Raw genomic sequence first — 40,591 nt, forward strand, 5'->3', positions numbered from 1 at the left:
CGATATCGCCGACGACCGCGGCCGGATCCTCGGCGATGCTGCGCAGGATCCGCACGAAGCGGTCGGTGAACGCGGTGATCGTCTCGGGGTCGAACAGATCGGTGGCGTAGTTCCACGACAGCGCCAGATCGCTGCCGGTAGCCGCCGAGCCGACCGTCAGCTGCACATCGAATTTCGCTGTGCCCGCGTCGAATTCGACCACCTCGAGGTCGAGTCCGGGCAGCGCGACGCGGGCGGCGTCCTGCTGCCCGGCCGCCTCGAAGGTCAGCGCGACCTGGAACAGCGGGTGGTGCGCCTGCGAGCGCACCGGGCTCAGCACGTCGACCAGCTGCTCGAACGGCACGTCGGCGTGCGCGAACGCGGCCAGGTCGGTGCGGCGGACCTCATCGAGCAGTTCGGTGAAGCTCGCGCCGGGGCGCACCTCGGTACGCAGCACCAGCGTGTTGACAAACATGCCGATCAGGTCGTCGAGGGCGCGCTCGCCGCGGCCCGCGATCGGGGTGCCGATGGCGACGTCGGCGCTGCCGGCCTGGCGCGCGGCCCAGGTCGCCAGGGCCGCGTGCATCAGCATGAACAGCGTCACGCCGCGCGAACGGGCCAGTTCCACCAGTGCCGTGTGCAGTTCGCCGTCGATCGAGAACTCGTGCGTGGCACCGGCATTGGAGGCGACCTCGGGCCGCGGCCGGTCGGTGGGCAGCTCCAGCTGATCGGGCAGATCGCGCAATTGCTCGGTCCAGTAGGCGATCTGGCGGGCCGCCTGGGACTGTGGGTCGCGCTCGTCGCCGAGCACCTCGCGCTGCCACAGCGCGTAGTCGGCGTACTGCACCTCGAGCGGCGCCCACTGCGGGACCTCGCCCTGCGCGCGGGCGGTGTAGGCGGCGACGATGTCGCGCAGCAGCGGCCGCAGCGAGAAGCCGTCGGCGCTGATGTGGTGGGCCACCAGCACCATCACGTGCTCGCCCGGGGCCGTCGTGAGCAGCGTGGCCCGGAACGGCAGATCGCGGGTGACATCGAAGAACACCCCGGCGAGCGCGGCCACCCGGGCGGGCAGCTCGTCCGCCGCGACGGTCTCGGTGGCGAGGTCGAACGCCGCCTCGCCGACGGACAGCACGCGCTGGTAGCCGACGCCCTCCACCTCGGGGTAGACGGTGCGCAGCGACTCGTGCCGGGCGAGCACGTCCCGCACGGCGGCGGCGAACGCCGCCACGTCGAGCTCGCCGCTCATCCGGACCGCGGTCGGGATGTTGTTGACCGCGGTGCGGCTGTCGAACCGGTTCAGGAACCACATCCGCTGCTGTGCGGGCGACAGCGGCACCAGCCGCGCCTGCTCACCACCGGGCAGCAGCACCGGCTGGGGGCGCTGCCGCGCGGTGAGCGGAGTCCGGCCGCCCTGTCCCGCATGCGATTCCACGCGCGCCGCGAGCGTGACCACGGTCGAGGCCTCGAACAGCAGGCGCACCGGCACCTCGGTGTCGAGGGCCGCGCCGAGGCGGGCGGCGACCTGGGTGGCGATCAGCGAGTTGCCGCCCAGTTCGAAGAAGTCGTCGTCGAGACCGACCCGCTCCAGCCCGAGCAGTTCGCCGATGGTGTCGGCCACGGCCTGCTCGGCCGGGGTGACCGGCGCGCGGAACACCTTGGCCGCGAAGGTCGGCGCGGGCAGCGCCCGGCGATCCAGCTTGCCGGAGGCGTTCAGCGGGAACTCGTCCAGCACCACGAACGCCGTCGGCACCATGTACGCCGGAAGGCGCTGAGACAGTTCGGTTTTCACCGATTCCGTAGCGATCGACGTGCCCGCGACGGGCACCAGGTAGGCCACCAGCTGGTCACCGGCGCGCTCGTCGGCGCGCACCACGACCACCGCCTGGGCGACCGATTCGAGAGCGGTCAGCGCCGACTCGATCTCGCCCAGTTCGATGCGCTGGCCGCGCAGCTTCACCTGGAAGTCGGTGCGGCCCAGGTATTCCAGCTCACCGGCGGGGGTCCACACCACCAGGTCGCCGGTGCGGTACAGGCGTTCACCGTCGCCGAACGGACTGGCGACGAATCGGTCGGCGGTCAGGTCCGGACGTGCCACGTAACCGCGCGCCAGCTGCGCGCCCGCCAGATACAGCTCACCCGCGACACCCACGGGGACCGGCTGCAACCGGTCGTCGAGCACGTAGACCTTGGTGTTGAACACCGGCGCGCCGATCGGCACCGAGCCGGTGTCGGCGTCGGTGACCTCGTGATACGTCACGTCGACGGCGGCCTCGGTCGGGCCGTACAGGTTGTGCAGGCGCGCGCCGGTCAGCTCGCGCAGCCGCTGCGCGGTGGCGGCGGGCAGCGCCTCACCGGAGGCGAAGACGTTGCGGAGCTTCAGCTCCCGGTCATCCCGACGGAACTCCAGGTCCCCGTCGGCAGACAGCTGGCTCACGAAGATCGCCAGCATCGACGGCACGAAGTGGGTGACCGTGACGCCCTCGGCCGCGATGAGGTCGGCCAGGTAGACCGGGTCGCGGTGGCCGTCGGGCTTGGCCACCACCAGCCGGGCGCCGACCTGCAAGGGCCAGAAGAACTCCCACACCGACACGTCGAAGGTCGCCGGGGTCTTCTGCACCACCACGTCGTCGGCGGCCAAGCCGTACTGGGCGTGCATCCACACCAGGCGGTTGACGATGGCCGCGTGGCTCACCGCCACGCCCTTCGGGCGGCCGGTCGAACCGGACGTGAAGATCACGTACGCGGTGTTCGACGGGTACAGCGGCGCCACGCGATCGGCGTCGGTGAGCGGCCCGTCCGCGAATTCGTCCAGCTCCAGCCGGTCGATCTCCACCGCGCGGTCGTCGCTCGGCAGGTCGGCCGCGTCACGCGAGGTGGTCAGCACCCGCACCGGCCGGGCCGTGTCGAGGATGTAGCGGGTCCGGTCGGCGGGGTGGTCCGGGTCCAGCGGCACGTACGCGCCACCGGCCGCGGTCACCGCGTACATGCCGACGACCAGCTCGATGGAGCGCCGCATGCCCAGGGCGACAAGCGATTCCGGCCCGACACCGGCGTCGATCAGCCAGCGCGCCAGCCGGTGCACCCGGGCGGCGAACTCGGCGTAGGACAGACTTGTCCCCTCGAACGTCACCGCGGTCGCCTCGGGACCGCGCGCCACCTGGGCCTCGAACAGCGACACCAGGGTCGCGGCGGCGTCGTCGGAGACCCGCGGCAGCGCCGCGTCCAGCGGGAACTCGGTGTCGTTCCAGTACCGCAGCACCAGGGTGTGCTCGGTGGCGTCGAGCAGTTCCAGATCGCCGACGCGCAGGGTCGGGTCGGCGGCGACGCTGTTCAGCACGCGCAGGAACCGCTGCACGAAGGTCTCGGCGAACTCCGCGTCGAAAAGGTCTGCGGCATAGACGAGTTCGGCGTCCATCGCGGCGGCGTCGCCGACCTGCTCGGACAGCGTCAGCTGCAGATCGAACTTCGCGGTAGGCGTGTCGACGCCGAGTTCGGACACCGTCAGGCCGGGCAGTTCCAGCGCGGTGTGGCCGAGGTTCTGGAACGTCAGCATCACCTGGAACAGCGGGTGGCGGCCCGGCGCGCGGGCGGGCTCGAGCACCTCCACCAGCCGCTCGAACGGCACGCCGGCGTGCGCGAACGCGGCCAGGTCGCGCTCGCGCGCCTGGGCCAGCAACTCGGTGAACGGGGCGCCGGTGTCGACCTCGTTCCGCAGCACGAGGGTGTTGACCACCATGCCGACCAGGTCGTCGAGCGCCTGCTCGCCACGACCGGCGACCGGGGTGCCGATCGCGATGTCGGAGGTACCGCTCAACCGGGCCAGCAGGGCCGCGAAGGCGCTGTGCACCACCATGAACAGCGTGGCGCCGTGCCGGCGGGCGACCGCGCCGAGACCGTCGACCAGCGCGCCGGGCACCTGGAACCGGTGGGTCCCGGCCTGATACGCGGCGACCGCCGGGCGGGGCCGGGTGGCCAGGCGCAGTTCGTCCGGAAGGCCGGCCAGCGCGCCGCGCCAGTAGTCGAGCTGCTCGGAGATCAGCGACCGCGGGTCGTCCTCGGAGCCGAGCGTATCCCGTTGCCACAGCGCGTAATCCACGTACTGGACGGGCAGCGGCGACCAGTCCGGCACCTGGCCCGCGGTGCGTGCCAGGTACGCGGTCATCAGGTCGCGCACCAGCGGGCGCATCGAGAAGCCGTCGGCCGCGATGTGGTGGGCGACCACGACCAGGACACGGTCGTCGGCGCCGAGTTCGTAGACGCGCAGCCGCACCGGCGGTTCCGCGGTGACATCGAACCCGCGGGCGATGAATTCGCCGACCACCGACAGCAATTCGTCGGCGTGCACCGCGACCACGTCGATGTCCGGGGTCGCCTGGGCGGACGGCAGCACCCGCTGGTAGCCGATGCCGTCGGCGGAGGGGTAGATGGTGCGCAGCGACTCGTGCCGCGCCACCACGTCCGCGACCGCGCCGCGCAGCGCGTCCAGATCGAGGTCGCCGGTGAAGCGGACGGCGACGGGGATGTTGTTGGCGGCGGAATCGGTGTCGAACCGGTTCAGGAACCACATGCGCTGCTGTGCCAGCGACAGCGGCGGGCGTTCGGGCCGGGTACGGGCCGTCAGCGGCTTGCGCACACCGGTTCCCGCGCGGGCCCCGACCCGGGCGGCCAGTCCGGCCACCGTCGGCGCCTCGAACAGCACCCGCACCCCGACCTCCGCGTCGAGCGCGGTGGCCAGCCGGGCGGTGACCTGCGTGGCGATCAGCGAGTTGCCGCCGAGGGCGAAGAAGTCGTCATCGGCGCCGACGCGCTCGACGCCGAGCAGATCGGCGAAGATGCCCGCCACGATCTCCTCGAGCGGCGTGGCCGGGGCCCGGAAGTCGCGCGGCGCCAGTTCGGGTTCCGGCAGCGCCTTGCGGTCCAGCTTGCCGACCGGGGTCAGCGGGATCTCGTCGAGCACCATGATGGCCGTCGGCACCATGTAGGCGGGCAGCCGGTCGGCGACGTGCGCCGACAGCGCGGTGACATCCACGGCGTGCCCGGCGACCGGTCGGACGTACGACACCAGGAACGTCGAGCCCGCGTCGTTGTTGCGGCCGATCGTCACCGCGAAGTCCACGTCCGGGTGGGTGGTCAGCGCGGCGTCGATCTCGCCCAGTTCGATGCGGAAACCGCGGATCTTCACCTGGAAGTCGTTGCGGCCCACGTATTCCACGACCGGGTCGCCCGCGCCGTCGCGCCGCCAGCGCACCACGTCGCCGGTGCGGTACAACCGCTCGCCCGGGGCGCCGTAGGGATCGGCTACGAAGCGGTCAGCGGTCAGCGCCGGGCGCGCGAGATAGCCGCGCGCCAGCTGGATGCCGCCGACGTACAGCTCACCGACGACGCCCTCGGGCACCGGCCGCAGCCGCGCGTCGAGCACCAGCGCGCGCATGCCGCGCACCGGGCCGCCGATGGTCACCAGTTCACCGGGCAGCAGGCGGCCGCTGATGTTGGTGGCGATCGTCGCCTCGGTCGGGCCGTAGGCGTTGTGCAGTCGGCGCTCACCCGAATTACCGGGCACCACAGACCATTTCGCGACCAGATCGGCCGACAGCGCCTCGCCGCCGGCGATGATGGCGCGCATGCCGGTCAGCGCCGCCGGATCCAGCGAGGCCAGCACCGACGGCGTGATCAGGCCGACCGTGACGCCCTCGCGGGAGATCAGCTCGCCGAGTTCGTCGCCGCCGTAGGTGCCCGGCGGCACCACGACCAGCGCGCCGGCCGAGCCGACGGCCAGCAGCAGTTCCAGCACCGAGGCGTCGAACGACGGCGACGCGAAGGCCAGGGCGCGCGAATCGCCGTCCAGGCCATAGCGTTCCACTTGCTCGGCGCCGAAGTTCGCCAGACCGGCGTGGCTGACCACCACGCCCTTGGGCACACCGGTGGAGCCGGAGGTGTAGATCACGTAGGCGATGTGCTCGGGGTGCAGCACACCCGTGCGATCGGCATCGGTGACCGGGTCGGCGGACTGCGCCGCGACCTCGGTCGCGAACTCCGGCGCGTCGACCACCAGCCACTCGCCGTCCGCGATCGGCGGCAGCCCGTCGACCTCGGCGGCGAGCGTGATGCCCAGGCGCGCACCGGAATCCGACATCATGTGGGTGATGCGGTCGGCGGGGTACGCCGGATCGACCGGCAGGAACGCCGCACCGGCGCGGGCCACCGCCCACACCGCCCGGACCTGCTCGATCGACCGCGGAATCGCCACGGCCACCAGCACATCCGGCCCGGCGCCGCGGGCGATCAGCGCCCGCGCGAGCCGTGCGGACGACTCGTCCAGCTCGGCGTAGGTCAGCGCGCGGCCCTCGAACACCACGGCGTGGCGCCGCGGGTCGGCCGCCGCGGCCGCCGCCATCAGCTCCGGCATCGTGCGCGGTGCGACGGCCGGGCCGCCGGTCCGGTTCAGCAGTTCGGCGCGCTCGGCCGCCGCGAGGATCTCCAGTTCGCCGACCGGCAGTTCCGGCCGCTCGGTGATCTCCTCCAGCAGCCGCATGAAGCGGCCCGCAAACTCCTGCACCGTGTCGTCGTCGAAAAGGTCGCGGGCGAAGGAGATCTCGCCCAGCATGCCGCCGTCGGAGCCCTGCCCGGCCTCCCGAAGGGTCACGGCCAGATCGAATTTCGCGGTGTCGACCTCGAAATCGACCGTGGAGACCCGCAATCCGGGCAGCTCGAAGGTGTTCTCCGGCAGGTTCTCGAACGACAGCGCCACCTGGAACAGCGGGTGCCGCGCCTGCGACCGCGCCGGGTTGAGCACCTCGACCAACCGCTCGAACGGCACGTCGGCGTGCGCGAACGCCTGCAGGTCGGTGTTGCGGGCCTGCGCCAGCAGTTGCGCGAAGGTCTTGGCGCCGTCGACGTCGGTGCGCAGCACCAGCGTGTTGACGAACATACCGATCAGGTCGTCGAGCGCGGCCTCACCGCGACCGGCGACCGGTGTGCCGATGGCGATGTCGGAGCTGCCCGACAGCCGGGCCAGCAACACCGCCAGCGCGCTGTGCATGACCATGAACAGCGACGCGTTGTGCCTGCGACCGAGTTCCAGCAGGCGGACCTGCGTCTCGGGCGCGATCACGAACGAGTGCACGCCGCCGCGGTAGGACGCCACCGCGGGCCGCGGGCGATCCGCGGGGAGCACCAATTCGTCGGGGAGATCGGCGAGTTCGCGCTGCCAGTACCGGATCTGGTCGGAGATCAGCGAACTCGGGTCGTCCTCCGAGCCCAGCATCTCGCGCTGCCACAGCGCGTAGTCGGCGTACTGCACCGGCAACTGCACCCACGCGGGCTGTTCCCACATGGTGCGCGCGGCGTAGGCGATCATCACGTCGCGGGCCAGCGGGCCCATCGACCAGCCGTCGGCGGAGATGTGGTGCACCACCATGCCGAGCACGTACTCGGACTCGCTGACCTCGAACAGCCGGGCGTGCAGCGGCACCTCGTTGGTGACGTCGAACGCCATCGAGGCCAGCTCGATCAGGTGCGCGATCAGGTTGCCCTCGTTGACCGGGACCGGCGTCAGGTCCGGAACGATCTGCGCGGCGTCGAGCACCACCTGCACCGGCGCACTGCCGGTCTCGGGGAACACGGTGCGCAGCGACTCGTGCCGGTCGATCACGTCGATGACCGCGACCTGCAGCGCCGCCACATCCAGATCGCCGGAGAGCCGGATCGCGACCGGGATGTTGTTGACCGCCGAGGAGGTGTCGTAGCGGTTGAGGAACCACATGCGCTGCTGTGCCAGCGACAGCGGCACCTGCTCGGGACGCTCGCGGGCCACCAGCGCCTTGCGCGCGCCGTCTCCGGCGTGCGACTCCACCCGCGCCGCGAGCGCGGCAACGGTGCTGGCCTCGAACAGCATTCGGACCGGCACCCGGGTGTCCAGCGCGATGCCCAGGCGGGAGGCGACCTGGGTCGCGATCAGCGAGTTGCCGCCCAGATCGAAGAAGTCGTCGTCCACGCCGACGCGCGCGACGCCGAGCACCTCGCCGAAGATCTGCGCGACGATTTCCTCGATCGGCGTTGTCGGAGCACGGAATTCGGAGACCGCGAACAGCGGTGCGGGCAGTGCCCGGCGGTCCAGCTTGCCGGAGGCGTTGAGCGGGAACTCCGCCAGCGCCACGATCGCCGACGGCACCATGTAGATCGGAAGCCGTTGCACCAGTGCGGCGCGCACCGATTCGGTGTCGACCTCGGCGCCCGGCGCGGGCACCACGTAGGCCACCAGCTGATCGCCGGTGACGGTGTCGATGATGAGCACCACGGCCTGGTTCACGTCGGGGTGATCCAGCAGCGCGGCCTCGATCTCGCCGAGTTCGATGCGCTGGCCGCGGAACTTCACCTGGAAGTCGGTGCGGCCGATGTACTCCAGGACGCCCTGTGTCGTCCAGCGCACCAGGTCACCGGTGCGGTACAGGCGGCTGCCGGGCGCGCCGAAGGGGTTGGCGACGAAGCGTTCCGCGGTCAGGTCCGCGCGGTCCTGGTAGCCGCGGGCGATCTGGGCGCCCGCCAGGTAGAGCTCGCCGGGCACCCCGACCGGCGCCGGGCGCAGGCTCTCGTCGAGCACGTAGGCCTGCGCGTTCCACACCGGGCGGCCGATCGGCACCGCGGTGTAGCCGTTCTCGGCGGGCAGCGTCCACGAGGTGGCGTTGACCGTGAATTCGGTGGGGCCGTAGAGGTTGTGAATGGTGGCGGTGCTGAACCGCCGGAAGGCGCTCACGGTCGACGGCGGCAACGCCTCGCCACCGACGAAGACCGCGCGCAGCGACAGGCACTCCTCGGTGGAGGCGCTGGAGGCGAAGACCGGCAGCAGCGACGGCACGAACGAGGTGTGCGTGACCCGGTGCCGCGCGATGACCTCGGAGAGGTACATCGGGTCGCGGTGACCGTCCGGCACGGCGACGATCACCTTGGCGCCGACGGCCAGGGTGGCGAACAGTTCCCACAGCGAGGCGTCGAAGGTGAACGGCGTCTTGTGCAGCGCGACGTTGGTCTCGTCGAGGCCGAATTCGGCGATCTTCCAAGAGATCTGGTTCGCCATCGCGGCATGCGACACCGCCACGCCCTTCGGGCGGCCGGTCGATCCGGAGGTGTACAGCACGTACGCGATGTGGTCCGGGCGCAGCGGCCGCAACCGCTCCGCGGCGGTGATCGGCCCGGCGTCGAACTCGCTCGGATCCATCGTGTCGACGTGGATGATCCGGCAGTCGTCGGCGGTGACGTCGTCCCGGGTCGTGGTGAGCAGCACCACCGGCTTCGAACTGCCGAGCACGTACTCGGTGCGTTCGGCGGGATGGTCCGGGTCGACCGGCACGTAGCCGCCGCCGGCGGCCAGGGTGGCGTAGACGGCGACGTACATGTCGACCGAGCGCCGCATCCCGACGGCGACCAGCGAGTCGGGGCCGACGCCCGCGTCGATCAGCTTGCGCGCCAAGCGATTCACGCGCTCGGCGAACTCCGCGTAGGTCAGCTCGCGGACCGGGCCGAACTCGTCGTCACGGTCGCTCGGATCGAAGATCAGGGCGGTGGCGTGCGGACGCAGCTCCGCCTGCCGCGCGAACAGGTCCAGCACGGTGACCGGCGATTCGCCTGCGACAGCGGGCAATTCGTGGGCCGTGCGGTTCCATTCGGTGAGCACGGTGCGCCGCTCGGCGGGGTCGAGGATCTCGATGTCGCGCACCCGGGTCTCGGGCGCGGCGACGGCCGCGGTGAGCACGCGCAGGTAGCGGTGGACGAATTCGGCGACGGTGGACTCGTCGAACAGATCGGTGGCATAGGACACCACCGCCGACACCCCGGCGGGCACGCCGTCGCTGCCGCGCTGTTCGGTCAGCGTCCAGACCAGGTCGAATTTGGCGATATCGACGTCGAGTTCCTCCGCCGAGACCGTCAGGCCCGCCATCTCCATGGTGGCGTGCGACAGCTCCTGGAACGACAGCATCACCTGGAACAGCGGGTGCCGCGCCTGGGAGCGGGTCGGGTTGAGCACCTCGACCAGGCGCTCGAACGGCACGTTCGCGTTGGCGAAGGCCGCCAGGTCGGTGTCGCGGGTGCGGCCGAGCAGCTCGGTGAAGCGTTCGGCGCCGTCCACCTCGGTGCGCAGCACGAGGGTGTTGACGAACATGCCGATCAGGTCGTCGAGGGCCTGTTCGCCGCGGCCGGCGACCGGGCTGCCGATCGCGATGTCTCCGGTGCCCGACAGCCGCGCCAGCAGCACCGCCAGTGCCGAGTGCAGCACCATGAACAGCGAAACACCCTGCGCCCGAGCCAGACTCGTCAGCTGCGCGTGCAGTTCCGGGTCGATGTCGAAGGTGACCCGGCTACCGCGGAAGCTCTGCAGCGGCGGCCGCGGGCGATCGGTGGGCAGATCCAGCTGGTCCGGCAGACCGGCCAGCGCCCGGTGCCAATGCGAGATCTCCCGCGAGGCGATGGAATCCGGGTCGGTCTCGGCGCCGAGCAGTTCGCGCTGCCACAGGCTGAAGTCGGCGTACTGCACCGGCAGCGGGGCCCAGGCAGGCTCCTGTCCGTTGGCGCGCGCCAGATAGGCGGCGGCGACATCGCGGGCCAGCGGACCGAACGAGAAGCCGTCGGCGGCAATGTGATGCACGACGATGGCGACCGCGTAGTCGTCCCCGTGCTCGGCCCCCGGCACCCGGTGCACCCGGACTCGGATCGGCAGTTCACGGGAGACGTCGAAGCCGGTGGAGGCGAATTCGGCGAGCACGCCGGGCAATTCGGCCGCGGCCGTCTCGCGCACCTCGATGCCGAGGTCGACCCGCTCGATCGGCACCACCTGCTGGTAGCCGCCGTCCTCGGATTCGGGGAAGACCGTGCGCAGCGACTCCTGGCGGGCGATCACGTCCAGCAGCGCGGCCTGCAGCGCGTCCAGGTCGACCTCGCCGCGCAGCCGCACCACGAAGGGCAGGTTGTAGGTCGGCACGGTCGGGTCGAACTGGTTGATGAACCACATCCGCTGCTGCGCGAGCGACAGCGGCACCCGGTCCGGGCGCGGCTGCGCAACCAGCGGCGGGCGGGAAACACTTGCGGGCGTGGCGGATTCGACGCGCACCGCGAGCGCGGCCACGGTCGGCGTCTCGAACAGCGCGCGCACACCCAGCTGGATGCCGAACGCCGCGGAGATCCGCGCCACCACCTGCGTCGCGACCAGCGAGTTGCCGCCGAGGTCGAAGAAGTTGTCGTCGATGCCGACGCGGTCGTGCCCCAGCACATCGCCGAAGACGCCCGCGACGATCTCCTCGACCTGGTTGCGCGGCGCACGGTACCCGGCGGCGTCGGCGCTGAACACCGGTTCCGGCAGGGCCTTGCGGTCCAGCTTGCCGGAAGTGTTGAGCGGCAGCGCGTCCAGCACCATGATCGACGCGGGCACCATGTAAGCGGGCAGCTTCTCCGCGACGAACCGGGTCAACTCGGCCGGATCGACCGAAACCCCCGGCACGGCAACGACATACGCGACCAGCTGCTGTCCGGTGGCGGTGTCGGTAACCAGCACCACGGCCTGACCGACAGCCGGATGGGCCAGCAGGTCCGTCTCGATCTCACCCAGCTCGATCCGCTGTCCACGGAACTTGACCTGGAAGTCGGTGCGCCCGATGTACTCCAGTACGCCCCGCGTCGTCCACCGCACCAGGTCACCCGTGCGGTACAGCCGTTCCCCGTCCCCGAACGGATTGGCGACGAACCGGTCGGAGGTCAGGTCGGGACGCCCGAGATAACCACGGGCCAGCTGACGCCCCGCCAGATACAACTCACCCGGGGCGCCGATCGCGGCCGGCCGCAGTCGCGAATCCAGCACGAAGGCTTCGACATTCCATTCGGGAACACCGATCGGCACCGTCGTGGTGTCGGATTCGGTTGCCTCCCAATAGGTCACCGAGACCGCGGCCTCGGTCGGCCCGTACAGGTTGTGCAGACCGGCCGAACTGATCGCCCGCAGGCCCGCGGCGGTCTCCGGCGGCAGCGCCTCACCGATGACGAAAACGGCGCGCAGCGAGGCGATCTGGTCGGGCGTGGCGTGCGAGACGAACACCGTCAGCATGGACGGCACGAAGTCGGTCACGGTCACGCCGTGGCGGGCGATGGTCTCGGCGACGTAGACCGGGTCGCGGTGCCCGTCCGGCGTCGCGATCACCAGTTTCGCGCCGACCAGCAGCGGCAGGAAGTAGCCCCACAGCGATACGTCGAAGGTGGTCGCGGTCTTCTGCAGGTAGACGTCGTCGCCGGTCAGCCGGTACGCGTCGAGCATCCACAGCTGCTGGTTGACGATGGCGCGGTGGGTGACCGCCACGCCCTTCGGCCGTCCGGTCGAGCCGGAAGTGTAGATGACGTAGGCGGTGTTGCCGGGTAGCAGCGGCGCGACACGGTCGGCGTCGGTGATCGGGGCGTCGGACAAGCCCGCGGTATCCAGGGTGTCGATCTCCACCCGCCGCACCGACTCCGGCAGCTCCACCTCGTCGCCCGACACGGTGAGAACGCAGACGGGAGTGGCCGATTCGAGAATGTAGGCGGTGCGTTCGGCCGGATGGTCCGGGTCGATCGGCACGTACGCGCCACCGGCCTGCAGCACGGCGTGCATGCCGATCACGAGGTCCAGAGAGCGCCGCATACCCAGTGCCACAAGCGATTCCGGTCCGACACCGGCGGCGATCAACGCGCGTGCCAGCCGGTTGACCCGCGCCCCGAATTCGGCGTAGGTCAGCTCGTCACCCTCGTAGTCGAGCGCGACGGCGTCCGGGCGCACCGCGACGCCGTCGGCCACCAGGGCGGCCAGGGTCGTGTCGGGCACCTCGTGGTCGGAGTCGTTCCACGCCGCGAGGGTGCGGTCCAGCTCGGACTCGGTGGTGATCGGGAGTTCCCACAGCACCTGGTCGGCGTCGGCCGCCAGGAACCGGTCGAAGAACTCGAGGAAGCGCGAATGATGCCGGTGCGCTTCGTCTTCGGTGTAGAGGTTCGGGTTGGTCTCGAAGTCGATGTGCGAGACGGTGCCGCCCATCGACTGATAGAAATTGACGCCCAGGTCTTCGATGGAACCGGTCGACAGCACGTGCATGTGACCGACCACGGGGCCCAGCGCCACCTCGTCCTGGAACAACATGATGTTGACCCAGGGACCGAAGAACTCCTTGGTGACCGCCTCGCCGCCCGCGCTGTCGCGCCGGATGTCCTCGTGGCGGTAGCGCTGGTGCCGCAGGGCGCCGGACACCTCGACAATCACCGACTTCAGCAGATCGGCGAGGGTCGTCCGGTAACCGACCGGCAGCCGCAGCGGGACGATGTTGGAGGAGACGCCGCCCGAGCGCCGCATGATCGCGGTGGTGCGCGCGGTCACGGGCAGGCTCAGGATCACCTCTTCGCTGCTCGTCCACTGCGCCAGGTAGGCCGCGAAGCCCGCGATCAGCAGTGCCGCCGGGGACGAGTCGTGCCGCTGCACGGCCGCGTCCAGCAGCTCGGTCTGCTCCGGCGTCAGCGCCGCGCTGGCCACCCCGTTGACCGGGGCGGGGGCCGCCGAACGGCCGACCAGGCTGGAACCCTCCTCGAGCCCCTCGACCCGCTGGGCCCAGTGCTCGCGGTCGGCCTGGAAGCGAGTGCTCTCGCGGTACTCGAATTCCGATTCGACCAGCTTGCGCAGCTTGGTCGGCCGGTACGGCTTGGGCTCGACATCGTTCAGATACGCCGTGTACAGCTCGCACGCGCGGTTCAGGTAGTTCATGGCGCTGAAGCCGTCGAGCACAATGTGGTGCGCCCGGAGGTACCAGAACCAGTGGTCGTCGCCCAGTTGCAGGACGGCGAGCCGGATCAGGCGGTCGGTCAGCAGGTTCAGCGGACGGCTGTACTCGGCGCGCATCCACTCGTGCGCGACCGCCTCGGGGTCGTCCTCGCCGCGCAGGTCGACATAGACGATCTCGTCCCGGTCCGGGATGGTCGGGTCGATGTACTGCATCGGCTCGCCGTCGCGCTCGGCGAGGCACATGAAGCCCGAATCGAGTTCGTTCGAGGAGTCGATGCACGCTCGCCGCAGGATCTCACGATCGAGATCGCCCCGCAGATCGACGTACTGGGCGATGTTGATCGGCACCTGCGGATCCAGATGCTGGGCATACCAGATACCGAGCTGCGCCGGCGAGAGGGGAAAGAGCTCGTCCCCCGAAACCGGCGTGGGCGTCACCTCGCTGCCAGCTTCGCCGTTGCCGCCGAAATCCAGCCGGTCCAACCCTAAACCTCACTTCCGGAACACCGTGCAGCGCTCCTCGATGGCACACCGACGCCGACGTTCACCTTTTCAGCGTGACGTCCGACGGTCGGGGCTCGATTCGAAATCTCAATCAGACAAAAATGTTCATTGGACGTATCCGTTGGCCGGCCCGATCTTGTTACATGGGCCTGACCACACCCACCGGACTCGGATCGTCCCCGCGCTGAACCTCACTGCTGACCACCGAACCAATCTACCGCCCACTCCGGCTACCTGACCAAAAAGGTTCATAGCCGTTGGGCATCACGGGAGTTGGGCAAGGGAAGCAATCTACCGCACCCGCCCCTCCCCCGCCGAATGCCCGGTTGACGGGGGTTCTCAGGGCTGGGAGACCCCTCCGGCGGCGGTCCGCGGTAGGTGCCGCCGATCCCGCGCCGGGTCGTAGAGATGGGACTGGGCGCACCGCTCCGGCTCGGCCAGCGCACGACCCACCAGGATGATCGCGGCCTGCCGCAGACCGGCCGCCTCCACCTGATCGGCGATGTCGGTGAGGGTGCCGCGCAGCACGAGCTGATCGGGCTGGGCGGCGCGATAGACCACCGCGACCGGACAGTCCGCGCCGTAGTCGGCGGTCAGTTCGGCGGCGAGCGGGCGGATCCGCGTCACGGCCAGGTGCAGGGCCAAGGTGGCCCGGGTGCGGGCGAAATTCGCCAGCGACTCCGAGGCGGGCATGGCCGTCGATCGGGCCTGGGTACGAGTGAGCACCACCGACTGCACCAGCTCCGGCACCGTCAATTCGGTACCGAGCAACGCGGCGGCGGCAGCGTAAGCGGGCACGCCCGGCGTGACATCCCACGGAACGCCGTGCGCGTCCAGCCGCCGAGTCTGCTCGGCCAGCGCCGAATATATCGACGGGTCACCGGAGCACAACCGCGCCACATCCTTGCCCTCGCCGTGTGCTCGCACACAATGCCCCACGATCTGGTCGAGATCGAGGCCCTGTGTGTCGATCATCTCGGCCCCCGGCGCACAGTGCCCCAGCACCTCGGGATCCAGATAGGTCCCCGCGTACAGACACACCGCGGCCTTCCCCAACAGCCGCACCGCCCGCACGGTCAACAGATCCGCCGCCCCCGGCCCGGCCCCGATGAAGTGCACGGTCATGCGGCGAGTCTAGGTCGGGACGAGCGGGACCCCGGAGGCCACCTAGCCGGTCATGTCGAATCCGCCGAGGATCTTGGCGGGACGCAGGCGCACGACCAGTTCACCGGGCACGCCGTTGCGCTGGCCGAATTCCTCGGCCCGGTCGGGGCCCATGTACCGGGCGGCGATGGCGGTGGCCGTGCGGACCAGCTCGCCGGGATCTTCGGAGACCTCGGCGGTGCCCTGCACCTGCACGTAGCCGAACGGCGGCTCCTCCAGATCGACGCACAGGGCCAGGCGCGGGTCCCGCAGGATCGCCCGGCCCTTGGCGGTGCCCTTACCGGTGTTGAACACGAGTTCGTCGCCTTCGACGATGAACCAGACGGGATTGATGACCGGCCGGCCGTCGGTGGCCACGAACGCGAGCTTGCCGGTGCGCGTACCGTGCGACAGGAACTCACGCACGCGAGGATCGGTGATAGAGGCCATGCCGCCAGCGTACGACCGCCACCCGGCGGATTCGCGGAACCGGCACTCCTCAGATCGCCCCGCGTTCCCGCGCCCGCGCCACGGCCGAGGTCCGCGATTTCACCCCCAGCTTCGAATAGATATGCACCAGATGGGATTTCACGGTCGTCTCGCTGAGGAACAGCCGCTTGCCGATCTCGCGATTGGAGTGGCCGTCGGCGACCAGCCGCAGCACCTCGATCTCCCGGGGACTCAGCGTGGTATCCGGTGTGCGGACCCGGGTCATCAGGCGCGACGCCACCGACGGGGACAGCACGCTCTCCCCCGCGGCGGCCCCGCGCACGGCGGCCAGCAGTTCGGCGGGCGGCGTGTCCTTGAGGATATAGCCGCAGGCGCCGGCCTCGATGGCGCCGAGGATGTCGGCGTCGGTGTCGTAGTTGGTGACCACCAGAACATTCGGCGGCGCGGGCGCGGCGCGCAACGCACGGGTGGCATCCACACCCGACTTACCCCGGCCGAAGCGAAGATCCATCAGCACCAGGTCGACTTCCGTTGCGGCACAGCAGGCTACGGCCTCCTCCGCGGTGGCGGCCTCGGCCACCACCGTGACGTCCGCAGCCGAGTCCAGCAGCGCGCGCAACCCGGCGCGGACGATCGCGTGATCGTCGGCGAGCAGCAGGCGGATCACGACGCATCCTCGAGCGGGAACGAGACCGTGACGGCGGTGTGGCCGGGTTCGGACTCCACGTTCATGCTCCCGCCCTGCTGTTCGACACGGCTGCGCATGGCATCCATACCGAACGTACCGCGCGCGAAAACCGTTGGGTCGATACCTGTTCCGTCGTCGACCACGTCGAGGTGCACGGCGTCGTCGGCGTAGGTCAGCGTGATCCGCATCCGGCTCGCCGCCGCGTGCCGGATCACATTGGACACCGCCCCCTGCGCCACCCGGACCAGCGCCGCCTCGATCGGCATCGGCAATCGCTCGGGAGCGCCCTCCACCAGCAGCTGCGTCGCCAATCCCGGTGTGCTCGCGCGCTGGGCGATCCGGTCCAGCGCTTCGGTCAGCGACTGCCCCTCCAGCGCGGCGGGGGTGAGTTCGGCGATGAGCTGCCGGGTCTCGGCGAGGCTGTCGGCCGCCGTCTCGCGGGCCATCCGGATCTGTTGCAGGCCAGGGTGTTCCGGTCCGGAGCGCTCGGCGGCGTGCAGCAGCAACTGAATGCTGGACAGCCCCTGCGCCACGGTGTCGTGGATCTCCTGCGCCAGCCGCTGCCGCTCGGCCAGCTTCCCGGCCGTGCGTTCCTGTTCGGCCAGTGTGGCTCGGGCGGCGAGCAATTCGTCGATGAGCCGCTGCCGGTCGGCCGCCTCCCGGAACAGCGCCTGATAACCCAGCCCGATCGCGACGGCGACCAGCGCACCGAGCAGCGGACCCACCACACCGCCGATCGTCCAGCCCTTGTGCAGCGCGAACCCGACCACGGCCGCCGCGGTGGCCGCCGCGACCGCCGCCGCACCCCATACTCGCGGCAGCAGATGCAGATACAGGAAGAACATCCCGAACACGAGATACACCGCGTCCGGCGCGACGGCCACCAGCCCCAGCCACAGCACGGTGAGCAGACCCAGCCACACCCGCGCCGCCACGGGCCTGCCCCGCAATGCCGCCCCGGCGAAATACACCACCAGAAACAGCACCGTCAGGGCGACCACACCCCACCGATGCCCCACCCCCGGCACCAGCGCCCGCCCGACCACGACCGCGCACAGCGCCACCATCAGCGCGTGCAGCCCGAGTTGCAGCGCGGCGAAGACGGGGGTCAGCGGCGAGCGGTGCACACCCGTCAGCTTATGCGCGGTTACCGCTGCGACGGTCGCAGCGCGGCGTACCAGTCCAGCAGGTCCGGAGTGTCGACGGCGGTCCGTTCCACCACGCGCGCCGGGTCGGCGCCCTGGAACAGGCGTTTGATGGGCACCTCGAGCTTCTTGCCGGTGCGGGTGTGCGGGATGCCGGGGGCGAGGATGATCTCGTCCGGCACGTGGCGACGCGAGACCTCGGTGCGGATCACCTCGGCGATGCGCTGTTTCAGGTCGTCGGTCAACTCGGCGCCGGCGGCGAGCACCACGAACAGCGGCATCCAGTAGCCGCCGTCCGGCTGTTCCGCGCCGATCACCAGGGCCTCGGCGATCTCCGGAAGACGCTCCACGGCCTGGTAGATGTCGGCCGAGCCCATCCGGATGCCGTGCCGGTTCAACGTCGAATCCGACCGCCCGTGCACGACGATGCTGTCGCGCTCGGTGACGGTGATCCAGTCGCCGTGTCGCCACACGCCCGGAAACATCTCGAAATACGCACCGCGATAACGGGATCCGTCCGGGTCCTGCCAGAACTTCACGGGCATCGACGGCATGGGCTCGGTGATGACCAGTTCACCGACCTCCCCGCGGATCGGGTGCCCCGTCGGGTCCCAGGCGTCGACGGCGGCGCCCAAGAACGGGACCGACAGTTCTCCCGGCCACACCGGAACCGTCCGCACGCCGCCGAGGAACGCCGACACCACATCGGTCCCACCGCTGATCGAGGCGACCTGCACCCGCTCACCGACATTGTCCCGCAACCACAGTGACGACGACGGCGGCAGCGAGGCCCCCGTGATGCCCACGGTCCGCAGCAGCGACAGGTCGTGGTCCGCCTTCGGCGACACACCGGCCTTGATACAGGACAGTACGTACCCCGGACTGCTGCCCAGCACGGTGGTCCGGGTGCGAGCGGCGATGTCCCACAGCGCATCCGGAGTGGGATGGCCGGGGCTGCCGTCGTAACAGACGATGGTGGCGCCGACCAGCAGCCCCGCGACCTGGAAGTTCCACATCATCCAGCTCGGGCTGGTGTACCAGAAGAAGGTGTCGTCCCGGCCGATATCGGACTGCAGCGCAACGGCTTTCAGGTGTTCGAGCAGCACGCCGCCGTGTCCGTGCACGATGCCCTTCGGCAGCCCGGTGGTCCCGGAGGAATACAGAATCCACAGCGGATGATCGAAATCGACTTGGCCCGTGTCGATCTCGGTCGCCACCGGCTCGGTGATCCGCGCCCAGTCCGACGAGTTCGGCACCTCGCGACCGAGTCGCGACACCACCACCGTCTCCCGCAGTGTCGGCAGTCCGGCGCGCAGGTCGGCGATCTCGTCGGTCTTGTCGAAGACCTTCCCGCCGTAGTGATATCCGTCGGCGGTCACCAGCACGACGGGCTCGAGCTGACCGAGCCGGTCCAGCGCCGCCTTCGCGGAATAGTCCTGCCCGCAGGCGCTCCAGACAGCCCCGAGCGCGGCCGTGGCCAGGAACGCGATCACGGCCTCGGGGATGTTGGGCAGGTAGCCGACGACTCGATCACCGGGCGCCACGCCCTGCGCCCGCAGCACACCGGCGAAAGCCGCCGTGCGGCCGAGCAATTCGGCCCAGGAGACCTCGGTCAGCGACCCGTCCTCCCCGACGTACACGATCGCGGGCCGATCCGTGCGCGCCTGCCGCATCACCTGGTCGACATAGTTCAGCCGGGTGCCCGGGAACCACCGCGCCCCCGGCATCTCCGCATCGGCGAGCACCTGCTCGGGCGGCTCACCGAGATCGAAGTACGCCCACAGCGCCGACCAGAATCCGGGCAGATCGGCCACCGACCACTGCCACAGCGTGCGGTAGTCGGGGAACTCCCGGCCCGTTCGCTCGCCGGCGAACCGAGCGAAGTCCGTCACCCGCGCGCCCGCGACGTCCTGCTCGCTCGGTACCCACTGCGGTTCCACCACGATCCGATCCTCCTACGACCCTGTCGGCCCGTCCAGCACGTCAGTCCCCGGACCCGGTGCGCTCGGCGCGATACACGATGCGTTCGGCGTGCAGGACGACCGGACCGTCCACCATGCGTCCCTCGAACGCGAACACGCCCCTGTTCTTCGGGACCTCCGCGAGTACTCTTCGCGCCCAAGCCAATTCGTCGGGCGCGGGCGCGTAGGCGGCGCGAATGACGGGCAGCTGACCGGGATGAATCGCCACCTTGGCGTCGAAACCCACGGCCACCGCATCGTCGGATTCCGCGCGCAGTCCGTCCAGATCGCGGATGTCGAGATACACCGAGTCCAGGGCGAACTTGCCGTACGCCTTCGCGGCGAGCAGGCTCGTGGAACGCACGTGCCGCGCCACGTCCCGGTAGCTCTTGTCGGCATGGCGGCTGGCATTGCCGCCCAGCGCCGCCACCAGATCCTCGGCCCCCCACATCACCCCGATCGCGTTGTCGACGTGCATGGCGTCGCCGATCCGCAGCGCCCCCATCGGCGACTCCACGAGCGCGATCACCTCACACTCGGTCAGGCTCGCGATCTGTTCCACCGCTTCGCATTTGGGCAGCATGAGGCGTCGATAGCGGGTGCCCGCCAGGGCCTTCAGATCGCGGGTGTGCTCCTCGGTGCCGTACGCGTTCACCCGCACCACCGTGCGCTCGGGGTCCAGCGGCGTATCGACGAGCGCCTGCCGGGCCGCCGCCTTGTCGCCCGGCGCCACACCGTCTTCCAGGTCCAGAATGACCACATCGGCTGCCGCGGCGGCCTTTTCGTAGCGTTCCGGACGATCCGCCGGGCAGAACAGCCATGCCGGGCCGGGCATCTCCCACGTCATCTGCGTGCCTTCCGCTCGTCAGTCCGGCTTCTTGCGGACCAGGGTCTTCCGGAACGCCGTCGCCACCACGTCGCCGTGCTGGTTGCGGCCGGTGTGCGCGAAGGTCACGATGCCCTCCCCCGGCCGGCTCTTGGATTCCCGCTTCTCGGTGACCACGGTCTCCGCGTACAGGGTGTCGCCATGGAACAGCGGCTTGGGGAACGCGATATCGGAGAAACCGAGATTCGCGACGATGGTGCCCTGGGTCAGTTGCGTGATCGACAACCCGACCAGGGTGGACAGCGTGAACATGGAATTCACCAGCCGCTGATGGAAGGGCGGCTGCGCCTCGGCGAAGGCCGCGTCGAGATGCAGCGCTTGAGTATTCATGGTCACGGCCGTGAACAGCACGTTGTCGGCCTCGGTGATGGTGCGGCCGGGCCGGTGCTCGTACAGCACATCGGTCTCGAATTCCTCGAACCACAGCCCGCGCTGCACCACCCGGCGCAATTGCTCGCTCACAATCCCAGCTCCCGTCCGATCAGCATGAGCTGCACCTCCGTGGTGCCCTCGCCGATTTCCAGAATCTTGCTGTCGCGGTAGTGCCGGGCCACAGCATATTCGTTCATGAAGCCGTAGCCGCCGAATACCTGAGTGGCGTCGCGGGCATTGTCCATCGCGGCCTCGCTGGCGACGAGTTTCGCGATCGCGGCCTGCTTCTTGAACGGTTTGCCCGCCAGCATCAGCGCGGCCGCGTCGTAGTAGGCGGCCCGGGCGGCGTGCGCCCGCGCCTCCATGCGCGCGATCTTGAAGGCGATGGCCTGGTTGCGCCCGATCGCCTGCCCGAACGCGTCCCGCTCGTGCGCGTAGCGGACGCTCTCGTCCACGCAGCCCTGCGCCGCGCCGACCGCGAGGGCGGCGATGGCGATGCGGCCCTCGTCGAGGATGCGCAGGAAGTTGGCGTACCCGCGGCCGCGCTCGCCGAGCAGATTCTCCTGCGGCACACGGACATCGGAGAAACTGAGCGGATGGGTGTCCGAGGCGTTCCAGCCGACCTTGTTGTAGGCGGGTTCGGCGACGAAGCCCGGCGTACCGGCCGGCACCAGGATGGTGGAGATCTCCTTCCGGCCGCCCGCCTCCCCGGTCACCGCGGTCACGGTCACCAGGCGGGTGATGTCGGTACCGGAGTTGGTGATGAACTGCTTGCTGCCGTTGATGATCCAGTCGTCACCGTCGAGCACGGCGGTGGTCCGGGTGCCGCCCGCGTCACTGCCCGCGCCCGGCTCGGTGAGCCCGAAGCCCGCCAGCGCACGGCCGGAGGTCAACTGCGGCAACCACTCCTGCTTCTGCTTGTCGTTGCCGAAGCGGTAGATCGGCATGGCGCCCAGCGAGACGCCGGCCTCCAGGGTGATCGCCACGCTCTGGTCGACCTTGCCGAGCTCCTCCAGCGCCAGGCACAGCGCGAAGTAGTCGCCGCCCATGCCGCCGTACTCCTCCGGGAACGGCAGGCCGAACAGGCCCATCTCCGCCATGCCGGCCACCACCGCGTACGGAAAGCTGTGCTCCGCATCGTGTTTCGCGGCGACCGGGGCGACCACCTGGCGCGCGAACTCCCGGACGGTCAGCGCGAGGTCCCGGTATTCGTCGGGCAGGGTGCCGGTGGACAGGAAGTCGGTCATGCGCGGTGTTCCTCTGATTCAGCGGTCGGTGATTCGTTGTGTTCGGGGTCGGCGGCGGGGACGATGCGGGCCAGCACCTGGTCCACCTGGACCTGACGGCCCGAATCCACCAGCAGCTCAACGGTTCCCGCGATCGGGGCGGTGAGGGTGTGCTCCATCTTCATGGCCTCGACGACCACGACCGGCGCGCCCGCCGATACCACCGCACCGGCCGTGGCCGGAACCGCGATCACCGTGCCCGGCATCGGACTGCGTATCTCGGCGTCGCCCACCTGCGCGGCGTCGGCCCGCGGATCCGCCTCGGCCAGTTCGCGCAGCGTCGCGGTGCCGCCGGAGTCGGCCACCCACAGCTGACCGTCGTGTTCGGCCAGCCGGACGCGGCGGCGCACGCCGTCGAGGGTCAGGGTGAGCACGTCGCCGTCGAGAACGGCGGCGAGAGAACGGGTTTCGCCGTCTTCCACCCGGACCTCGGCCGCGGCCGGGACGCCGGTCAGGTACACGTGCGCGGTGCGGTCGCCGCCGGTCAACCGGATGGCGGTCGGCGCGGGCACACCCATTCGCCAGCCGCTCGGGAGTTCCCACGGGTCGCCGGGGGTGCCGGGCCAGGCTCGCAGCCAGCGCAGCGCGGCCGCGGCGATGAATTGTTCGTCGGAGACCGGGGCGGGCCGGAAGTCCGCCGCCCGCCGGTCCAGCAGGCCGGTGTCCAGCCGTCCCGCGAGCACATCGGCGTCGGCGAGCAGGAAGCGCAGGAAGTCGGTGTTCGTCCGTACGCCCAGCACGAGCGTGTCGGCCAGGGCGCGGTCGAGCCCGGCCAACGCCTCGGCGCGGTTCGGCGCGTAGGCGATCACCTTCGACAGCATGGGGTCGTAATCGCTGCCGACCGAGGTGCCCACCCGCAGGCCCGAATCCACCCGCACGCCGGTGCCTTCCGGCTCGGCCAGGGCCAGCACCGTGCCGCCGGTGGGCAGGAAGTCGCGGCCCGGGTCCTCGGCATAGACGCGCGCCTCGACGGCGTGACCCGACATCCGGACGTCCTCCTGCGCGACCGCGAGCTTCTGCCCGGCCGCCACGCGCACCTGGCATTCGACCAGATCGACACCGGTGATCATCTCGGTGACCGGGTGCTCGACCTGCAGCCGGGTGTTCATCTCCATGAAGAAGAACTCGTCGGGGCGATCGGCGGACACGATGAACTCGACCGTGCCCGCGCCCACGTAGTCGACACTGCGCGCGGTATTGCACGCCGCCGCGCCGATGCGCGCCCTGGTCTCGGCGTCCAGCAGCGGCGACGGCGCCTCCTCGATCACCTTCTGGTGCCGGCGCTGCAGGCTGCATTCCCGTTCGCCGAGGTGCAGCACCTGGCCGTACCGGTCGGCCAGAATCTGTACCTCGATGTGGCGGGGACGCGTGACGAACCGCTCCAGGAACAGGGTGTCGTCGCCGAAGGACGCCGCCGCCTCGCGGCGGGCGCTGCGCAGCGCCTCGGGCAGCTGCCCCGGCTCGTGCACCAGGCGCATGCCCTTGCCGCCACCGCCCGCGGACGGCTTCACCAGTACCGGATATCCGATATCGGTTGCCGCGTCGATCAATTCGGCGTCGGTGAGGCCCGGCCGGGCGATGCCGGGCACCACCGGCACGCCGAAGTCGGCGACCGCGTTCTTGGCCGCGATCTTGTCGCCCATGATCTCGATGGCGCGGGTGGGCGGGCCCAGGAACACCAGGCCCGCTCGTGCCAGCGCCGCCGCGAACCGCGAATTCTCCGACAGGAAGCCGTATCCGGGATGAACCGCCTGTGCCCCCGTGCGCACGGCGGCGTCGACCACGCGATCGATATCCAGGTAGCTCTCCCGCACCGGCGCCGGGCCCAGCCGCACCGCGGTATCGGCCTCGTGCACGTGGCGGGCGTCGGCGTCGGCGTCGCTGTAGACCGCGACCGACCGAATTCCCATGGCGCGCAGGGTCCGGATCACCCGGACCGCGATCTCGCCGCGGTTGGCGACCAGCACCGTGTCGAACGGCACCGGAACGTTGTTCAGCATCATCATCACATCCGGAAGACGCCGTAGGAAACGGGCTCGAGCGGCGCCTGTGCGCACACCGAGAGGGCAAGTCCCAGTACGGTTCTGGTGTCGGCCGGGTCGATCACGCCGTCGTCCCACAACCGTGCGGTGGAGTAGTACGGATTGCCCTGCAACTCGTACTGCTCGCGGATGGGCGCCTTGAACGCCTCCTGATCCGCGGCGCTCCAGGTCTCGCCGAGCTGATCGCCGCGGACGGTGGCCAGCACCGAGGCGGCCTGCTCACCGCCCATGACCGAGATCCGCGCGTTCGGCCACATCCACAGGAAGCGCGGCGAATACGCGCGCCCGCACATCGAGTAGTTGCCCGCGCCGTAGGAGCCGCCGATCACCACCGTCAGCTTCGGCACGCGGGCACAGGCGACCGCGGTCACCATCTTCGCGCCGTGTTTGGCGATGCCGCCCGCCTCGTAGTCGCGACCGACCATGAAGCCCGTGATGTTCTGCAGGAACACCAGCGGAACCGACCGCTTGTCGCACAGCTCGATGAAATGCGCCCCCTTGACCGCGGATTCGCCGAACAGCACGCCGTTGTTGGCCACGATGCCCACCGGATGACCGTGGATGCGGGCGAACCCGGTGACCAGCGTGCGCCCGTACTCGGCCTTGAACTCGGCGAACTCGCCGCCGTCGACCACCCGGGCGATCACCTCGCGCACGTCGTAGGGCGTGCGCAGGTCGACCGGCACCACATCGTAGAGATCCGTCTGCGGCGCAACGGGTTCCACCGGCGGCGCCACGTCCCACGGCCGCGGCGCCTTGGGTCCGAGGGTGCTCACGATCCGGCGCACGATGCGCAGCGCGTCCTGGTCGTTGTCGGCGAGATGGTCGGTGACACCCGAGATCCGGGAATGCAATTCGCCGCCGCCGAGTTCCTCGGCGGTGACCACCTCACCGGTCGCGGCCTTCACCAGCGGCGGGCCGCCGAGGAAGATCGTGCCCTGGTTGCGCACGATCACCGCCTCGTCGCTCATCGCCGGGACGTACGCGCCGCCCGCGGTGCAGGAGCCGAGCACGGCCGCGATCTGCGGGATGCCGGCGGCGCTCATGGTCGCCTGGTTGTAGAAGATGCGGCCGAAGTGCTCGCGGTCCGGGAACACCTCGTCCTGGCGGGGCAGGAACGCGCCGCCGGAATCGACCAGATAGAGGCACGGCAGGTGGTTCTGCAGCGCCACCTCCTGGGCACGCAGGTGCTTCTTCACCGTCATCGGGTAGTAGGTGCCGCCCTTGACGGTGGCGTCGTTGGCGACGATCACGCATTCGCGTCCCGAGACCCGCCCGATGCCGGTGATGATGCCCGCGCCCGGACAGTCGTCGCCGTACATGCCCGTGGCGGCCAGCGGCGACAGCTCCAGAAACGGGCTGCCCTGGTCGAGCAGCTGATCGACCCGCTCGCGCGGCAGCAGCTTGCCGCGGGCCACGTGCCGCTCGCGGGCCTTGGCCGGGCCGCCGAACGCGTTCGCCGCCAGGCGCGCACGCAGATCGTCCACCAGCGCCAGATGCGCGGCGCGGTGGCCGGTCTCGGCCGAGCGCACCCCGTCCTGCGTAACCGTCATCACGCCATCCTGCCCGATTGGTTAATCGCCAATAACTGGAATTTAAGATAACCTTCATTAACCGAGCTGTCCATACCGGCCGAATGGAGGCGCGATGACCAGCAGTGATGCCAGCGCGCCCACGCGTCGCGAACAGTTGAAGGCGCAGCGGAGACAGCAGTTGCTGGAAGCGGGAGCGCGGCTGATCGCGGACCGCGGCTTCCCCGGCGTCCGGCTCGACGACCTGGGCGCGGCGGCCGGCATCAGCGGCCCGGCGGTGTATCGCCATTTCCCCAGCAAGGAGGCCCTGCTGGTGGAGTTGTTGGTCGGGGTCAGCCAGCGGTTGCTGGCGGGCGGCGAAGCCGTTGTCGCACAGTTCGATTCACCGCGCGAGGCACTGTCGCGACTGATCGACTTCCATCTCGATTTCGCCCTGGGCGAGCCGGATCTGATCCGCATCCAGGACCGCGATCTGGAGAATCTGCCCGAGACGGCCCGCCGCCAGGTGCGCCGAACCCAGCGTCAGTACGTCGAACTCTGGGTTTCCGTCCTGTGCCGGTTGCATCCGGAGTTGCCCGAGCCCACCGCCCGCGTCCAGGCGCACGCCGTATTCGGGCTGATCAACTCGACGCCGCACAGCGCCTCCGCGGCCCTGGCCACGCGGGCCCGTCCCATCCTGCGCCGGATGGCCACGGCCGCGCTGGCGTGAGTTCCGGCGCGGGCCGAGGTCAGCGACGCAGTTCGCGTTCGGCCGTGGACAGCACCGAGTGGATGCCGAGCACCACCAGCGGCGCCAGGCCGACGGTATACATATCAGCGAAAAATGGTGCGGCGACCTCGAATTGGGCATGCCACCGCACCCTGGTCCCGCCCTCGACCGGATCGAACCGCAGTACGCCGTCCTGAGATCGCAACGGCGGGAACGAATTCAGTATCCGGTACCGCATCAGCCGGGGCGGATCGTATTCGACGATCTCCTCCGAGAGCCGCAGCAGCGGCGTCACCACCAGCCGGACCGCGCCGACGCCGTGTTCGGCGACATTTCCGGGTCGCACCAGGGTGACCCGTCGCACCAGGGGTACGCGCTGGAAGTTCGTCGCATCGGTGAGCCAGTCGAACACGTCGGCAACCGGCGCCTGGATGGTGCGTTCCAGGTCCACCTTGCGCATCCGTACTCCGTTCGGGCTGTGAGGGTGTGGGACTCGCAGAGCCTACGGCTCGAATCCGGCGCGGAACCAGGTTCTCGGTCCGAACCGATGCGATTTCGATACTCCCCGTGACCAGTAGGAGTACCGAACGGTGACCAACGCCCGTTCAATACGGACATTACGGACACCTCAGTCCGGGATGCCAACTCGCACAGCACTTCTCGCGTGACGCAACCGTAACTGACCCAGACGGCGATCACGCCACCGCCGGGACTCGGTCAGATCAGCGCCCGCCGCTTGCGCAGTCGCCGCCGCACGTCTCGCATCATCGTCTTGGTGCCGAAGAAGCGAATGAACTTGGGAATGAAGCGATTGACGAAGCCGACGAACAGGAACAGATGCTCGAACCGGCGCTGATCGGCCGCCGACCACTCGATGCCCATCTGCTCGCGGAAATACGGCGGCAGGTAGCCGGCGGTGAGGAACCGCAGCAGCCCGCCGAAGAAGATCCGCATGTACCAGTGGATCATCCGCAGATGCAGCAGGTCGTCGAGGTAGGCGTGCACCTTCTCATCGATGACGATCTGCTCGCACGCCGCGTTCCAGTAGTCGTCGAACGCCGCGCGGGTGGGCGGCCACATCTCCTCGCGCACCTGCAGCGTGGTGCCGAGCGTGGCGGAGGTCTGGTAGAAGTCCTCGGCCTGCGACGGACTCATCTTTCCGTGCAACAGCTGGTAGGAGTCCTCGAAGCCGATGTAGAGGCAGGCCGCCACCCACATCTGCAGATCGCGATCGAAGGCGTTGTACCGCACCGCGGCGCCCGGCTCGGAGTGCACCTGCCGGTGCGCGACGTTGACCGCCTCGCGGAACGCCGTCTTCTCCGCATCGCTGCCCAGGATCGCCACGGCCAGATACGACGCCGTGGTCCGCAGGCGTTTCCACGGATGCACCAGCAGCGCACCGGATTCGACCTTGGAATCGGCGACCCCGTGACCCACTCCGGGCCGCGCCATCTGCATGGCCACATTCGCCGCGGCGCCCGAGAACTGCCAGAAGTCGAGCGCGTCCTGTAGCCGCGGGGGCCGCTTGGTCTCCGGCCGATGGACGGCCGGGATAGGGATGCGAGTCCGCTCGGTGGTCAGCGGGACCGAGAGCTGCGTTGCCGCGGTCATACCAGTTCTTCCCTCCCGCCGGGCTGTCCGGCACACTCGTATGTTACTGGCGATTCTGTTCCAAGTGAACCTGTTCGGCAAGAACTCTCGATAACTTCCCTCCCTTCCGTGCCGCACCGGACGGTTAAGTTGTTAGCTGACCAGCGGTTGTTTCCTGGTTTCCGGAAAAATGTATCCAGATTCGAGAATCATCAGTAACATACTCAGCCGCGGCCACTGCTGTCCCGCACGGGGGCGGTGGCGCTGGTACGCGAAAGGACCAAGCCACCATGCTCAAACGCCTGGATCGGCTGCTCAGCTACGAGATGAAGGTCTCGGAGTTCCTCGGCACGCTGATCATCCTCGGCATCCCGTACGGGATCGTCGGAGTCGTCTGGACCCTCACGCACACCTCGCACCTGAAACAACTGCACGGCATCGACGTCGTGATCTCGTTCCTCGGGTCCATCGTGTGCTGGCCGGTGCTCACCTTCTCGAATGTGTGCATGACCTGATGATGGCGCTGGTGTGGCTCATCGACATCCTGGTGCTCGGCGTCAAGATCCTCGGTGGCCGGACGGAAGTGAATCCTGTTCTGCGCGTGGGCCTCTGGGTCGCCGTGCTGTCTGTGCTCGCGGCCGGCGCCGCGGTCCTGGGCGGACTGCTGGTGCTGCTACAGCACTGGCTGACCGAGCCGGCCTGACCGGCATGCGAAGAAAGGATCGGTGCCGGTGACGACGACTCGGCCCACGGAACAACGGCGACCGGTGGAACCCTGGCAGGAATACGACGAGGGTGAGCTGCGGCGGATCACCGGAATCGCCGCCGGCCTGTGGCAGCGCCATCCGCAGCGGTCCCTCGAAACCCTCGGACGGCAGGTGCTGCTCGGGCGCGCCGCCTTCGTGCAACTCTTGGTCTCGCTGGTGCGGCGCAGGTTTCCGTACCAGGAGTTCATCAAGCAGTGCGCGTTCATGGCGAACGTGTCCGCGGCGCCGACGGTATTCGTCGCGATCCCCATCGCGGTCGTGGTGTCCATCCAGGTCGGCGCGCTTGTCGATCAGGTCGGCGCGACCACGTTCATCGGCGCGGTGGCCGGGCTCGGCATCATCCGCCAGGGTGCGCCGCTGGTGTCCGCCTTGATGATCGCGGGCGCGGTCGGCTCGGCGATCACCGCCGACCTCGGGTCGCGCACCATCCGCGAGGAGATCGACGCGATGATGGTGATGGGCGTCGACCCGGTGCGGCGGCTGGTGGCGCCGCGCCTGGCCGCGGCGGTGCTGGTGAGCATGCTGCTGTGCGGGTTCGTGGTCTTCGTCGGCTTCGCGACCGCCTACATGTTCAATGTGTATGCGCAGTCGGGGACGCCGGGCTCGTTCATCGGCTCGTTCGCCTCCTTCGCCGTCGCCACCGATCTGCTGATAGCACTGGCCAAGGCCGCGATCTTCGGGGTGCTGACCGCGGTCATCGCCTGCGATGTGGGCCTGCACACCCGCGGCGGACCCGCCGGGGTGGCCAACTCGGTCAACTCCGCCGTGGTCACCTCGGCGCTGATGTTGTTCGCCACCAACATCATTCTCACCCAGCTGGCCAACACGCTCTTTCCGGCGAAGGTGGTCTGAGATGGCCAGTTCCTATACTCCGCCCGCGGCGCAGCCGCTGCGCGTCGTCGGCCAGGCCGCGCTGGTTCCGGTGCAGGCCAACCAGCGGCTCGGTCACCAGGCGCTCACCTTCTTCCAGGCGCTCGGCGCGATTCCGTTCGTGCTGAAGCACTATCGCAAAGAGGTGGCCCGGCTGATCGCCGACGTCAGCTGGGGTAACGGGTCGCTGATCGTCGGCGGCGGCACCGTCGGCGTGGTGCTCGTGCTGTGCAGTTTCGGCGGGATCATCGTCGGGATGGAGTCGTTCACGGCGCTGAACCTGCTCACCATGAGCCCGCTCACCGGCGCCATCTCCGGCTTCGCCACCACCCGCGAGCTGGGCCCGATTCTCGCGACACTGGCCTTCGCCATTCAGGCGGGCTGCCGGTTCACCGCGCAGCTGGGCTCGATGCGCATCTCGGAGGAGATCGACGCGCTGGAGTCGTGCGCGATCCGTCCGCTGCCCTACCTGGTCAGCACCCGGATGTTCGCCGCCACGGTGACGATCGTGCCGCTGTACACCGTCGGCCTGGCCACGGCCTACCTGATGACCAAGGTGACCGTGCTGTTCCTCGGCGGCACCACCGCGGGCACCTACGACCACTACTTCTTCCAGTTCCTGCTGGGTCCGGACGTGTTCTTTTCGCTGCTGAAGGTCGTGGTGTTCACGCTGCTGGCCACGTTCATCCAGTGCTACTACGGCTACGTCGCCACCGGGGGCCCGGAGGGCGTGGGCACGGCCGCCGGGCGGGCCATCAAGATGGTGATCGTCGTGATGGTGTTCGCCAATCTTTTTCTCACACTTGCTATTTGGGGCATCGACCCCGGTTTCCGGATTTCCGGTTAGGAGGCGCTCGTGATACTCGATCCCCGTGGCCGCGGCGCCACCGCCCGCCAGCTCACCGTGGCCGGGCTCGCCGTGCTGCTCGTCTTCGCCGCGCTGCTGTACCTGCTGGCGCTGCGCTACACCGGCCGATTCACCGACAAGGTTCCGGTCGGCGCCGTGCTGACCAGTACCGGCGACGGCCTGCCCACGCGGGCCGACGTCAAGTTCCGCGGCATGGTCGTGGGCACCGTCGACGGCGTCGAGATGGTCGCGAAAGGGGAACGGCAGCGCGCCGATATCGCGCTGAAACCCGGTGTCGCGGAGACTATTCCGGCGAACGTCACGGCGCGGGTGATCCCCAACAACCTGTTCGGCGTCACCGCGATCGAACTGGTCGACAACGGCGCGGCGAGCGCCACGCTGCGCGCGGGGGCGGTCATCCCCGAGGACACCGGCGCCGCGACGATCCAGCTCCAGACCACACTCAACGTGCTGCGCAACGTGCTGAACAACATTCAGCCCGAGAAGCTCGGCCGCGTGCTCGCCACGCTGTCGGCGGCGCTGGAACCCGGCGCCCGGGTACCCGGCTCGACCATCGAGCGGCTGGACGCCTGGCTCACCCAGGTGCACGAGATTCCGCAGATCGGCGGGCTGCTGGGCGATCTGGGCCAGGCCGCGACGGCGTTGAGCCAATCTGCCCCCGAACTGGTCGGCGTGCTGTCGGATTCGGTGACCACTGCCCGCACGCTCGCCGAGCGCCGCTCCGAACTCGTCGCGCTGCTGACGAACGCCGGTACCACCGTGGACTCGGTCAACACACTGTTCGCGCGCAACCCGGACGCCGGCAAGTTCCTCGTCGGCGGGCTCGACGACCTGTTCGGCGGGCTGGCCCGCGATCCGGACGCCATCCCGTTCACGGCCGCCAACCTGAACACCGCCCTGCAACGGTTGAAAACCGTATTCCGCTGGGGCCCCAGGCGGCAGATGGTGTGGGCGATGGACGCCACCTTCACACCGTTCCAGCAGTACACGGCCGAGGACTGCCCGCACTACGGCGAGCTGTACGGCCCGCGCTGCGGCGGTCCGAGCGTGCCCGCGGTCGCTCCCCCGCCACAGTTGCCGCCGCTGATGCAGCCCCGGTGGCTCGACGCGGCGGGACCGCGGCCGACGCCCGCGGCGCCGGCGCCCGGGACGCCACCGCTGCCCGGTATCGCCGGACTGCCGGCCATTCCGGGCCTGCCCGCGCTGCCCGGCCTGCCCTCGATCCCGGGCCTCACCGCTCCGGCCGCGAATCCCGTTCCGGCGCCGGGCATCCGGCCCGCCGCGGCGGGGCTGCGCGGCGCGGACGCCGTGGCGGCCGTGGTCGGCGGACGGCCCAACCTGGCCCAGCTGCTGCTGCTCGGCCCGGTGCTCGCGGGCGGCTCGGTAACCGTCACGACCGTCCCGGAAGGCGGTGCGACACAGTGAAATCCAGGCGAGCGCTGGCCGGTTTCAGCCTCTTCGCGGTGATCGCGATCGGGCTGACCTACACCATCTACTCCACCCTGCAACGCTCGGTGACCGGGGACACGCGGCGCTATTCGGCGGTGTTCTCGGACGTACTCGGGCTGCGCGTCGGCGACGACGTGCGGGCCGCGGGCGTGCGGGTCGGCCGGGTCGACAAGATCGACTTCGCCGACGGCTACCGGGCGCGGGTGGATTTCCGCATCGAGGCCCGCCAGCACCTGACCACCACCACGAAGGCCATGGTCCGCTACCAGAACCTGATCGGGCAGCGCTACATCGCACTCGGCCCGGGCAAGGACCAGGGCGAGCCGCTGCGTCCGGACGGGGAGATCCCGATCGAGCGCACCGAACCGTCGTTCGACGTCTCGGCGCTGCTGTCGGGCTTCGAGCCGCTGTTCGACGTGCTCCAGCCGGATCAGGTGAACTCGCTGTCGGAGACGCTGGTCCAGGCGATGCAGGGCAACCAGGTGTCGCTGGCGCAGCTGATCACCCAGGCCGCCCAGCTGGCCACCACCTTCGGTCAGCGCGACCGGATCCTCGGTGACGTGGTGGGCAATCTCAGCAGCGTGATCTCGGGCCTGGCCAATCGCAGCGGCGAGCTGGAAACCCTGATCACCCAGACCCATTCGCTGATGGACGGGTTGTACTCGCAGGGCGAGGCGCTGAAGTCGTCGGTCGATCAGGTGGCCACTTCCACCGATTCGCTGGTGCGGCTGATCGCACAGGTGCAGCCCGGTGTCACGCTGGCGCAGGACCGGGCCACCACCGGCATTCAGCTGCTGCTGCTCAACGGGGCGTCGCTGGACCAGTCGGCGGTCGAGCTGCCCGATCTGCTCAACCGGGTCGCGCAGTTCTCCAGCTACGGCACCTACGGCAACGCCTACTTCTGCAGCCTGGACGTGTCGCTCTGGGGAATCCTGCTGCCTCCGGGCCTGTTCTCGCAGGTCGGCGGCAATTCGCATTCGGAGGTGTGCCGCTGATGGCGCTATCGTCTCGCCGACTCCCGGGTTTTCTGCGCAACCGCTACCTGCGGCTGGGCCTGCTCGCGTCGGGAACGGTGCTCGTACTGCTCGTCGGCTCCAGCCTGCTCACCCAGGCCCGTGTGGGCGACACCACCATCCGGGCCGAATTCGCGCAGGCGGCCGGGCTGCGGGCCGGGGCGACCGTGGACGTGTCCGGTATCGAGGTCGGCGCGGTCCGCGCGGTGCGGCTCGACGGCGCCAAGGTCGTCGCGGACCTGAAGGTGCGCCGGGATCTGCGGCTGGGTCCGGACGCGCGCGCGGCGATCAAGATCTCCACGATCCTCGGGCGGGTGCACGTCGACCTGGTGCCGGGCAACGGAAAGGGCCTACCGGACAACCGGATCCGGCTCGACCACACCGACGTCCCGTACAACCTGGGCAAGGTCGTCCAGGACCGGGAGTACAAGCAGTCGTTCGACCGCGTCGCCCGGATCGATCCGCAGCAGTTGCGCCGGGCTCTGGACACGATGAACGCGCAGATGGGCGACTCCCCGCAGTTGGCGGTGCAGGCGCTCGACAGCATCGGCTCGCTGGCGAAGGTCGTCAACGAGCGCCGCGACGAGGTGGACACGCTCCTGAAGGGCATGGACCAGGTCTCGCAGCTGGTGGCGGACAACCAGAACAGCGTGCTCATGCTGCTGACCCGCGGCGAGGCCATCGGCACCGCGGTACAGAAGCGCCAGGAGCTGCTGCGGCAACTGCTCGACAATGTCGCCGGACTGTCGAAGCTGTTGCAGGACATGGGTTTGCAGAACAACGGTCAGCTCGGCCCGATGATCGCCGACCTGAACACCATGTCGGAGGGGCTGACGAAGAACAAGGAAAACCTCGATCGGCTCTACGAGATCATGCCGGTGACGCTGCGGCAGTTCAACAACGTCCTGGGCAACGGCCCGTACGGCGAGGTCTACGTGCCGTGGGGCCTGTTCCCGGACAACTGGATCTGCTTCGCGCAGGTCGTACAGGGGTGCAAATGAGGAAGTTTCGCGCGATCGCACAACTCGCCGCGCTCTGCCTGGTCGCGACGGTGGGGTCGGGATGCTCGCTGCTGCCGGGGTCGCTCGGCTCGATGTCGAACCAGTATCTCGGCGAACATCTGCGCATCAGCGCCGATTTCGAGAATGTCGCCGGCCTCTACACCGGCAACGAGGTGGACGTGCTGGGTGTCCCGGTCGGCCAGGTCGAGTCGATCACGGCCAAGGGCAGCTACGTCCAGGTGACGATGCTGCTCGACAAGGGTGTCCGGGTGCCCGCCGATGCCGTGGCGGCGCTGGTGAATCCGCAGCTGATCACCAACCGGCACATCGAACTGGCGCCGGCCTACGACGGCGCCGGGCCCGTCATGACCGACAACACCCATATTCCGTTGCCGCGCACCAGGACTCCGGTCGAACTCGATCGGATCCTGGAGACCTTCGATCAGCTCGGCGCGACGCTGAAGGGCGACAATCAGACCGGGCCGATGGCCAGCCGGGTACTGTTCCCGCTGCTCGACGGCAACGGCGACAAACTGCGGGACACCCTCGACGCGCTGTCGGCCGCGTTCGAGACGACCTTCGCCAACAAGGACCAGATCTCCAACACCATCGTCAAACTGAACGACATCACCCAGGTCATCGCGGGTAACGACCAGACCGTCCGGGACTTCAGCGGACGGCTCACCGAACTGGTGACCCTGATGGGTGAGCAGGCGCCGGGGCTCCAGGCGGTGCTGACGCAGCTCAACGACTTCGTCACCAACACCGCCACGGTGGTCGGCCAGAACAAGGACCAGCTGGCCGGGGCGCTGACCAGGTTCGTCGAGATCAGCAACCAGATGCGCGCCAATGCCCGCAATCTCACCGAGATCGTCGACGTCGGTCCGCTGATGTTCCAGAACCTGGCCAATGCCACCAGCTACGAACACCAGGCGCTGCGGCTGCACGGCCTGCTCGACAAGTCGGTGCTGGACGGCGAGGCCCTGTCGACGTTCTGTGAACGCGTCATGATGCGCCTCGACGGCTGCCGCACCGGGCGGATCGCCGATCTGGGACCGGATTTCGGCCTCACCGCCGCCCTGCTGGGAGTGAGCGGAAAATGATGAATGCCTCTCGCAGAACGGCTTTCACGGCGCTGTGCGCGGTGGTGACGCTCGGTACCGCCGGCTGCGCGGTGACGGTGGAGAACCTGCCGATGCCCAAGCCGGGCATCGGCGCCCCCGGTTACACCGTGCACGCCGCCTTCCGCGACGCGCTCAATCTGCCCGACCACGCGCACGTCCGGATCGGCGGCACCGACGTCGGCACCGTCACCAAGATCGAGACGACGAACTTCATCGCCGACGTGGAAATGCTTATCCGACAGGATATCTCGCTGCCCGAGGGGACGACCGCCGAGCTGCGCCAGGGGACGCCGCTCGGTGACATGTTCGTGGCGATGACGCTGCCCGCCGCGCAGGAGGCCGGCCCGCCGATGCGCGACGGCGACACCATCGGCACCGACCGCACCGGCACCGCCGCCTCGGTGGAACAGCTGATGATGTCGGTGTCGATGCTGATCAACGGCGGCGGCATCAACCAGGCCGCGCAGATCACCTCGCAGATGGACTCCATGTTCACCGGGCGCGGACCGCAGCTGTCGCATCTGCTGACCGAGATGACCTCGGTCATCGACGCCCTCAATCAGCGGACCGGTGACATCGACGCGACCCTGCAGGGGTTGAACACGCTGGCGGGCGAATTGGCCTGGCGCAAGGCCGAATTGGGCGCCGCGGCCGACACCTTCCCGCAGCTGCTCGGCCTGGTGAACGAGAACAACCAGCGCATCGTGGATCTGACCACCAAGGTGTCGACGACCATGGCGGCGCTGGGCGACTTCACCGACACCACCGGACCGCAGTTCCTCAGCCTGTTCGACAGCATCCAGAAACTGATGTCGGGGTTCACCGATATGGGCGACAACCTGACCCAGGCGTTGAGCAACCTGCACGAGATGTATCCCGGCGTGATGACCAGCCTGCGCGGTCCCGGCCTGGCGATCATGGCCACCGTGTCGTACCTGAGCGTCGGCGCGCTCACCGACCCGAAGGGCAGCCGGTGGCCGGAGATCGGCGATGTGCCCGCCTTCGTCGGCAGCCTGGCCCAGGTGTTCGAGAAGGTGTTCGGTCGCGTCATCAGCCCGCCGCGCCCGCTGCCCGCGGCCCCGGCGCCACCCGCCGTGCCGGGGGCAAGCGGCGAATTGCCGCCGGGCAGCGCGCAATCCGGCGGACCGGAGGCGAGCGGTGGCTCCCCGCCGGACGGTGCACAACCGGAACCGGACGGCGCGGCGGGTGGTGAGCGGTGAACATCCCCCTCTGGCACTGGATCGTCGGGCGGCGCGTCGCCCTGGCCAATCTCGGACTGGTGGTCGTGCTGATCCTCGGCTGCGGCTACCTGGCGCGGTATGTGCTGCGCTTCGACCCGGTACCGCACACCTTCCGGGTGACCGTGGAACTGCCGACCTCCGGCGGCCTGCTGCCGGGCAACGACGTGACCTTCCGCGGCACCCGGGTCGGCTCGGTGGCCGACCTGCGGGTCTCCGGTGACGGCATCGCCGCCGTCGCCGAAATCGAGGACAGCGCAAGGATTCCCGTCGGCGGCGCGGTCCATGTCGGGCGGCTGTCCGCCGCGGGCGAGCAGTACCTGGACTTCCGTCCCGACTCCGATACCGGGCCCTTCCTGTCCGAGGGCGCGATCGTGGACCGGTCCCGCACCAGCGTGCCGATTCCGGTGCAGAACGTCCTCGCCGACCTCAGCGGCTTCATCGGCGGTATGAACCCGGACCGGCTCACCGTCATCGTCGACGAACTCGACAAGGCGCTGGCGGGCGGGCCGGATCGGTTGCGCAACATGATCTCCGGCATCAGCCGGGCCATGGCGGGGCTCACCGACCTGCTGCCGCAGACCCGGCAGCTGATCGAGAATCTCGAGGTGATCGCCGAGACCACCTCGCACGCCCAGCCCGATCTGAGTACCGTCACCGCCGCGGGGAGCACGCTGTTCCAGCAGGCCACCGCGGCCGACGCGGAGGTGCGCCGCTTCCTCGATCAGGGGCCGGGCCAGCTGACCACGCTCGGCGAGGTGGTCGCGGCGAACCAGGACCCGATGACCGATCTGGTCACCAACTTCGTCGCCATCACCAAGGCCGCGAAGTTGCGCCAGCCCGCGATCGAGGCGCTGTTCCCGTCGCTGCGCCAAGGCATCCAGGCCCTCGGCGTGCCCGCGCACGACGGCGCCTACCACACCCTGGCCGACTTCTACCCGCGCCCGACCTGCGAGTACGACACCATCCCGGTGGCGGCCTCCGAGGCGGTCACCGACACCCGGGTCCGGCTGTACAACTACTGCGTCACCAAGGACCCGGCACTGCAGGTCCGCGGTTCGGCCAACGCGCCACGACCCGCCGTGCCCGACAACGGATCCGGGCCACCCCCGGGAGTCACCGGCGACGAACTGTCCCGCCCGGTGCCCGACATGCCGCCCTCTGGCAACTAGGAGGAACCATGAGCGACAACACCGACAACCGAACACCTTCCCCCGCAGCGGAATCCGACACGGGCACCGCGGACTCCACCGCCGCGAACCCGAGTGCCGAGACCGACTCCACGACTGCGGAATCGAATGCCGACACGGACGCGGCCACCGTGAATCCGGGGACTGAGACCGACTCCCCCACCGCGGCAACGGAATCTGGGGCAGGAACTGGGCCGCCCGCGACCGCGAGCATGTCCTCTCGCCTGCGCAGGCTCCGCCCGCCCGTTCCGGGCCGCGCCGGGCGGGCCGCCATCCGGTCCGCCGTCGCCGTGGTGCTCGGTGCCGCCGTGGCCGGGAGCATCTACTTCTATGTACAGAACGAGCACAAGCAGGACCTGCTGAGCGCGCAGGAGCAGGCCCGGCAGGCCGCCTGCGGGTACGGGCCGGTGCTGTCGACCTACGACGCGAAGAATCTGGACCACTATGTGCAGGCGGTGCTCGACGGCGCCACCGGAGATTGGCGCAAGCAGTTCGAGACCACCAGCCGCGACCTAGGTGACGTCCTGGCGAAGGGCGAGGTGGTGGCCAAGACCGACGACGTCCAGTGCGCCATCCGCAGCGCGGACGAGACCTCCGCCGAGGCGCTGGTCGTGATGGGACAGACGATCACCAGTCTCGGCACCAAGGGACAGCCGGAGAAGGGCCAGCTGTCGGTCGTCATGCGACTGGAGAAGAGCGGTGACCGCTGGCTGGTGAACAAGATCGACACTCCGTTGGCGCCGCCGCGGCCGTGAATGATAAATCGCCTGGTAGCTACCATGGCGTCCATGAACGTCGAGGGATGCCGCGGCATGCCGACCGCGCCGATATCCCGCGCCGCACCAGAGAGACAGGCCAGAACCGTGAGCCGAGGACAGCGCGGCACCGCGCACCACGCAGAACAGGCGACAACAAAACCGGAGGAGCGCGTGATCCGGCGGCGGCCGAAGAACCGCCGGGCGCAGATCGCGGCGACCTCGGCGGCCGCCTTCGGTTCGCTGGGCTACCACGGCGTCAGCATGGAGGACATCGCCACCAAGCTCGGCATCTCCTCCGCCGCGCTCTATCGGCACTACCCGAGCAAGTACGCGCTGTTCCGCGAGGAACTACTGCGGCTGGGCGCGGCCACCGTCGCGGCGGTCACGCTGCCCGAGGAGACCGCGGGCCGGCCGGCCGAGCAGCGGCTCGACCAGGTGGTCGACGCGATCATCGCCGACACCATCGCCAACCGGCCGACGGTCGCGCTGGTCCGCTGGGAGCGGCGCTACCTCGAGGACGACGATCGCCGGACGCTCGACGACCAGTTCGCCGCCGCCCTCACCACCCTGCGGGATCTGATCGGCGAACTGCGGCCCGAACTGTCCCGACGCGATCGCCTGGTGCGCGCGGTGGCGGTGTTCAGCGTGATCAGCAGCATCGGCGACCATCACGCCACGCTCCCGGTGAAAGCCATGACGGCCGTGCTGAATTCGGCGGCGTGGTCGCTGATCCGCGCCGACCTCCCGACCGCGGAAGCGCCGCCGCGGCCGCCGCGCGCGGTGGAGATTCCGCAGTCGTTCAAGCACGAACTGCTGTTGAAGAAGGCCGTCGAACTGTTCCACGAGCGCGGCTACCCGAATGTCAGCGTCGAGGACATCGCGATGGCGGCCGATCTGTCGGCGGCCTCGGCGGTCTATCGCTACTACCGCAGCAAGAGCGATCTGCTGGCCGCGGCCTTCCGGCGTGCCGCCGATCGGATGTCGGGGGCGATCGGCCCGGCGGTGGCGGCCTCGCCGACGCCCGCCGAGGCGCTGTCCAAGCTGATCGACCTGTACGTCGCCGGTTCGTTCGCCGAGCGCGAGCTGACCTTCGTGTACTACGCGGAGTTCGGTCACGTGGCGGTCGAGGAGCGGACGATGCTGCGTAACATCCAGCGGCTCATTGTCGCCGAGTGGGTGAAGCTGCTGGTCGAGGTGCGTCCCGAGCTGTCCGAGGCGCAGGCGCGCATCCTGGTGCAGGCGGCCTTCGGTCTCGTGGTCGACCTGGGCCGGGTCTTCGGCAACGACGCGCACATCTGCCCGCCCGACCGGGTGAGCAGCCTGATGGAAGTGATCGTGTTCGGGCGGCCGCTGTCGCAGTAGGCGAGATCAGCTGGGCCGCAACATCGGCGGGTGCAGCACTCGGGCGGGCCCGGCCCGGAACAGCTGGGCCGGGCGGCCGCCGCCCACGGTGGTGCGTCCGGTCGGCTCCACGAAACCCGGTGTGCTGGTGACCTTCCGGTGGAAATTGCGGGGATCGATGCTGGTCCCCCACACCACCTCGTATACCCGGCGCAGCTCGGCGACGGTGAATTCGGGCGCGCAGAACGCCCTCGCCAGTGGCGTGTACTCGAGTTTGGCGCGCGCCCGCTCCACGCCGTCGGTCAGGATCCGGCGATGGTCGAAGGCCACCCGCCCCCGCTCCACCAACAGTTCCTCCACCGACCAGATGGCCGCCGCCGACGCGTCCGGACCGGCTTGCGGCGCGGGCAGATTCGGCACCAGCGCGAGATAGGCGGTGCTGATCACCCGACCGCGCGGGTCGCGCCCGGGTTCGCCGTAGGTCGCCAGTTGCTCGAGATGCAGGCGGTCGGCCCGGATTCCCGTCTCCTCCCGCAACACTCGCACCGCCGCCGCCGACAGGCTCTCGTCCTGCTGCACGAATCCGCCGGGCAGCGCCCACCTTCCGCGATAGGGCGCGAACAGCCGCTGGATCAGCAGTGCGCACAGCGTGTCGTTGGTCGACCGCCGGGCGCCGAGGGTCAGCACGACCAGATCCACCCCCACCGCGGCATTGAGGCGAAAAGCATTGCCCATGGCCGCGATTGTATTCGTCAGAATGACGATAAGCAGTGCGATCGAATGGCGGCAAGGAGTGCGCGAGGGAATGGGGGATCCCGGGAGTGGTGGCCCCGGGGGGGGGGCGCCGCACCCCGCCCCCCCCCCCGCCCCCCCCCCCCGGGCCGCGGCGGGGATGCTGACGGGGCGGG

General features: G+C 69.5%; 27 protein-coding genes (1 of these 27 running past the window's edge). 13 read left to right on the plus strand and 14 right to left on the minus strand.

The window, feature by feature from the left end:
* The 11 genes from QH470_RS24285 to QH470_RS24335 form a co-directional block, all read right to left on the minus strand.
* Nucleotides 1-14,239 carry the 5' portion of a non-ribosomal peptide synthase/polyketide synthase gene (locus QH470_RS24285; RefSeq protein WP_280274641.1) on the minus strand. Its footprint begins 37,613 nt before the window's first position, so 14,239 of the gene's 51,852 nt are visible here — the first part of the coding sequence; its start codon is at nucleotides 14,237-14,239; its stop codon lies off the left edge, out of view.
* Nucleotides 14,240-14,599: 360 nt separating this feature from the next.
* Nucleotides 14,600-15,385: a precorrin-4 C(11)-methyltransferase gene (gene cobM, locus QH470_RS24290; protein WP_280274642.1), complete on the minus strand. Its 786-nt coding sequence runs from the start codon at nucleotides 15,383-15,385 to the stop codon at nucleotides 14,600-14,602.
* Between the two features lie 42 nt (nucleotides 15,386-15,427).
* Nucleotides 15,428-15,853 (minus strand): PPOX class F420-dependent oxidoreductase, encoded by a 426-nt coding sequence (locus tag QH470_RS24295; RefSeq protein WP_280274643.1) that lies wholly within the window; start codon nucleotides 15,851-15,853, stop codon nucleotides 15,428-15,430.
* Nucleotides 15,854-15,902: 49 nt separating this feature from the next.
* Nucleotides 15,903-16,520: a response regulator transcription factor gene (locus QH470_RS24300; RefSeq protein ID WP_280274644.1), complete on the minus strand. Its 618-nt coding sequence runs from the start codon at nucleotides 16,518-16,520 to the stop codon at nucleotides 15,903-15,905.
* Complete coding sequence (locus QH470_RS24305; RefSeq protein WP_280274645.1) at nucleotides 16,517-17,668, minus strand: sensor histidine kinase; 1,152 nt, start codon at nucleotides 17,666-17,668, stop codon at nucleotides 16,517-16,519. The genes QH470_RS24300 and QH470_RS24305 overlap by 4 nt, the downstream gene beginning before the upstream one ends.
* 20 nt (nucleotides 17,669-17,688) lie before the next feature.
* Nucleotides 17,689-19,629 carry an acetoacetate--CoA ligase gene (locus QH470_RS24310; RefSeq protein ID WP_280274646.1) on the minus strand — a complete coding sequence of 647 codons (1,941 nt, stop codon included), beginning with the start codon at nucleotides 19,627-19,629 and terminating at the stop codon, nucleotides 17,689-17,691.
* A 40-nt stretch (nucleotides 19,630-19,669) separates the two neighbouring features.
* Entirely contained in the window at nucleotides 19,670-20,494 is an 825-nt protein-coding gene (locus QH470_RS24315) for an HpcH/HpaI aldolase/citrate lyase family protein (RefSeq protein ID WP_280274647.1), read from the minus strand.
* A gap of 18 nt (nucleotides 20,495-20,512) precedes the next feature.
* Nucleotides 20,513-20,995 carry a MaoC family dehydratase gene (locus QH470_RS24320; protein ID WP_280274648.1) on the minus strand — a complete coding sequence of 161 codons (483 nt, stop codon included), beginning with the start codon at nucleotides 20,993-20,995 and terminating at the stop codon, nucleotides 20,513-20,515.
* Entirely contained in the window at nucleotides 20,992-22,152 is a 1,161-nt protein-coding gene (locus QH470_RS24325; protein ID WP_280274649.1) for an acyl-CoA dehydrogenase family protein, read from the minus strand. The genes QH470_RS24320 and QH470_RS24325 overlap by 4 nt, the downstream gene beginning before the upstream one ends.
* Nucleotides 22,149-24,194 (minus strand): ATP-binding protein, encoded by a 2,046-nt coding sequence (locus QH470_RS24330; RefSeq protein WP_280274666.1) that lies wholly within the window; start codon nucleotides 24,192-24,194, stop codon nucleotides 22,149-22,151. The genes QH470_RS24325 and QH470_RS24330 overlap by 4 nt, the downstream gene beginning before the upstream one ends.
* A 2-nt stretch (nucleotides 24,195-24,196) precedes the next feature.
* Nucleotides 24,197-25,786 carry a carboxyl transferase domain-containing protein gene (locus tag QH470_RS24335; protein WP_280274650.1) on the minus strand — a complete coding sequence of 530 codons (1,590 nt, stop codon included), beginning with the start codon at nucleotides 25,784-25,786 and terminating at the stop codon, nucleotides 24,197-24,199.
* Nucleotides 25,787-25,880: 94 nt separating this feature from the next.
* Here QH470_RS24335 and QH470_RS24340 point away from each other — a divergent pair, with 94 nt between their 5' ends.
* Nucleotides 25,881-26,474: an SACE_7040 family transcriptional regulator gene (locus tag QH470_RS24340; RefSeq protein WP_280274651.1), complete on the plus strand. Its 594-nt coding sequence runs from the start codon at nucleotides 25,881-25,883 to the stop codon at nucleotides 26,472-26,474.
* 19 nt (nucleotides 26,475-26,493) lie between these two features.
* Here the strand turns inward: QH470_RS24340 and QH470_RS24345 are convergent, their stop codons facing one another.
* Together QH470_RS24345 and QH470_RS24350 are read right to left on the minus strand one after the other, a co-directional pair.
* Nucleotides 26,494-26,934, minus strand: coding sequence for an SRPBCC family protein (locus tag QH470_RS24345; RefSeq protein WP_280274652.1), 441 nt, complete (start codon nucleotides 26,932-26,934; stop codon nucleotides 26,494-26,496).
* A gap of 257 nt (nucleotides 26,935-27,191) precedes the next feature.
* Nucleotides 27,192-28,085 (minus strand): oxygenase MpaB family protein, encoded by an 894-nt coding sequence (locus tag QH470_RS24350; RefSeq protein WP_280274653.1) that lies wholly within the window; start codon nucleotides 28,083-28,085, stop codon nucleotides 27,192-27,194.
* 269 nt (nucleotides 28,086-28,354) lie between these two features.
* On the opposite strand from QH470_RS24350, the gene QH470_RS24355 reads away from it, so the two are divergent.
* The 12 genes from QH470_RS24355 (at nucleotide 28,355) to QH470_RS24410 (ending at nucleotide 39,704) form a co-directional block, all read left to right on the plus strand.
* Nucleotides 28,355-28,579 carry a hypothetical protein gene (locus QH470_RS24355; protein WP_280274654.1) on the plus strand — a complete coding sequence of 75 codons (225 nt, stop codon included), beginning with the start codon at nucleotides 28,355-28,357 and terminating at the stop codon, nucleotides 28,577-28,579.
* The gene (locus tag QH470_RS24360) at nucleotides 28,579-28,767 is read left to right on the plus strand and encodes a hypothetical protein (protein WP_280274655.1); all 189 of its coding nucleotides are present in this window, start codon (nucleotides 28,579-28,581) and stop codon (nucleotides 28,765-28,767) included. Before QH470_RS24355 ends, QH470_RS24360 begins: the two co-directional genes overlap by 1 nt.
* Nucleotides 28,768-28,831: 64 nt before the next feature.
* A complete protein-coding gene (locus QH470_RS24365; protein WP_400182977.1) occupies nucleotides 28,832-29,683 on the plus strand; it encodes an MlaE family ABC transporter permease in 852 nt (283 codons plus the stop codon).
* A 1-nt stretch (nucleotide 29,684) separates the two neighbouring features.
* A complete protein-coding gene (locus tag QH470_RS24370) occupies nucleotides 29,685-30,548 on the plus strand; it encodes an ABC transporter permease (protein WP_280274656.1) in 864 nt (287 codons plus the stop codon).
* Between the two features lie 9 nt (nucleotides 30,549-30,557).
* Entirely contained in the window at nucleotides 30,558-31,994 is a 1,437-nt protein-coding gene (locus QH470_RS24375; protein WP_280274657.1) for an MlaD family protein, read from the plus strand.
* The gene (locus tag QH470_RS24380; RefSeq protein WP_280274658.1) at nucleotides 31,991-33,013 is read left to right on the plus strand and encodes an MlaD family protein; all 1,023 of its coding nucleotides are present in this window, start codon (nucleotides 31,991-31,993) and stop codon (nucleotides 33,011-33,013) included. The genes QH470_RS24375 and QH470_RS24380 overlap by 4 nt, the downstream gene beginning before the upstream one ends.
* Nucleotides 33,013-34,032, plus strand: a complete 1,020-nt coding sequence (locus QH470_RS24385) for an MlaD family protein (RefSeq protein WP_280274659.1) — start codon at nucleotides 33,013-33,015, stop codon at nucleotides 34,030-34,032. Before QH470_RS24380 ends, QH470_RS24385 begins: the two co-directional genes overlap by 1 nt.
* Entirely contained in the window at nucleotides 34,029-35,135 is a 1,107-nt protein-coding gene (locus tag QH470_RS24390) for an MCE family protein (RefSeq protein WP_280274660.1), read from the plus strand. The genes QH470_RS24385 and QH470_RS24390 overlap by 4 nt, the downstream gene beginning before the upstream one ends.
* Nucleotides 35,132-36,376: an MCE family protein gene (locus QH470_RS24395; RefSeq protein ID WP_342228462.1), complete on the plus strand. Its 1,245-nt coding sequence runs from the start codon at nucleotides 35,132-35,134 to the stop codon at nucleotides 36,374-36,376. Before QH470_RS24390 ends, QH470_RS24395 begins: the two co-directional genes overlap by 4 nt.
* Complete coding sequence (locus QH470_RS24400) at nucleotides 36,373-37,566, plus strand: MCE family protein (RefSeq protein WP_280274661.1); 1,194 nt, start codon at nucleotides 36,373-36,375, stop codon at nucleotides 37,564-37,566. The genes QH470_RS24395 and QH470_RS24400 overlap by 4 nt, the downstream gene beginning before the upstream one ends.
* Nucleotides 37,567-37,574: 8 nt before the next feature.
* Nucleotides 37,575-38,339, plus strand: a complete 765-nt coding sequence (locus QH470_RS24405) for a RodZ family helix-turn-helix domain-containing protein (protein ID WP_280274662.1) — start codon at nucleotides 37,575-37,577, stop codon at nucleotides 38,337-38,339.
* Nucleotides 38,340-38,447: 108 nt separating this feature from the next.
* A complete protein-coding gene (locus QH470_RS24410) occupies nucleotides 38,448-39,704 on the plus strand; it encodes a TetR/AcrR family transcriptional regulator (protein ID WP_400182976.1) in 1,257 nt (418 codons plus the stop codon).
* 6 nt (nucleotides 39,705-39,710) lie between these two features.
* Here the strand turns inward: QH470_RS24410 and QH470_RS24415 are convergent, their stop codons facing one another.
* Nucleotides 39,711-40,418 carry an NUDIX hydrolase gene (locus QH470_RS24415; protein WP_280274664.1) on the minus strand — a complete coding sequence of 236 codons (708 nt, stop codon included), beginning with the start codon at nucleotides 40,416-40,418 and terminating at the stop codon, nucleotides 39,711-39,713.
* Between the last annotated feature and the right edge of the window lie 173 nt (nucleotides 40,419-40,591).

The organism is Nocardia wallacei, from assembly GCF_029868745.1.
GTDB classification, from domain to species: Bacteria; Actinomycetota; Actinomycetes; order Mycobacteriales; family Mycobacteriaceae; genus Nocardia; species Nocardia wallacei_B.

What these genes read in the sequence shown, in the direction of transcription:
- cobM (WP_280274642.1), bottom strand. Translation starts at nt 15,385, where the DNA reads ATGACCGTGCACTTCATCGGGGCCGGGCCGGGGGCGGCGGATCTGTTG.
- QH470_RS24295 (WP_280274643.1), bottom strand. Translation starts at nt 15,853, where the DNA reads ATGGCCTCTATCACCGATCCTCGCGTGCGTGAGTTCCTGTCGCACGGT.
- QH470_RS24315 (WP_280274647.1), bottom strand. Translation starts at nt 20,494, where the DNA reads ATGACGTGGGAGATGCCCGGCCCGGCATGGCTGTTCTGCCCGGCGGAT.
- QH470_RS24325 (WP_280274649.1), bottom strand. Translation starts at nt 22,152, where the DNA reads ATGACCGACTTCCTGTCCACCGGCACCCTGCCCGACGAATACCGGGAC.
- QH470_RS24330 (WP_280274666.1), bottom strand. Translation starts at nt 24,194, where the DNA reads ATGATGCTGAACAACGTTCCGGTGCCGTTCGACACGGTGCTGGTCGCC.
- QH470_RS24335 (WP_280274650.1), bottom strand. Translation starts at nt 25,786, where the DNA reads ATGACGGTTACGCAGGACGGGGTGCGCTCGGCCGAGACCGGCCACCGC.
- QH470_RS24340 (WP_280274651.1), top strand. Translation starts at nt 25,881, where the DNA reads ATGACCAGCAGTGATGCCAGCGCGCCCACGCGTCGCGAACAGTTGAAG.
- QH470_RS24345 (WP_280274652.1), bottom strand. Translation starts at nt 26,934, where the DNA reads ATGCGCAAGGTGGACCTGGAACGCACCATCCAGGCGCCGGTTGCCGAC.
- QH470_RS24350 (WP_280274653.1), bottom strand. Translation starts at nt 28,085, where the DNA reads ATGACCGCGGCAACGCAGCTCTCGGTCCCGCTGACCACCGAGCGGACT.
- QH470_RS24355 (WP_280274654.1), top strand. Translation starts at nt 28,355, where the DNA reads ATGCTCAAACGCCTGGATCGGCTGCTCAGCTACGAGATGAAGGTCTCG.
- QH470_RS24360 (WP_280274655.1), top strand. Translation starts at nt 28,579, where the DNA reads ATGATGGCGCTGGTGTGGCTCATCGACATCCTGGTGCTCGGCGTCAAG.
- QH470_RS24370 (WP_280274656.1), top strand. Translation starts at nt 29,685, where the DNA reads ATGGCCAGTTCCTATACTCCGCCCGCGGCGCAGCCGCTGCGCGTCGTC.
- QH470_RS24385 (WP_280274659.1), top strand. Translation starts at nt 33,013, where the DNA reads ATGGCGCTATCGTCTCGCCGACTCCCGGGTTTTCTGCGCAACCGCTAC.
- QH470_RS24390 (WP_280274660.1), top strand. Translation starts at nt 34,029, where the DNA reads ATGAGGAAGTTTCGCGCGATCGCACAACTCGCCGCGCTCTGCCTGGTC.
- QH470_RS24395 (WP_342228462.1), top strand. Translation starts at nt 35,132, where the DNA reads ATGATGAATGCCTCTCGCAGAACGGCTTTCACGGCGCTGTGCGCGGTG.
- QH470_RS24405 (WP_280274662.1), top strand. Translation starts at nt 37,575, where the DNA reads ATGAGCGACAACACCGACAACCGAACACCTTCCCCCGCAGCGGAATCC.
- QH470_RS24415 (WP_280274664.1), bottom strand. Translation starts at nt 40,418, where the DNA reads ATGGGCAATGCTTTTCGCCTCAATGCCGCGGTGGGGGTGGATCTGGTC.